General features: G+C 68.7%; 59 protein-coding genes and 1 pseudogene (2 of these 60 cut by a window edge). 43 read left to right on the top strand and 17 right to left on the bottom strand.

Annotation, left to right across the window (positions count from 1 at the left end):
• From MUG78_RS02460 to MUG78_RS02445, 4 genes are all read right to left on the bottom strand, one after another.
• Positions 1-533: the 5' portion of a hypothetical protein gene (locus MUG78_RS02460; protein ID WP_246991862.1), read on the bottom strand. Its footprint begins 28 nt before the window's first position; the window shows 533 of its 561 coding nt (coding positions 1-533); the start codon lies at positions 531-533; its stop codon lies off the left edge, out of view.
• 1099 nt (positions 534-1632) lie between these two features.
• On the bottom strand, positions 1633-2814 hold the full coding sequence (locus MUG78_RS02455) for a serine/threonine-protein kinase (protein ID WP_246991860.1): 1182 nt from the start codon (positions 2812-2814) through the stop codon (positions 1633-1635).
• Between the two features lie 81 nt (positions 2815-2895).
• Positions 2896-5034, bottom strand: a complete 2139-nt coding sequence (locus tag MUG78_RS02450) for a serine/threonine-protein kinase (protein WP_246996760.1) — start codon at positions 5032-5034, stop codon at positions 2896-2898.
• A complete protein-coding gene (locus MUG78_RS02445; RefSeq protein WP_246991858.1) occupies positions 4965-5294 on the bottom strand; it encodes a protein kinase family protein in 330 nt (109 codons plus the stop codon). The genes MUG78_RS02450 and MUG78_RS02445 overlap by 70 nt, the downstream gene beginning before the upstream one ends.
• Positions 5295-5706: 412 nt before the next feature.
• Between MUG78_RS02445 and rpsH the strand changes: the two genes are divergently transcribed.
• The 9 genes from rpsH (at position 5707) to map (ending at position 11275) form a co-directional block, all read left to right on the top strand.
• On the top strand, positions 5707-6105 hold the full coding sequence (rpsH, locus tag MUG78_RS02440; protein ID WP_246991856.1) for a 30S ribosomal protein S8: 399 nt from the start codon (positions 5707-5709) through the stop codon (positions 6103-6105).
• 14 nt (positions 6106-6119) lie between these two features.
• Positions 6120-6656 carry a 50S ribosomal protein L6 gene (rplF, locus tag MUG78_RS02435; RefSeq protein WP_246991854.1) on the top strand — a complete coding sequence of 179 codons (537 nt, stop codon included), beginning with the start codon at positions 6120-6122 and terminating at the stop codon, positions 6654-6656.
• Positions 6657-6659: 3 nt separating this feature from the next.
• Positions 6660-7055 (top strand): 50S ribosomal protein L18, encoded by a 396-nt coding sequence (gene rplR / locus MUG78_RS02430; RefSeq protein WP_246991852.1) that lies wholly within the window; start codon positions 6660-6662, stop codon positions 7053-7055.
• Positions 7056-7098: 43 nt separating this feature from the next.
• Positions 7099-7758 carry a 30S ribosomal protein S5 gene (gene rpsE, locus MUG78_RS02425; protein ID WP_246991850.1) on the top strand — a complete coding sequence of 220 codons (660 nt, stop codon included), beginning with the start codon at positions 7099-7101 and terminating at the stop codon, positions 7756-7758.
• Positions 7759-7761: 3 nt separating this feature from the next.
• Positions 7762-7947 (top strand): 50S ribosomal protein L30, encoded by a 186-nt coding sequence (gene rpmD, locus MUG78_RS02420; protein WP_246991849.1) that lies wholly within the window; start codon positions 7762-7764, stop codon positions 7945-7947.
• Positions 7944-8387, top strand: coding sequence for a 50S ribosomal protein L15 (gene rplO / locus MUG78_RS02415; protein ID WP_246991847.1), 444 nt, complete (start codon positions 7944-7946; stop codon positions 8385-8387). The genes rpmD and rplO overlap by 4 nt, the downstream gene beginning before the upstream one ends.
• Positions 8388-8601: 214 nt before the next feature.
• Positions 8602-9933: a preprotein translocase subunit SecY gene (gene secY / locus MUG78_RS02410; protein ID WP_246991845.1), complete on the top strand. Its 1332-nt coding sequence runs from the start codon at positions 8602-8604 to the stop codon at positions 9931-9933.
• On the top strand, positions 9930-10475 hold the full coding sequence (locus MUG78_RS02405) for an adenylate kinase (RefSeq protein ID WP_246991842.1): 546 nt from the start codon (positions 9930-9932) through the stop codon (positions 10473-10475). The genes secY and MUG78_RS02405 overlap by 4 nt, the downstream gene beginning before the upstream one ends.
• A gap of 62 nt (positions 10476-10537) precedes the next feature.
• A complete protein-coding gene (gene map, locus MUG78_RS02400; RefSeq protein ID WP_246996758.1) occupies positions 10538-11275 on the top strand; it encodes a type I methionyl aminopeptidase in 738 nt (245 codons plus the stop codon).
• Here the strand turns inward: map and MUG78_RS02395 are convergent.
• From MUG78_RS02395 to MUG78_RS02380, 4 genes are read right to left on the bottom strand one after another with little or no spacing between them, the layout of a single operon-like run.
• Positions 11259-12452, bottom strand: a complete 1194-nt coding sequence (locus tag MUG78_RS02395) for a glycosyltransferase 87 family protein (RefSeq protein WP_246991840.1) — start codon at positions 12450-12452, stop codon at positions 11259-11261. The two genes, map and MUG78_RS02395, sit on opposite strands and share 17 nt — an antisense overlap.
• Before the next feature lies 1 nt (position 12453).
• A complete protein-coding gene (gene dtd, locus MUG78_RS02390) occupies positions 12454-12903 on the bottom strand; it encodes a D-aminoacyl-tRNA deacylase (protein WP_246991838.1) in 450 nt (149 codons plus the stop codon).
• Positions 12904-12913: 10 nt separating this feature from the next.
• Complete coding sequence (fdhD, locus tag MUG78_RS02385) at positions 12914-13759, bottom strand: formate dehydrogenase accessory sulfurtransferase FdhD (protein ID WP_246991836.1); 846 nt, start codon at positions 13757-13759, stop codon at positions 12914-12916.
• A 6-nt stretch (positions 13760-13765) separates the two neighbouring features.
• A complete protein-coding gene (locus MUG78_RS02380) occupies positions 13766-14173 on the bottom strand; it encodes a phage holin family protein (RefSeq protein ID WP_246991834.1) in 408 nt (135 codons plus the stop codon).
• Positions 14174-14398: 225 nt separating this feature from the next.
• On the opposite strand from MUG78_RS02380, the gene infA reads away from it, so the two are divergent.
• The 8 genes from infA to truA all read left to right on the top strand — a co-directional run bounded on the left by infA (position 14399) and on the right by truA (position 19082).
• Positions 14399-14620, top strand: coding sequence for a translation initiation factor IF-1 (gene infA, locus MUG78_RS02375; protein WP_003418601.1), 222 nt, complete (start codon positions 14399-14401; stop codon positions 14618-14620).
• Positions 14621-14669: 49 nt separating this feature from the next.
• Positions 14670-14783 carry a 50S ribosomal protein L36 gene (gene rpmJ, locus MUG78_RS02370; protein WP_024332746.1) on the top strand — a complete coding sequence of 38 codons (114 nt, stop codon included), beginning with the start codon at positions 14670-14672 and terminating at the stop codon, positions 14781-14783.
• A gap of 176 nt (positions 14784-14959) precedes the next feature.
• On the top strand, positions 14960-15328 hold the full coding sequence (gene rpsM, locus MUG78_RS02365; RefSeq protein ID WP_246991831.1) for a 30S ribosomal protein S13: 369 nt from the start codon (positions 14960-14962) through the stop codon (positions 15326-15328).
• Complete coding sequence (rpsK, locus tag MUG78_RS02360; RefSeq protein ID WP_246991829.1) at positions 15328-15735, top strand: 30S ribosomal protein S11; 408 nt, start codon at positions 15328-15330, stop codon at positions 15733-15735. The genes rpsM and rpsK overlap by 1 nt, the downstream gene beginning before the upstream one ends.
• Before the next feature lie 21 nt (positions 15736-15756).
• A complete protein-coding gene (gene rpsD, locus MUG78_RS02355) occupies positions 15757-16362 on the top strand; it encodes a 30S ribosomal protein S4 (RefSeq protein ID WP_246991827.1) in 606 nt (201 codons plus the stop codon).
• Positions 16363-16440: 78 nt separating this feature from the next.
• The gene (locus MUG78_RS02350) at positions 16441-17493 is read left to right on the top strand and encodes a DNA-directed RNA polymerase subunit alpha (protein WP_246991825.1); all 1053 of its coding nucleotides are present in this window, start codon (positions 16441-16443) and stop codon (positions 17491-17493) included.
• Between the two features lie 59 nt (positions 17494-17552).
• Positions 17553-18134, top strand: coding sequence for a 50S ribosomal protein L17 (rplQ, locus tag MUG78_RS02345; protein ID WP_246991823.1), 582 nt, complete (start codon positions 17553-17555; stop codon positions 18132-18134).
• Positions 18135-18212: 78 nt separating this feature from the next.
• A complete protein-coding gene (gene truA / locus MUG78_RS02340; protein ID WP_246991821.1) occupies positions 18213-19082 on the top strand; it encodes a tRNA pseudouridine(38-40) synthase TruA in 870 nt (289 codons plus the stop codon).
• A 4-nt stretch (positions 19083-19086) separates the two neighbouring features.
• Here truA and MUG78_RS02335 read toward each other — a convergent pair whose 3' ends face one another.
• Positions 19087-19944, bottom strand: coding sequence for a LysR family transcriptional regulator (locus MUG78_RS02335; protein ID WP_246991819.1), 858 nt, complete (start codon positions 19942-19944; stop codon positions 19087-19089).
• A gap of 123 nt (positions 19945-20067) precedes the next feature.
• Between MUG78_RS02335 and MUG78_RS02330 the strand changes: the two genes are divergently transcribed.
• Positions 20068-21354, top strand: coding sequence for an NAD(P)/FAD-dependent oxidoreductase (locus tag MUG78_RS02330; RefSeq protein WP_246991817.1), 1287 nt, complete (start codon positions 20068-20070; stop codon positions 21352-21354).
• Here the strand turns inward: MUG78_RS02330 and MUG78_RS02325 are convergent.
• Positions 21270-22277 (bottom strand): alpha/beta fold hydrolase, encoded by a 1008-nt coding sequence (locus MUG78_RS02325; RefSeq protein WP_246991816.1) that lies wholly within the window; start codon positions 22275-22277, stop codon positions 21270-21272. The two genes, MUG78_RS02330 and MUG78_RS02325, sit on opposite strands and share 85 nt — an antisense overlap.
• A gap of 96 nt (positions 22278-22373) precedes the next feature.
• Positions 22374-23462, bottom strand: coding sequence for a MinD/ParA family ATP-binding protein (locus tag MUG78_RS02320; RefSeq protein WP_372493276.1), 1089 nt, complete (start codon positions 23460-23462; stop codon positions 22374-22376).
• 193 nt (positions 23463-23655) lie between these two features.
• Here MUG78_RS02320 and MUG78_RS02315 point away from each other — a divergent pair, with 193 nt between their 5' ends.
• The 11 genes and pseudogenes from MUG78_RS02315 (at position 23656) to ahcY (ending at position 32427) form a co-directional block, all read left to right on the top strand.
• Entirely contained in the window at positions 23656-23955 is a 300-nt protein-coding gene (locus MUG78_RS02315; RefSeq protein WP_246991814.1) for a hypothetical protein, read from the top strand.
• Entirely contained in the window at positions 23952-24404 is a 453-nt protein-coding gene (locus tag MUG78_RS02310; RefSeq protein WP_246991813.1) for a YbaB/EbfC family nucleoid-associated protein, read from the top strand. Before MUG78_RS02315 ends, MUG78_RS02310 begins: the two co-directional genes overlap by 4 nt.
• Entirely contained in the window at positions 24397-24699 is a 303-nt protein-coding gene (locus MUG78_RS02305) for a hypothetical protein (RefSeq protein WP_246991812.1), read from the top strand. Before MUG78_RS02310 ends, MUG78_RS02305 begins: the two co-directional genes overlap by 8 nt.
• Positions 24696-25715 (top strand): hypothetical protein, encoded by a 1020-nt coding sequence (locus MUG78_RS02300; protein WP_246991811.1) that lies wholly within the window; start codon positions 24696-24698, stop codon positions 25713-25715. The genes MUG78_RS02305 and MUG78_RS02300 overlap by 4 nt, the downstream gene beginning before the upstream one ends.
• A 42-nt stretch (positions 25716-25757) precedes the next feature.
• A complete protein-coding gene (locus MUG78_RS02295; protein ID WP_246991810.1) occupies positions 25758-26072 on the top strand; it encodes a WXG100 family type VII secretion target in 315 nt (104 codons plus the stop codon).
• Between the two features lie 89 nt (positions 26073-26161).
• A complete protein-coding gene (locus MUG78_RS02290) occupies positions 26162-26455 on the top strand; it encodes a WXG100 family type VII secretion target (protein ID WP_246991809.1) in 294 nt (97 codons plus the stop codon).
• A 170-nt stretch (positions 26456-26625) separates the two neighbouring features.
• Entirely contained in the window at positions 26626-27546 is a 921-nt protein-coding gene (locus MUG78_RS02285) for a cation diffusion facilitator family transporter (RefSeq protein ID WP_246991807.1), read from the top strand.
• Between the two features lie 80 nt (positions 27547-27626).
• On the top strand, positions 27627-29180 hold the full coding sequence (locus MUG78_RS02280; protein WP_246991805.1) for a sodium-dependent transporter: 1554 nt from the start codon (positions 27627-27629) through the stop codon (positions 29178-29180).
• Positions 29177-29362 (top strand): MetS family NSS transporter small subunit, encoded by a 186-nt coding sequence (locus MUG78_RS02275; protein WP_246991803.1) that lies wholly within the window; start codon positions 29177-29179, stop codon positions 29360-29362. Before MUG78_RS02280 ends, MUG78_RS02275 begins: the two co-directional genes overlap by 4 nt.
• A gap of 21 nt (positions 29363-29383) precedes the next feature.
• The gene (locus tag MUG78_RS02270) at positions 29384-30907 is read left to right on the top strand and encodes an amino acid permease (protein ID WP_246991801.1); all 1524 of its coding nucleotides are present in this window, start codon (positions 29384-29386) and stop codon (positions 30905-30907) included.
• Positions 30908-30952: 45 nt separating this feature from the next.
• Positions 30953-32427: pseudogene (gene ahcY, locus MUG78_RS02265) on the top strand (adenosylhomocysteinase).
• 71 nt (positions 32428-32498) lie between these two features.
• On the opposite strand, the gene MUG78_RS02260 reads toward ahcY, so the two are convergent.
• A complete protein-coding gene (locus tag MUG78_RS02260) occupies positions 32499-34328 on the bottom strand; it encodes an alkyl/aryl-sulfatase (protein WP_246991799.1) in 1830 nt (609 codons plus the stop codon).
• Between the two features lie 92 nt (positions 34329-34420).
• Complete coding sequence (locus MUG78_RS02255) at positions 34421-35053, bottom strand: dTMP kinase (RefSeq protein ID WP_246991797.1); 633 nt, start codon at positions 35051-35053, stop codon at positions 34421-34423.
• A 66-nt stretch (positions 35054-35119) separates the two neighbouring features.
• Here MUG78_RS02255 and mtrA point away from each other — a divergent pair, with 66 nt between their 5' ends.
• The 12 genes from mtrA (at position 35120) to MUG78_RS02195 (ending at position 50316) form a co-directional block, all read left to right on the top strand.
• Positions 35120-35806, top strand: a complete 687-nt coding sequence (mtrA, locus tag MUG78_RS02250; protein ID WP_246991795.1) for an MtrAB system response regulator MtrA — start codon at positions 35120-35122, stop codon at positions 35804-35806.
• Positions 35803-37458: an MtrAB system histidine kinase MtrB gene (gene mtrB, locus MUG78_RS02245; RefSeq protein WP_308221319.1), complete on the top strand. Its 1656-nt coding sequence runs from the start codon at positions 35803-35805 to the stop codon at positions 37456-37458. Before mtrA ends, mtrB begins: the two co-directional genes overlap by 4 nt.
• Positions 37455-39182, top strand: a complete 1728-nt coding sequence (locus MUG78_RS02240) for an LpqB family beta-propeller domain-containing protein (RefSeq protein WP_246991785.1) — start codon at positions 37455-37457, stop codon at positions 39180-39182. The genes mtrB and MUG78_RS02240 overlap by 4 nt, the downstream gene beginning before the upstream one ends.
• 68 nt (positions 39183-39250) lie before the next feature.
• Positions 39251-39961, top strand: coding sequence for a ComF family protein (locus MUG78_RS02235; protein WP_246991783.1), 711 nt, complete (start codon positions 39251-39253; stop codon positions 39959-39961).
• A gap of 216 nt (positions 39962-40177) precedes the next feature.
• On the top strand, positions 40178-40912 hold the full coding sequence (hpf, locus tag MUG78_RS02230) for a ribosome hibernation-promoting factor, HPF/YfiA family (RefSeq protein ID WP_246991781.1): 735 nt from the start codon (positions 40178-40180) through the stop codon (positions 40910-40912).
• A gap of 120 nt (positions 40913-41032) precedes the next feature.
• Positions 41033-43807, top strand: coding sequence for a preprotein translocase subunit SecA (gene secA, locus MUG78_RS02225; RefSeq protein WP_246991779.1), 2775 nt, complete (start codon positions 41033-41035; stop codon positions 43805-43807).
• Between the two features lie 226 nt (positions 43808-44033).
• A complete protein-coding gene (locus MUG78_RS02220) occupies positions 44034-44429 on the top strand; it encodes an Rv3235 family protein (RefSeq protein WP_246991777.1) in 396 nt (131 codons plus the stop codon).
• 81 nt (positions 44430-44510) lie between these two features.
• On the top strand, positions 44511-45965 hold the full coding sequence (locus tag MUG78_RS02215) for a wax ester/triacylglycerol synthase domain-containing protein (protein ID WP_246991775.1): 1455 nt from the start codon (positions 44511-44513) through the stop codon (positions 45963-45965).
• Complete coding sequence (locus MUG78_RS02210) at positions 45962-46456, top strand: DUF6912 family protein (RefSeq protein ID WP_246991773.1); 495 nt, start codon at positions 45962-45964, stop codon at positions 46454-46456. Before MUG78_RS02215 ends, MUG78_RS02210 begins: the two co-directional genes overlap by 4 nt.
• Before the next feature lie 89 nt (positions 46457-46545).
• Positions 46546-47664, top strand: a complete 1119-nt coding sequence (locus MUG78_RS02205) for a ferredoxin reductase (RefSeq protein WP_246991770.1) — start codon at positions 46546-46548, stop codon at positions 47662-47664.
• A 74-nt stretch (positions 47665-47738) separates the two neighbouring features.
• Positions 47739-49031 carry a fatty acid desaturase family protein gene (locus MUG78_RS02200; RefSeq protein ID WP_246991768.1) on the top strand — a complete coding sequence of 431 codons (1293 nt, stop codon included), beginning with the start codon at positions 47739-47741 and terminating at the stop codon, positions 49029-49031.
• Positions 49032-49077: 46 nt separating this feature from the next.
• Positions 49078-50316 (top strand): fatty acid desaturase family protein, encoded by a 1239-nt coding sequence (locus MUG78_RS02195; RefSeq protein ID WP_246991766.1) that lies wholly within the window; start codon positions 49078-49080, stop codon positions 50314-50316.
• Positions 50317-50340: 24 nt separating this feature from the next.
• On the opposite strand, the gene rsgA is transcribed toward MUG78_RS02195, so the two are convergent.
• Both rsgA and aroA read right to left on the bottom strand, forming a co-directional pair.
• The gene (gene rsgA / locus MUG78_RS02190) at positions 50341-51411 is read right to left on the bottom strand and encodes a ribosome small subunit-dependent GTPase A (protein ID WP_246991764.1); all 1071 of its coding nucleotides are present in this window, start codon (positions 51409-51411) and stop codon (positions 50341-50343) included.
• Positions 51408-52703 carry a 3-phosphoshikimate 1-carboxyvinyltransferase gene (aroA, locus tag MUG78_RS02185; RefSeq protein WP_246991762.1) on the bottom strand — a complete coding sequence of 432 codons (1296 nt, stop codon included), beginning with the start codon at positions 52701-52703 and terminating at the stop codon, positions 51408-51410. The genes rsgA and aroA overlap by 4 nt, the downstream gene beginning before the upstream one ends.
• 36 nt (positions 52704-52739) lie before the next feature.
• Here aroA and MUG78_RS02180 point away from each other — a divergent pair, with 36 nt between their 5' ends.
• Entirely contained in the window at positions 52740-53210 is a 471-nt protein-coding gene (locus MUG78_RS02180; protein ID WP_246991760.1) for an NUDIX hydrolase, read from the top strand.
• Positions 53211-53229: 19 nt separating this feature from the next.
• Here the strand turns inward: MUG78_RS02180 and MUG78_RS02175 are convergent, their stop codons facing one another.
• A complete protein-coding gene (locus tag MUG78_RS02175; protein WP_246991758.1) occupies positions 53230-54384 on the bottom strand; it encodes an aminotransferase class I/II-fold pyridoxal phosphate-dependent enzyme in 1155 nt (384 codons plus the stop codon).
• A 78-nt stretch (positions 54385-54462) separates the two neighbouring features.
• Positions 54463-55293 carry an aldo/keto reductase gene (locus MUG78_RS02170; RefSeq protein ID WP_246991756.1) on the bottom strand — a complete coding sequence of 277 codons (831 nt, stop codon included), beginning with the start codon at positions 55291-55293 and terminating at the stop codon, positions 54463-54465.
• 125 nt (positions 55294-55418) lie between these two features.
• Between MUG78_RS02170 and MUG78_RS02165 the strand changes: the two genes are divergently transcribed.
• Positions 55419-55510: the 5' portion of a hypothetical protein gene (locus MUG78_RS02165; RefSeq protein ID WP_246997162.1), read on the top strand. 85 nt of this gene lie beyond the right edge of the window; the window shows 92 of its 177 coding nt (coding positions 1-92); it begins with the start codon at positions 55419-55421; the stop codon falls past the right edge of the window.

The raw sequence follows: 55510 nt of genomic DNA, 5'->3' as shown, positions 1-55510 counted from the left end.
CTGATCAGCCATTGGCCGTTCTGGTTGACCATTTCGAACTTCCGGTTGATGGTGGTTGGCGTACCGGGACCCTGAGTTGTGCTTCGGAGCGTGGCTACCAGGTCGGCTTTCTCGTCGCCTGCGCTGATGACGCCGAGGGCGGTGACCGAGCAGCCGAAGGTGATGCCGGAATTGTCTTTCGCAAGCGACTCGAACCCATCGCGCTGGCTCGAATACAGCCGCTTCGCGGCTCCGGTCAGCACGGCTTCGGCGCGCTGGAAGTCGGCGTCGAACGTCGCCGCGCTGAGGGTGAAGGGCAGGCAGACGATCTCGGTGGCGCGCTTCACGAGGGCGGGGTCGGGCGCGATGGGGCCGTCGGCCTGCGAGGAGCCGTCCGAGCTCGGCATCGTGAAGAACAGCGCCAGCGCGACGATCCCGGCGATCACCGCCGCGGCCAGCGCGAGGAGCGTGGTGGTGCGATAGCCGTTGCCTCGGGGCGGGAGCGGTGGCGGGCCGGGCGGGTACGGCGCCGGATACGGCGGACTGGTGGTCACGTCAGGAGCCTAGAGCAGGCGCCGCTTGCCGTCGTAGACCTTGCCGCCGATGACGCGCAGGCCGATGGACGATTCGAGTGGCATCCGCCAGAGCGGGTCGGTGTCGTCAGCGCCGTAGGCGACCAGATCGGTGGTCCGGTCGCGATCGACGCCGAGCAGCATCCGTTCGCCGTCGGTACCGAGATAGTTCGGGAAATCCTGGTTGAAGCTGCCCCCGGAGCCGTCGTAGACGTCGAACCACACCAGGTCGTTGGCGCTCGCGGAGGGGCTCGACCCGGGAGGTGGGGGCCTGTGGGAGACAACGACGGTGGTGCTGACCGCAGCCATGATCACGCCCGGCTCGGTGTCCAGCTGAGCAGTGACAACGGGCTTTCCGGTGGCCGGATCGAACGAGGCGACCTGTTTGGTGTCGTCGTTGGTGAGCAGTGGAAGCGGCGTCACGGTGCCCATGCGCAGGAGGCGGGTCAAGGCAGGAGACGGACCGTATTCGGCAGGCAGCCAACCCGGTGCGGCGGAGGACGTCTTCTTGCCGGCGCTGTCATAAAAATCGACGTGGGCATCGGATGGCACCTCGTTATCGACGACGACGGAGAAACCGCTCGCGAACGGTGTCCATTCGATGTTCACGGATTGCTCGGGGTACCTGGTCTTCCCCGCGTCGTAGGTATAGATGATCCGGCCGGTGGCGACGTCGCGCAGCGTGAAGACGGTGCCGGAGATCGAGGGGATTGCGGGTGTGCCGTCCGGAAAATCGAGGACCGAGTTGAAGCCGCCGGGTGCGCTCCATGCGGTGCGGCCGGTGTCGTCGTAGGCGGTGACCCGAGTCTTCGTGACCGCCACGACGGTATCGCCGGTGACGGAATAGCTGACTTCAGTGCGGGACGCCGGGTCCGGAAGGTCGGTGACAGCGCCGGTCGCGACATCAAGCACCGCCGCGCTGTCGTTGTCCAACGTGCAGAACAGTTTGTTCGGATTCCGGAAACCGCGGCAGTCGCGGAAGGCCCGGTCCCGTTCGGGTATGACGATGGTCCTCAGCCTGGTGCCGGATTCGGCGTCGACGATGTACGTCTTGTCGTCGCCGGAGATCAGGACGATCCGCTCATTGCCGCCGACGGCCTGCTCGAAGCCGGCGTATTGGGGTGCGACGAACACCCACTTCGGGTCGGTCGGTGCGGTCGGGAAGGACGGCAGCTCGGGGGTCACCGGTGTGCGCTTGAGATCGGCCGCATCGGCGGCGACCTCGATGCCTGCTGCGGTGTTCTCGCTGGTGCGTTCGCTGCCGCCGTCGCTCTTCCACGGTTGGAAGGCCACGACGAGACCGACGACCAGAATCAGTGCTCCGATCAGTGCGACGGCGACCAGGAGCGGCGTGCGCGACCTCTTCGCGGGGGCCCGCGTCGGTGCGACGGGGGAGTCGGGCGCGATCGGGGCCGCAGTGGCGACGGCCGGTTGGTCGGGGCGGCGCGGCGCCGAGCGCTGCGGTGAGGGCGTCGGCGAAGGATCGGCTGGTGGGGAAGCGGTCGGTGGGGTTCTTGGCCATCGCCGCTGCGAGGACGGCGTCGACTGCGGGCGGCAGGTGCGGCGAGCGCCGGCTGGCAGCGGGGACCGGCTGCAGGATGTGGGCCATGCTGATCGACACCGCGTTGCCGGTGGCGAACGGCGGAGCTCCGGTGAGGAGCGCGTACGCCGTCGCGGCCAGCGAGTACTGGTCGGCGCGCGGATCGGGGGTGTAACCCTGGAGCAGTTCGGGAGCGGCGTAGGTGACGGTGCGGATGGTCAGCCCCGCGTCGTCGGCGGCGCCGGATAGGCGGTCGAGGCCGAAGTCAGTGAGTCGGGCGCGGTCGTGCTGGTCGATCAGGATATTCGTCGGCTGCACCTGGCGGTGTACGACGCCGCTCGCGGCCAACGTGTCGAGGGCGGACGCGATCTCCGCCACGTACCGTGCGACGACCTGCGGGTCGAGTGGGCCCTGCTCGAGGCGGTCGCCGAGGTTCTCGCCGCCGATCAGCTCGTAGGCGATCCAGTAGCGACTGTCGTCGATGCCGTGGTCGAGGACCTTCACGAGAGCGGGGTGCGAGAGTCCTGCGAGGACGTCGACTTCGTGTTCGAAGCGAGTGCGGAACGAGTCGTCGTCGGTGAGTGCGGCGGCGAAGACGCGGAGCGCGTTGCTACGGGCGAGGCCCGGATGATGTGCGACGTAGACCTCACCCATGTCGTCGGTGTCGAGCAGTTCCTCGATGGTGTAGTCGGCGAAGATCTGTCCCGGTTCAAGCGTGCTCACGTGTGTCCCCCTGATGGTTGCCGCGTCAGACTACCGGGCACGCCGTACCCGACAGTCCTATTCCGCCCCCGGGGGCGACAGCTAGAGCATGCGACGGTTCGCGACGTAGAGCTTGCCGCCGATGACGAACGGTTCGTCCTGGGAGCCGGTGGATTTCACTTCCCACAACGGCTGGCTGTTCACGGCCTCGAGGGGGCTGTAGTCGTTGGTCTCGTAGACGCTGAAGTCGTCTGACTCCTCGATCAGCAATCGCTTCCCGTCGGTACCGAGGAGGCGCGGAGGGTAGTGAGTGGTGAAGGTGCCGCCCGCGCCGTCGTACACGTCGAACCAGACCTGACTCATCTTCGTCTGGCCGGGGAGCGAGAGCTCTGCGGACACGTACTCGACAGCCACCTTGGTGCCGACCGCGCCGAGGACCTCGGTCGCGACGGCCGGCAATTGGACGGTCACGACGGGCCGCCCGGTCTCGGGGTCGACGGAGGCGACCTGGTTGGTGTGCTTGTTGGTCAGGACGGGTAGCGGGGACACGACAGCGTGACCCTCGGCGGCGTCGTACGCGACGGGTAGCCAACCGTTCTCGACTGTCGCGGTCTTCGTGCCGGCTGCGTCGTAGATCTCGACGAGGTTGTCGTTGAGCGATTCCCCCGGTGTGACGATCAGGAAGCCGTCGGCGTACGGCTGCCACGTCACGCGCGAGGTATGGCCGGGCCCGAGGGCTTTGATGGCGTCGTAGGTGTAGACCGCCTTCCCCGTGGTGGCGTCGTGCAGGGTCAATGTCGTTTCGGTCGCGACCGGGACCACCGGACTGCCCTGGGGGAGCCGCTCAACGAGTTCGTTGAAGTGGGGAGTGCCCCAGAGCCTTCGGCCGGTGTTGCTGATAGCCGTGATGCTGTTCTCGGTGAGGAACAGTGCGGTGTTGCCGGAGACAACCACTTTCGGGTCACCGCTGACCGGCACCGGGGTGATCGCGCCGGTCCCGAGGTCGATCGTCGCGTACGCGTTCCTCGTGTCCATGGGGCAGATCAGTTTGTTCGGGTCGGTGAAGTTCTTGCAGTCGTGGACGTACGGGTTCTCAATACCGGTGACCGGTACCGTGCGCACGACCTTCCCGGTGTCCGCGTCGAGGAGGTACAGCGTGTTGGTCCGGTCCCGATTGACGGAGATCATGACCAGCTTCTCGTTGCCGCCGGCCGGGGTGACCGAGGAACGTTCGGTGAGTTTGCCCGGAACGTCGAAGACCCATTTGGGGTCTTCGGGTTTGGTGGCCAGCGACGCCATGTCGGGGTGGCCGAGTTCCGGGGAGGTCGGCGGCGTTGGGGAGACCGTTACGCCGGGGCGGGTGGCGCCGGGGTTATCGGAGTTCCAGGGTTGCATTGCGGCGAGGAGGCCGAAGACGAGGATCGCGATGCCGACGACTGAGCCGATGATGATCGCCGGTTTGCGGGACTTCTTGGCCGTCGGCGCGGTCGGCGGAGCGGGTGGTCCGGCTGGTCCGCCAGGTCCGGGTGGTCCGGGGATGGCGCCTGGTCCGGCTTGGGTGGCGACGTAAGCGGCGGGCGCGGGAGCCGGGGTGTTCAAGTGTGTGGTGGCTTGGTCGACGGGTGTAGTGGTGGTCGGCTGGTCGGTTGCCGCGGCGACGACATCGGTGGGTGGGGTGGTGTTGAGTGCTGCGGTGAGGGCGGTGGCGAAGGTGCGGCTGTCGGGGTAGCGGTCGGCGGGGTTCTTGGCGAGTGCGGTGGCCAGGACGGTGTCGACGTCGGGGGAGAGCGCGGGGGCGATGGTGCTGGCGCGCGGTGGTGGTTGTTGGATGTGGGCCATGATGAGCGAGGCCGCGTTGGTGCTGGTGAATGGGGGTGTGCCGGTGAGCAGCGTGTAGGCGGTGGCGGCGAGGGAGTATTGGTCGGCGCGGGCGTCGACGGGCTGGCCGAGGAGTTGTTCTGGGGAGGCGTAGGTGACGGTGCCGATGGTCATGCCGGTGCCGGTGAGTTCGTTGGCTTCGGCGGTCAGGTGGGCGATGCCGAAGTCGGTGAGGAGGGCGCGGTCGTGTTGGTCGATGAGGATGTTGGCGGGTTTCACGTCGCGGTGGACGAGGCCGTGGGTGGCGGCTTCGTCGAGGGCCGAGGCGATCTCGGTGATGGTGCGACCGACCGTCATGGGGTCGAGGGGGCCGTGTCCGGTGTGGGCGGCGAGGTCGGTGCCGTGGATGCGTTCGTAGGCGATCCAGAGGCGGCCGTCGTGTTCGCCGCGGTCGAGGACTTTGACGATGTGGGGTGGGAGAGGCCGGCGACGACGTCGGCTTCGCGTTCGAAGCGGCGGCGGAAGGCGTCGTCGTCGGCGAGGGGTGCGGACAGGATTTTGAGGGCGTCGCTGCGGGGGAGTCGGGGGTGGCGGGCGATGTAGACCTCGCCCATTCCGCCTGCGCCGAGGAGTGACTCGATGGTGTAGCCGGCGAAGATCTGCCCTGGTTCAAGCGTGCTCACGTGTGTTCCCCCTGATGGTTGCCGCGTCAGAGTACCGGGCGCGTCGTACGCGGCAGTCCTATTCCCTCGTGGCCGCTCACCGCTCGTGCTCAGGATCCAGTGAAGTAGCAGTCGGCGACGTGGACAACGGCTCCATCGTGCGCTCGCGGCACGATTTGCCGGTCCGGCCTGCGATTACCTACACTTGAACGGTTGCCCGGGTGAACTGTGCCCCCGGGAGCCACAACTTCATACCTTTTCCGGTCCCGGCGAAAAGCCAATGGAATCGGACAAGGTCGCGGTGAGAGCGATCGATCCGCAGAACCTTGCACAACTATCCACTTCGTGGAAGGCCCACCGCAGGTCAACGACTCTCACGAGTCTGCGCCCGGCGTTGCATGGGAACCACTACGAGAAAGGTTGACGGTCAACCATGACCATGACTGACCCGATCGCAGACTTTCTGACGCGTCTGCGTAACGCCAACTCGGCGTACCACGACGAGGTGTCTCTGCCCTCGTCGAAGATCAAGGTGAACATCGCCGAGATCCTCAAGCGTGAGGGCTACATCACCGACTTCCGCGTCGAAGACGCCGAGGTCGGGAAGAAGCTCACCGTGACCCTGAAGTACGGCCCGAGTCGGGAGCGCAGCATCGCTGGCCTCCGTCGCGTGTCGAAGCCGGGTCTGCGCGTGTACGCAAAGTCCACCAACCTGCCGAAGGTGCTGGGCGGCCTCGGCGTGGCGATCATCTCCACGTCGTCGGGCCTGCTGACCGATCGCCAGGCAATCAACCAGGGCGTGGGCGGCGAAGTCCTCGCGTACGTCTGGTAAGGGGAGCGCAAGAAATGTCGCGTATCGGTAAGAACCCCATTGCTATCCCTGCTGGCGTGGAAGTGACCATCGCCGGCCAGGACGTGAAGGTCAAGGGCCCCAAGGGCGAACTGAGCCTCACCGTCACTGAGCCCATCGCTGTGGCTCAGGAAGACAACACCATCGTGGTGACCCGGCCCGACGACGATCGTCGTAACCGCGCTCTCCACGGCCTCAACCGCTCGCTCGTCAGCAATCTCGTCGAAGGTGTCACCAACGGTTACACCACCAAGATGGAGATCTACGGCGTCGGTTACCGCGTGCAGGCCAAGGGCCGCGATCTCGAGTTCGCCCTGGGCTACAGCCACCCCGTGCCGATCGAGGCTCCGGAAGGCATCACCTTCGCGGTGGAGTCTCCGACCAAGTTCTCGGTCTCGGGTATCGACAAGCAGCTAGTCGGCCAGATCTCGGCGAACATCCGTCGTCTGCGTCGTCCGGACCCGTACAAGGGCAAGGGCGTGCGCTACGAGGGTGAGCAGATCCGCCGCAAGGTCGGAAAGACGGGTAAGTAAGACATGAGTGAAGCAATCGACCGCACACCCCTCGGCAAGGACGCGTCGACCCGTCGTCGCACCGCGACCAAGCGTCGTCACTTCCGCCTGCGCAAGAAGGTCAACGGCACCGCCGAGCGTCCGCGCATGGCCGTGCACCGCAGCAGCCGCCACATCCACGTTCAGGTGATCGACGATCTGACCGGCCACACCCTGGCCGCCGCCAGCTCGATCGAGGCCGACGTGCGTGGCGCCGGCGGCGACAAGAGCGCCCAGGCCGCCAAGGTCGGCGAGCTCGTCGCCCAGCGCGCCAAGGCTGCCGGCATCGAGACCGTGGTCTTCGACCGCGGCGGCAAGGCCTACCACGGTCGCATCGCGGCCCTGGCCGACGCTGCCCGCGAGGGAGGCCTGGCGTTCTGATGATCAACGTGATGACCATGACCATGACCGGAGGGGATCTCTAATGCCCGGACCCGCGCGTGACGGCAGAAACGCACCTGCCGGCGCCAACAACAGCAACGACAATCGCGGCGAGCGCCGCGGCCGCGGCGACCGTCGCGACAGCCGCGGTGGCCGCAACGAGCGCGAAGAGCGCAACCATCTCGAGCGCGTGGTGACCATCAACCGCGTCTCGAAGGTGGTCAAGGGCGGACGCCGCTTCAGCTTCACCGCGCTCGTGGTGGTCGGCGACGGCCAGGGCATGGTCGGTGTCGGCTACGGCAAGGCCAAGGAAGTTCCCGCGGCGATCCAGAAGGGTGTCGAGGAGGCTCGCAAGAGCTTCTTCCGCGTCCCGATGATCGGCGGCACCGTGACCCACCCGGTTCAGGGTGAGGCTGCGGCCGGCGTCGTTATGCTGCGTCCGGCCAGCCCGGGTACCGGTGTCATCGCCGGTGGCGCCGTGCGCGCCGTCCTCGAGTGCGCGGGTGTCACCGACATCCTCGCCAAGAGCCTGGGCTCGGACAATGCGATCAACGTGGTGCACGCCACCGTCGAGGCGCTCAAGTCGCTTCAGCAGCCTGAAGAGGTCGCTGCTCGACGTGGCCTGCCCGTCGAAGACGTCGCACCGGCCGGCATGCTGCGCGCTCGCGCCGCTGCTGCCGCCGCGGCGACCGAAGGGAAGTAAACCATGGCACAGCTGAAGATCACCCAGATCAAGGGCACCATCGGTACCAAGAAGAACCAGCGTGACAGCCTGCGCACCCTTGGCCTCAAGGGCATCCGCAAGACCGTCACGCGCGAGGACACCCCGATCAACCGCGGCCTGGTCAAGGCCGTGCGGCACCTCGTGACTGTTGAAGAGGTCAACGAATGAGCGCTATCAAGCTGCATCACCTTCGCCCGGCTCCCGGGTCGAAGACCGAGAAGACCCGCGTGGGTCGCGGTGAAGGTTCCAAGGGTAAGACCGCGGGTCGCGGCACCAAGGGCACCAAGGCACGCAAGAACGTGCCCGCCGCATTCGAGGGCGGCCAGATGCCGATCCACATGCGTCTCCCGAAGCTCAAGGGCTTCAAGAACCGCAACCGGGTCGAGTACCAGGTCGTCAACGTCGGCGATCTCGCCAACCTGTTCCCGGAGGGTGGCACCGTCGGTGTCGCCGAGCTCGTCGCCGCCGGCGCCGTGCGCAAGAACCGGCTGGTCAAGGTCCTGGGCGACGGCGAACTGACCGTCAAGCTGGACATCACCGCTGACAAGTTCACCGGTGCTGCGAAGGAAAAGATCACCGCCGCCGGCGGTTCGGTCACCGAGCAGTAGGTCTGTACCAACGGTCAGGTGTGCCCGCGTCGTCGTCCCGTCACGGGATGAGACCGGGCGCACCTGACCGGCCGCTCATGGCGGCTGTTAAAGTTTTGGTTCTGCGGGCCCCGCCCGCGTGACGGACGCGAAAGCGACCCGTCGAGTACTTTTCAACGAGATGAAGCCGAGCACCGCTGACGGTCGAAAGATCGCGCGGTCGTAGGAGGAGTTAGTGCTTTCCAGCCTCGTGGCGACCTTCCGGACGCCAGACCTGAGGAAGAAGATCTTCTTTGTCCTCGGCATCCTCGTCCTCTACCGCTTCGGCGCGACGCTGCCGTCGCCCGGTGTGGACTTCCGCGAGATCAACAACTGTGTCGACGCCGCCACCACCGGCGACACCGGCCAGGTGTACTCGCTGATCAACATGTTCTCCGGCGGCGCGCTACTGCAGCTGTCGGTCTTCGCGATCGGCATCATGCCGTACATCACGGCGTCGATCATCGTGCAGCTGCTCACCGTGGTGATTCCGCGCTTCGAGCAGCTCCGCAAGGAAGGCCAGTCCGGCCAGAACAAGATGACGCAGTACACCCGCTACCTCACGGTGGCGCTGGCACTGCTGCAGTCCACCGGCATCGTGGCCCTCGCAGCCGCGGGCAACCTGCTGCCGTCGTCGGGCGGAAACTGTAATTCCGACGCCATCCTGGTCGACAAGTCCATCATGGCGCTCACCCTCATTGTCCTGGTCATGACCGCGGGCGCCTGCCTGGTCATGTGGTTCGGCGAATTGATCACCGAGCGCGGCGTCGGCAACGGCATGTCGCTGCTGATCTTCGCCGGCATCGCCGCGCGCCTCCCGGCCGAAGGCCGCACCATCCTGCAGAGCCGTGGCGGCCTGATCTTCGGCCTGGTCTGCCTGGCCGTGCTGATCATCCTCGTCGCCGTCGTGTTCATCGAGCAGGGTCAGCGTCGCGTCCCGGTCCAGTACGCCAAGCGCATGGTGGGCCGCAAGATGTACGGCGGATCGTCGACCTACATCCCGATCAAGGTCAACACTGCGGGCGTCATCCCGGTGATCTTCGCGTCGTCGCTGCTGTACATCCCGCAGCTCATCATCAGCGTGACCCAGGGCAGCGGCGAGATCTCCGGCTGGAAACTCTGGATTCAGGACAACCTGGTGGATCCGGGCAGCTGGTTCCACATCGCGACGTACTTCCTGCTGATCATCTTCTTCACGTACTTCTACGTGGCCGTGACCTTCAACCCGGAGGAACGCGCCGACGACATGAAGCGCTACGGCGGCTTCATCCCGGGGATCCGTCCGGGCAAACCGACCGCCGACTACCTGAGCTTCGTGCTCAGCCGGATCACGCTGCCCGGCTCGCTGTACCTGGGCATCATCGCGATCCTGCCGAACCTGTTCCTGGAGATCGGCAACAGCAGCAGTGTGGCCAATCTCCCGTTCGGCGGTACGGCACTTCTGATCATGGTGGCCGTCGGCCTCGATACGCTAAAGCAGATCAGTAGCCAGCTGATGCAACGCAAATACGAAGGGTTCCTCAAGTGAGACTCGTCATTCTCGGACCTCCCGGAGCAGGCAAGGGGACGCAGGCCGAACTGCTCTCCGAAGCGTTGGGCATTCCGCACATCTCCACCGGTGACCTGTTCCGCGCGAACATCTCGCAGGGCACGCCGATCGGTCTCGAGGCCAAGAAGTACCTCGACGCCGGCAACCTGGTGCCGCCGGAGATCACCGTCAACATGGTGCGCGAGCGTCTCGTGGAGCCGGACGCGGTCAAGGGCTTCATCCTCGACGGCTTCCCCCGCTCCGTGGAGCAGGCCGAAGCGCTGTCCGGCATTCTCGCCGACGCCAACGTGGAGCTCGACGGCGTGCTGTCGTTCGTGGTCGACGAAGACGCCGTCGTGGAGCGCATGCTCGCCCGCGGCCGCGCCGACGACACCGAAGACGTCATCCGCAACCGGATGAAGGTCTACGCCGACGAGACCGCGCCGCTGCTGACCCACTACGCCGGTTCGATCACCGAGATCGACGGCATGGGCGAAGTGGCCGACGTGCACACCCAGGTGCTGAGCAAGCTCGGTAAGTAATAGTGGTTCGCTTCCGTAAGCGGAAGGTCGTTCCCTTCCGCACACCCGGCGAACTGGATGCGATGGAGGCGGCCGGCGTCATCGTCGGCGCCGCCCTCGTGGCCTGCCGCCAGGAGGCCAAGCCCGGTGTGACCACCGCCGACCTCGACGAGATCGCCGAAACGGTGATCCGCGAGGCCGGGGCAGTGCCGTCGTTCAAGGGCTACCACGGCTTCCCCGGGTCGATCTGCAGCTCGGTCAACGAGGTCGTGGTGCACGGCATCCCGTCCTCGAAGGTGGTGCTCGCCACCGGCGACCTGGTGTCTGTGGACTGCGGCGCCATTCTCGACGGCTGGCACGGCGACTCCGCCTGGAGCTTCGGCATCGGGCCGCTGTCGAAGCTCGACGAAGAGCTCAACGAAGCCACCCGGATGTCGCTGGAAGCGGGTATCGCGGCGATGATCGCCGAGGCCACCGTGAACGACGTCTCCAAGGCCATCGAAGCCGGGACCCGCGCCGCCGAGAAGCGGTTCGGCCGCTCCTTCGGCATCGTCGAAGGCTACGGCGGGCACGGCATCGGTCGCGAGATGCACATGGATCCGTTCGTGGCCAACGAGGACAATCCCGGGCGCGGCAAGGAGCTGCTGGCGATCGGCTCCACGCTCGCCATCGAACCCATGCTGACGCTGGGCGGTCCCGACACGTCGATCCTCGAGGACGACTGGACCGTCGTGACCGACGACGGCACGCGCGCCTCCCACTGGGAACACACCGTCGCGGTGACCGAGGACGGCCCGCGCATTCTCACACCGCGGCCCTGACCGTCGGCCGGTAGAACGCGACGCCGGCTAGGAGGACGGCTGCGGCGATCAGCGAGTAGGTGTCGCCGATCAGGTGCTGCCACCACGCCCACTCGAGTTCCGGGCTGTGCTGCGGCGACCGCCAGTACGGGACCAGCCAATGCGGTCCGATGGCGAAGACCGCGGTCACGGCCGTGGTGCCGGCGATGAGCGCCGCCCGGTGCGGGCCCCGCACCGCGGCGTCGACCGCCAGGACCAGCGCGGGCACCACCCAGACCCAGTGGTGCGACCACGACACCGGTGAGCAGAGCAGCACCGCCAGCGCGTTGACCACCATCGCCTCCGGTGCACGTCCGGCGCGCAGCAGCCGCACCATCAGGATCGCGGCACAGCCCACCACGATCGTCGCGCCGAGCAGCCACAGCGCGGCGCCGGCGTCCGGGGCCAGTCGCGCGAGCACACCCTTCCAGGACTGATTCGACGAGAAGAACGTCGTCCCGATGCGGTCCGTCCCGGTCAACACGCCGCCGAACCAGTACTCCAGCGAATCGTGCCACGCGAGGAGGAAGCCGACGGCGGTGGCCGCGGCGGCCGAGCCGATGAGGGTGGCGACGGCGCGGACGTCGCGGTTGAGCAGAAAGAACAGTCCGAACGCCGCCGGGGTCAGCTTCACCGCGGCGGCGAGGCCGATCAGCATGCCGCGCGGCCACCAGGGTCTCTCGACCAGCAGGTCTGCGGTGACCAGGAACATCAGGATCAGATTCACCTGGCCGAAGCCGAGGGTCTCGGTGACCGGCTCCAGCTGGATGGCGACAGCGAGAGCGACGAGCATGAGTCCGACGGCGATCATCCGGTCCAGGTCGGGGCGGATACGGGTGAGGATGAGCCACACCGTGCCGGCCAACGACGCCATCGACAGGGTGGCCATCGCGACCGCGGCGGCCGTGGCGGGCAGGATCGCAAACGGGGTGAAGACGACGGCCGCGAGCGGGGGATAGGTGAACGGCAGCCAGATGTGGTGCACCGGGAACCAGGCGGCGTACAGGTCCACATCGTCGAGCCAGGCCTGCGCGCCGGCGCGATAGACGTCGAGGTCGATCTGGTCGTGGCCGAAGCCGAGCAGCAGGCCGAGAGCGAGGGACGCTGCGAAGGCGACCGCGCCGATCGCGAGCACGCCCGCGGGGCGGGGGACGGGCACCTCAGACCTCGAGGAGCAGGGTCACCGGGCCGTCGTTGACCAGCGCGACCTTCATGTCGGCGCCGAACCGTCCGGTCTCCACGTGCGCGCCGCGCGCCCGCAGCTCCGCCACCACCGTGTCGACGAGCGGCTCGGCGACCGGACCCGGTGCCGCGGCGTTCCAGGTGGGACGACGGCCCTTGTCGGTGTTGCCGTACAGGGTGAACTGGCTGATCACCAGGATGGGCGCGCCGACGTCGGCGGCGGACCGCTCCGGGCCGCCGTCGCCGTCGAAGATGCGCAGGCCCCAGATCTTGTCGGCCAGCTTCGTCGCCTGCGCCGGTCCGTCGTCGTGGGTCACGCCGACCAGCGCCACGAGGCCGAGCGCGCCGTCGGCCAACTCCAGGGTGCCGAGGCATTCGCCGTCGACGGTGACCGATCCGGCGCTGACTCGTTGAATGACCGCTCGCACCCCGGTGACCCTACCGGGTGGGCTCGGGGCCGTCCGCGACCTCGGCGGCCGACGGCCCGACGACGCGGTCCGAGCGCGCATACAGGACCAGGGAGTCGCCCCGGGTGAAGCCGGCCAGTGTGATGCCGTGGTCGACGGCGAGTTCCGCGGCCATCGACGACGGCGCCGACACGGCCGAGAGCACGGGGATCCCGGCCATCGCCGCCTTGAGGACCAACTCGAAGCTGGCGCGCCCGGAGACCTGCAGCACCGTGCCGGTCAGTGGCAGCCGCTGCTCGGTGAGCGCCCAGCCGACCACCTTGTCGACGGCGTTGTGCCGCCCTACGTCCTCGCGGACCACCAGCAGCTCGCCGCTGTACGCATCGAACAGGGCGGCCGCGTGCAGGCCGCCGGTCTTGTCGAAGGCGGTCTGCTTGGCGCGCAGTCGGTCGGGAAGGTCGAGGAGGAAGTCGGCGCTCACCCGCACCGGATCGGCGTCCGGGTGAAAGCGGGAGGAAGTGTGGACCGCCGCGAGGGACGTCTTGCCGCAGACGCCGCACGCGCTCGTGGTGGTCACGTGGCGGGACAGATCGTCCGACGGCGGCGCGACGTGCGCGGCGAGCGTCACGTCCAGTGCCTCGCCGCCCCGGAAGCCCGCGGAGACCACGTCCGCGTGGGAGGCGATGATGCCCTCGGCGACGAGGAAGCCGAGACTGAGTTCGATGTCGTCGCCCGGCGTGCGCATGGTGACCGACAGCGGCCGACCGTCGACCCGGATCTCCAGGGGTTCTTCCACGGCCAGCAGATCGGCGCGGTCCGCAGCGGCACCGTCGCGGTGTACGCGCAGCACGCGTCGACGTGCGGTGATGCGGCCCATACTCGGCTAGCTGTACAGGTTGTCGACGCTGTCGGGCAGCAGCACCGCCGCGAGCCAGCTGACCGCCGAGATCACCAGAGCGCCGAAGATCGCCGACCAGAAGAAGTCCTGCACGTCCACGCCCCAGTGGGTGAGGTTGTTGGTGATCCATGCGGTCAGTTCGAGCATGAACGCATTGATGATGATGTGAATCAAGCCCAGGGTGAGAATGTAGAGCGGGATGGACAGGATCTGCACGATCGGCTTCACGAAGGCGTTGACCACCCCGAAGATCACAGCGATCAGCAGGACGACGCCGAACTTGGCCCACCAGTTGGTGAGCGATCCGAAGTCAAAGTCCAGCCCGGGAACCAGCTGCACTGCCACCCACAGGGAGAAGGCGGTCAGCAGCGTGCGGAGAATGAATGAGCGCATGGAGTCAGTCTGTCAAAGCCTCGGTCGCCAGGAGGCGATTGCCCTGTGTCGCTTGCCCCACGCGCGCACCGATTGGCTCTGACGGCCCAGGTCGCGTAACATCGAACCTCGGTGCGTCGTGCGTTCTCGCATGCGTGCGACCAGTCGCGCGTTGCACCGACCGTAGCGGAAAACACAAGATTCAACCGGGAGACGCATGCTGCGTCGACCAGAATCGCGGAGGACATGGCTAAGAAAGACGGAGCCATTGAGGTCGAGGGTCGCGTTGTCGAGCCCCTGCCCAATGCGATGTTTCGCATTGAGCTGGAGAACGGCCACAAGGTGCTCGCCCACATCAGCGGGAAGATGCGTCAGCACTACATTCGCATCCTGCCGGAGGACCGGGTCGTCGTAGAGCTCTCGCCCTACGACCTGAGCCGTGGCCGCATCGTCTACCGCTACAAGTAGACCGCCGGGCTCGCGGACGAGTCCGGAACTTGAATAAGGAGAAGCTGACGTGAAGGTCAACCCCAGCGTCAAGCCGATCTGCGAGAAGTGCAAGGTGATCCGCCGTAACGGGCGAGTCATGGTGATCTGCGAAAACCTGCGCCACAAGCAGCGCCAGGGCTGATCCGCGTTCTTCTTCAGGTCCGCTTGAAGAACACAACTGAACACAGGTAAGTGAAGGAACTCCCAGCACCAGCGGGCGCAGACGCGCGCCCGCCTACCCCCGGACCAGAGGCCGGGGCCCGTCGCAGAGGCGGGACGGACTGGGAGCAGACCTCTGAAAATCGAAGGAAGAATCACATGGCACGTGTTGCCGGTGTCGATCTCCCCCGCGAGAAGCGGCTGGAGATCGCACTTACTTACATCTTCGGGGTGGGTCGTACCACCTCCAAGGAGATCCTTGCCGCGACCGGTCTGAACCCGGACATGCGCGCCAAGGACCTCACGGACGCTGACGTCAGCAAGCTCCGTGAGTACATCGAAGCCTCGGTCAAGGTCGAGGGTGACCTGCGCCGCGAGGTCCAGGCCGACATCCGTCGCAAGATCGAGATCGGCTGCTACCAGGGTCTGCGCCACCGTCGTGGCCTGCCCGTCCACGGTCAGCGCACCAAGACCAACGCTCGTACCCGTAAGGGTCCGAAGAAGACCATCGCCGGGAAGAAGAAGTAATGCCCCCCAAGTCACGTAGTGCCGGCCCGAAGAAGGGCACTCGTCGTCGCGAGAAGAAGAACGTCCCGCACGGCCAGGCGCACATCAAGTCGACGTTCAACAACACGATCGTGTCGATCACCGATCCCGAGGGCAACGTGCTGAGCTGGGCTTCGTCCGGCCACGTCGGCTTCAAGGGTTCGCGTAAGAGCACCCCGTTCGCCGCGCAGCTCGCTGCCGAGAACGCTGCCCGCAAGGCCATGGAGAACGGCGTCAAGAAGGTCGACGTCTTCGTCAAGGGACCGGGCTCGGGTCGCGAGACCGCCATTCGTTCGCTGCAGGCAGCCGGCCTCGAGGTCGGCACCATCTCCGACGTGACCCCGCAGCCGCACAACGGCTGCCGCCCGCCCAAGCGGCGCCGGGTCTAGCGGAGAGGGAGGAAAAGGAAAATGGCTCGTTATACCGGCCCCGCAACCAAGAAGTCCCGTCGTCTTCGCGTCGACCTGATCGGTGGAGACCAGGCGTACGAACGTCGTCCCTACCCGCCCGGCCAGCACGGTCGCGCGCGCATCAAGGAGACCGAGTACCTGCTCCAGCTGCAGGAGAAGCAGAAGGCTCGCTTCACCTACGGCGTCATGGAGAAGCAGTTCCGTCGCTACTACGAGGAAGCAAACCGTCGCTCCGGCAAGACCGGTGACGTGCTGCTGCAGATCCTCGAGTCGCGTCTGGACAACGTCGTCTACCGTGCGGGCCTGGCTCGCACGCGTCGTCAGGCGCGCCAGCTGGTCAGCCACGGTCACTTCACCGTGAACGGCCACTCGGTCGACGTCCCCAGCTTCCGCGTCAGCCAGTACGACATCATCGACGTCAAGCCGAAGTCGCTGGCCACCCCGCCGTTCCAGATCGCCAAGGAGACCCTCGGCGAGCGTCCGGTTCCGGCGTGGATCCAGGTCGTCCCCTCGACGCTGCGTCTCCTCGTGCACAACGTGCCCGAGCGCGCGCAGATCGATGTGCCGCTGACCGAGCAGCTCATCGTCGAGTACTACAGCAAGTAATCGCCGAGGCAGCCAACGCTGTCCCGGTTCACCCTCGAGGCCGTCAAATAGTGGGCGGTCGAAGGAGAATCACTCACCATGCTCATTTCCCAGCGACCCACTCTGTCTGAAGAGGTCCTCGCCGAGAACCGCTCGAAGTTCGTCATCGAACCCCTCGAGCCGGGCTTCGGTTACACCTTGGGCAACTCGCTGCGGCGCACGCTGCTGTCGTCCATTCCGGGCGCAGCAGTCACCAGCATCCGCATCGACGGCGTCCTGCACGAGTTCACCACCGTCCCCGGAGTCAAGGAAGATGTCACCGGCATCATCCTGAACCTCAAGGGCCTCGTGGTCAGCTCGGAAGAAGACGAGCCGGTCACCATGTACGTCCGTAAGCAGGGTCCGGGAGCCGTCACCGGCGCCGACATCGTGCCGCCCGCCGGCGTCACCGTGCACAACCCGGATCTGCACATCGCCACCCTGAACGACAAGGGCAAGCTCGAGATCGAGCTCGTCGTCGAGCGGGGCCGCGGCTATGTGCCGGCCGTGCAGAACAAGGCCACCGGCGCCGAGATCGGCCGTATCCCGGTCGACTCGATCTACTCGCCGGTCCTGAAGGTGACCTACAAGGTCGAGGCCACCCGTGTCGAGCAGCGCACCGACTTCGATCGTCTGGTGCTCGACGTGGAGACCAAGAACTCCATCACCGCGCGTGACGCCCTGGCGTCGGCCGGTAAGACGCTGGTCGAGCTGTTCGGCCTGGCGCGGGAGCTCAACGTCGAGGCCGAGGGCATCGAGATCGGGCCGTCGCCTGCCGAGGCCGATCACATCGCCGCGTTCAGCCTGCCGATCGAGGATCTGGAGCTGACTGTCCGCTCGTACAACTGCCTGAAGCGCGAGGGTGTTCACACCGTCGGCGAACTGGTGGCGCGTACCGAGTCGGATCTGCTCGACATCCGGAACTTCGGTCAGAAGTCGATCGACGAGGTCAAGGTGAAGCTGCACGGCCTGCAGCTGTCCCTCAAGGACAGCCCGGCCAGCTTCGACCCCTCGCAGGTCGCGGGCTACGACCCGGCCACCGGGATGTGGAGTGATGAGTCGTCGTACGGCGACGACGCTGGTGAGGACTTCGCCGAGACCGAGCAGCTGTAGCTGTCGAAGACCATTTGAGACTGCCGGTCTGCGATCGGCGCCCCTCCTAGGAGAAACCAATGCCCAAGCCCACTAAGGGTGCCCGCCTCGGCGGGTCGGCCAGCCACCAGAAGGCGATGCTCGCCAATCTGGCCACGGCGCTCTTCGAGCACGGCCGCATCACCACCACCGAAGCCAAGGCCAAGCGCCTGCGTCCGTACGCGGAGAAGCTCATCACCCACGCGAAGGCCGGCGAGCTCGCCAACCGTCGCCAGGTGATGAAGGACATCCGCGACAAGGACATCGTCCACAAGCTGTTCGAGGACATCGCTCCGCTGTACTCGAGCCGTGACGGTGGCTACACCCGCATCATCAAGACCCTGCCCCGCAAGGGCGACAACGCGCCGATGGCCGTGATCGCTCTCGTGACCGAGCAGACCGCTTCCACCGAGGCCAGCCGCGCCACCCGCGCTGCTGCGTCCAAGGCTGCTGCGGAGAAGGTTGCCAACCCGGTGGCCGAGGTCATCGACGAGGCCACCGACGCCGAGGTCGAGAACGCTGAAGCCGTGTCTGAGGCCGCCGACGAGAACCAGGCTGCGGCGACCGCAGACGAGACTCTCGCCGAGGGTGCCGACGTCGACGGTTCCGACGACGCCAAGTAGTCGGGCGCTCTGATTCAGACGCCTGCGAACGAGCCCGCCGATCCCCGCGAGGGGGTCGGCGGGTTCGTCGTTTCTCCGATGCTGCGGCTGCGGCTGCTGATCGGGTACGACGGCACCGACTTCTCCGGGTGGGCCACGCAGCCCGGCCGCCGCACCGTCTGCGAGACACTGGAGTCGACGCTCGCGACCGTGCTGCGGGTGCCGGTCCGGCTCACCGTGGCCGGGCGTACCGACGCCGGGGTGCACGCCACCGGACAGGTCGCGCACTGCGACGTGCCGGCCGCGGCCCTCGACACTCGCTCCATCGGCGGCGATCCCGCGCGCCTGGTGCGCCGCCTGGCCAAGCTGCTGCCCGCCGACGTGCGCATCAAATCCGTCGAGGCGGTCTCGCCCGACTTCGACGCCCGCTTCTCGGCGCTGGCGCGACGCTACGAATACCGCCTGACCGACGCCGCTTGGGGCCCGGAGCCGTTGTCGGCGCGCCGCACCGCGGACTGGCCGCGGCCCCTCGAACTCGCAGCCCTGAATGCGGCGTCGTCGTCGCTGTTGGGCCTGAACGACTTCGCCGCCTTCTGCCGCTTCCGGGAAGGCTCCACCACCATTCGCGAGCTGCAGGAGTTCGGTTGGCGGCGCGACGACGACGGCGTGCTCGTCGGGCGCGTGGTGGCCGACGCCTTCTGCTGGTCCATGGTGCGGTCACTGGTCGGTGCGGTCGCCGCGGTGGCCGAGGGGCGGCGCGACCTCGACTGGTGCGCCGGGCTGCTCGCCGAGCGGACCCGCAGCGCGCAGGTCCCCGTCGCGCAGGCGCGGGGTCTGGCCCTCGCCGAGGTCTACTATCCGGCGGAGCACGAGTGGGCGGCGCGCAACGAGCGCACCCGCGACGTCCGATCGGCCGCCGACCTGGGCGGCGACTTGGGCGGGGACGGCGACGGCTGCTGCGGCGACTGACGTCTCAGCGGTAGCTCGACAACTCGGTGAGGAGCTCGGCGACCAGCGGATTGGGCGTCGCGTCCGTCCGCAGGACCGCCGACACGGGCAGGGTGAAGTCGAGACTGCGCCGGCAGGCGATGCCCGGGGCCAGCGGATCCTCGTAGAGGATGGTCCAGCTGTCGGGCTGGTTGATCAGTTCGAAGGCCACCGGATGACCGGGCCGCGACTGCGGCCCGTAGTGCGGCGTGACGCCGGCGCGGGCGAACACCTTCTCCACCAGTTTGTGCAGCAGCACCTGCTTGTCAGCCGCCGGGAGAAGCAGCGGATACGAGGCCAACTCGGCGAGGTGGGGACTGCGAACGTGCGCGGCGAGCGGATGGCGCGCGGCGAAGGCGATCACCGGTTGATCCACCCAGAGCGGATCCCGGTACAGCCCGTCCCGATCGACGGTCCCGCGAACCAGTGCCAGATCCGCCTCCCCGCTCGCGACGGCGTCGATGCGCTGCTCGAACGGCTTGAGCAGGAAATCGATCTCCGCCTCGGGATGGCGCTCGCGGACCGCAGCGACCGCGGTCAGTGCGGCCCGGGCGAAGGACATGTTGGCGGCGACGGCGACGCGGTCGGGGCGCGGTGTGACGGCGGCGATCGCGTCGTCGCGCAGCGCGAGTAGCTGCTCGGCGCGGGGGAGCAGGAGTTCGCCCGCCTCGGTGAGCGTCACGGTGCGTCCGCTGCGGTGGAACAGCTCGACCCCGAGTTCCCGTTCGAGGGCGGCGATCTGATGGCTGACCGCGCTCTGGGACACGAAGCAGGCGCGCGCCGCAGGCGAGAATCCGCCGTGTTTGGCGACGGCGACGAGGTAGGTCAGCTGGCGAAACTCCATGACCTCATTGTATGAGCAAAACAGATGGAGGCAATGCGATATCCCGTGGTCGACCGCCTTGTGTATTCGCCTCATCGTTCGCGAGAGTGGTTCCATCGGTAATCGAACCTCGAGGAGAGAACTGTGCGGAGCACCGACGTCGTAGTGATCGGTTCGGGTTTCGGCGGGCTGTCGGCCGCCAAGCAACTGGCCAAGTCGAAGGTGCCGACGACGTTGATCTCGGCGACTCCGGAGCATCTGTTCCAGCCGCTGCTGTACCAGGTCGCCACCGGCGTCCTCGACCCCGCGGAGATCGCCCCGCCGATCGCCGACGTCCTCTCCGACTACGAGACGATCGACGTCGTCCAGGGTTATGTGACCGCCCTCGACGCCCAGGCGCAGGTGCTCACCTATGAGACGGCCGACGGTCCGCAGCACATCGGCTACAAGAAGCTGATCGTCGCAGCCGGTGCCGCGCAGGGCTACTTCGGCCACGACGAGTGGGCCGATCGCACGTTCTCGCTCAAATCGCTCGACGACGCGACGACGCTGCGCGCCCACCTGTATGACTGTGTGCACGCCCCGCTCAACGACCAGGCCGCACACACCTTCGTGGTGGTCGGCGGCGGCGCGACCGGCGTGGAGATCGCCGGGCAGATCCGCGAACTGCACGACCGGTTCTACACCGAGGTGCCCGCCACCGTGTACCTGGTGGAGGGCGCGGCCGACCTGCTGCCGGTCTACGGCGGCCGCCTCTCGGACTTCGCCCGCGCGACGCTGGAGGAGTCGGGCATCCAGGTGCTGACCAACGCCTTCGTCACCGACATCGCCGACGACGTGGTGACCGTCTCCGGCGCCGACGGCGAGCAGAAGATCACCTCGCGCACCGTCGTCTGGTCGGCGGGCGTGAAGGCCACGCCGCTGGCCGGTGTGATCGCCGAGGCCACCGGCTGCGACACCGATCGTGCCGGCCGACTGCTCATCAATCCCGACCTCACCGTCGGCGGACGGGCCGACGTCTTCGCCATCGGCGACATGACCAGCCTGCGCGGCTACCCGGGTCAGAGCCCGGTGGCCATGCAGCAGGGTCGGCACGCGGCCGACATGATCCGCGGCAAGACCGTCACCGGCACCGCCTTCCGGTACCTCGACAAGGGCTCGATGGCCGTCGTCAATCGGCACAACGCCGTGGTCGACGCCCCGTTCGGCGTCACACTGACCGGCTTCCTCGGCTGGCTCACCTGGCTCGGCGTGCACCTGTTCTACCTGGTGGGCTTCCGCAATCGGGTGGCGGCGGTCGTGTCCTGGTTCCGGTCGTTCGCCGGCAGCGATCGGCCCGGCTTCGATCAGCTGACGCTGCGCTCGGTTTCCAAGGCCTCGAAGATCTCGCCCAGCAAGTCGTCGTCGCCCACCATCTCGTCGAGTCGCTGACCGGCCGACATCAGCGCGTGCCAGTTGGCCGGATCGAATTCGATCGGCTCGGTGGTGGCGATGAAGTCCAGGACGAGGTCGACGAAGCGGCGCGGATCGTCGCGGAACGGGAAGTGCCCGGCGCCGTCGAAGATCTCCACCTGCGCGTGCGGGATGGCAGCGCCGGTCAGCGCGGCGTGATGGACCGGGATCACCGTGTCCTTGCTGCCCCAGACCACGAGCAGCGGCAGTCGTTCGGTGAGGTAGGCGCGATCGAGCATGGTCACCGTCTGGCCCCGCCAGTCGACGACGGCGCGCAGGGTGCGCGTGAACGCGGCGTGCGCATGCGGGTCGGTCAGCTCGTCGACGATGCGTAGCAGATCCTGGTGATCGGTGATCATCGCGCGCGGGGTGAGGCGTTCGGGCAGTGCGGGCAGGTCGTCGATCCGCGCCAGTGACCGCGCCGTGCCGCGCACCAGCGGGGCCACGCCGGGCAGCCGGAGGCCGCGCAGCAGCAGCGGTACACCGGGCACCGAGGCCAGGCGCAGCACCGGGTTCACGTCGGTGGTGACGCCGCCCGCAGCCACCAGCACCAGTCGCTGCACGAACCGCGGGAACTGGTAGCAGAACTGCATGGCCACGCCGCCGCCCAACGAATGCCCGACGACCGTGACCCGGGTGATGCCGAGCACCACCAGCAGGTCGCGCATGCCGTTGGCGAACGCGGCCACCGAGTAGTCGGCCTGCGGCTTCTCCGACAGTCCGTGGCCGAGCAGGTCCGGTGCGATCACCGTGTGGTCGCGGGCCAACTCGTCGATGATCTCGTCGAACGTCGACGAGTTGTCACCGATGCCGTGGATCAGCAGGATGGCCGGTCCCTCGCCGGCGATCCGGAAGGCGCGGCGGTAGCCGTGGATCGTCCGGTATTCGATACGCGCTGTCATACGGGTCTCCCAAAGCGGTGGCGCTCCGGCGCGCACGCCGGATGTACACCTCCCATTCAACCCCCGTTCGCAGGGCGATGCCCACTCGGAGGGGCCTCAGTCGGGCAGGAACGGGGGCTGTCGCCGCAGGGTGGTGCCGCCGAAATCGTCCGCGATGACCGCGGCCAACTCGACGAATCCGCGGCGCGTGCGCCGGCCCAGCAGGTCCAGGTCGATCGCCGCGCCCTCGGCCAGATGATCGTCGAACGCGATGGTCTGCACGGCTCGGCAGCGCGTCAGGAAGTGCTGCGTCAGCTGGTCCACGTCGATCGACGACGACCCGGGCCGCGCCGAGCTGAGCACCACCACCGCTCGGGAGATCAGGTGCCCGAAACCATGTCCGGCCAGCCAGTCCAGGGTAGCCCCGGCGCTGCGGGCGCCGTCGAGCGCCGGCGAGCTGACCAGGATCAACGCGTCCGCGAGATCGAGGATGCCGCGCATCGCGGAATGCGACAGTCCGGTCCCGCAGTCGGTCAGCACGATGTTGTAATACCGCTGCAGCACGGCCATCACGCCGCGGTACTCGTCCTCGCTGAACGCCTCAGCGGCCGCCGGATCGCGCTCGGAGGCCAGCACTTCGAGGCGGCTCGGCGCCTGCGAGGTGTGGGCGCGCACGTCCGAGTAGCGGTGGATCGCCGGATCGGCCAGCAGGTCGCGCACCGTGGAGTCGGTCTGCAATGGAATGCGTTGGGCCAGCGTGCCCAGGTCCGGGTTGGCGTCGACGGCGATCACCCGGTCCCCGCGCAGGGACGCGAAGGTGGAGCCCAGTCCGACGGCGGTGGTGGTCTTGCCGACGCCGCCCTTGAGAGACAGCACCGCGATCCGGTAGTCGCCGCGGACCGGGCGTCGTACCCGTTCGAGCAGTTCCTGGTACTCCAGCTCCGCTGCCGACTGGCCCGGGTTCACCGCGCCGCCGGTCAGGCTGTGCACGGCGCGCCGCCAGCCGCCGGCGGGTGGCCGTCGTGCCTTGCGCAGCAGCGCCAACTGGTCGAGGGCGGGACCGGCGCGTACCCGGCGACGGTGCCGGTGGCAGCGGGGAGACGGCGGAGGAGGCGCCGGCTGCAGCGGGGTGGCGGTGGCGGCTGGTTGTCGGTGAGCCACGGCGGCAGCGTCGCAGGCATCTCGGTCATGATTTCCCCCTCCGATGATCGGGTGATGTCCCCGAAGTGGCGAACGCTACGCCGGTGCCCGCCGCGCCACGCCCGGGAATGCGGCGATGGAACCGGACTCGCCGCCGGAACGTCCAAGTACGACGGTCCGCAGGTCAGCGCGACGACCGACGTCGCACCGATCGGCATGTCGAGGGAACCGAAACGGCCGCCGCTGCGTCTAAACCACCATGAACCAACTCCATGAGGCGGCGTCGCCCTGCGGCGGCCTGGCCGTGACCACCACCGACGAAGGACTGCCCGTCCGAGTCCGCATCGCGCCCGCTCAACTGTCGGCCGACCTGGACGTCGTCGCCGCGCGGGTGGTCGCGCTGTGCGCCCTCGCGCGGGGCGCCGGAGCACACCGGCGACGCCTGGAACTGGCCGAGACCGGTACTCCGTGGGAGGTGCTCGACGCCCTCGGTCTGCCCGACCGAGCCGGACTGCTCCGCCTGGAGGCCGACGCCGACCGTTGGTGCGGTGCCCGATGACCGCGGGCACGGACGTGCACGGGGACATGGCGGCGGGGGCGATGGATCGGATCACGGCGCGGGCCGCTGCGCAGCTCGCGGTCCTGGAGCAGGTGCGCGGCGATCTTGCCGCGTTGTCGTCGACCGCCTCGGTCGACGACGGCCGGGTCACGGTGCGCTTGGACGCGGGCGGCGGGCTGGCCGACCTGCAACTGGCGCCGGGTGCGGGGCAGGGCGACGCCGAACGGTTGGGTCGGCTGATCACCGAAGCCGCCGCCGCTGCCGACCTCGATCTGTGCGCGGCACGCGACGAGCTCCTGGCCGCGTTCACCGAGCAGTTCGACGACACCTCGGGGGAGTTCGCCGACACGCCGGGTACGGAGGGAACCGGTTCGGTCTCGGCAACGTCCAATTGTCAGCCCACCGCCGTGCGGGAGCGGACTTCAGCAGTCAGGAGCAACGATGAGTGAGATGACGGTTGCGGCCGGAGCCGTGGAATCGTTCGCCGCCGCCAGCGCCGCCTTGGGCGCGGCCACCGCGGCGGCCGGTGTCGCCGATGCGGGCGCCTCGGCGGTGCTGGCCGGGGCGTTCGGCGTGATCGGTCAGGAGTTTCTGGCCGCCTTCACCGTGGCGCAGGCCAACCACCTCGCCGCGGTCGGGTCGCTGGCCGCCGTCCAGTCGGCGACCGCAGCCGCGGCCACCGCCGGACTGGCCGCCGTGCAGGCCGCCGACGCGGCGGGCGGCGCCGGAATCGGCGCGTCATGAGTCCGACCGGAACGGGCACCGAGACCATCGGCGACCTGTTGGCGCCCACCGGGCTGCTCGACGTGCTCGACCTGACGCCCGCGCAGCTGCTCGATCCGCTGGCCCTGCTGACCCCGCTGCACGGTCTGCTCAGCGCATTCGGGACGGGCGTACTGCCCGCCGGACCCGGGGATCCGACCGCCATGCTGACCGGTCTCGCGCAGACGCTGCAGACCGGCGTCGGGGCGGCGAGCGCCGCGATCGAGGCGCTCAGCGGGCTGTGGGCGGGCGACGGCGCGGCGGGCGCTGCGGCGAAGACGGCGCTCGCCGCGGGCAACGCCGGCGCGCTGGCCGCGCAAGGGACGGCGATGGCAGCCGACCTGCAGGGCGGACTCGCCGTGGTGGGCACCGGTCTGGCGGCGCTGCAGGGAGTGATCGCCAAGACCGCGGGTCTGATCGCGGCCACCATGCCGGCCATCATGACCCCGCCCGGGCAGGCGGCGGCGCTGGGCTTCGCCGCCGAGGGCGTGACCGAGGGCCTGGCGGTGATCGCGGCGACCCGCGCGCAGCTCGCCGTGCCGACCGCCAAAGTGGCCGTCGACGGCGCGCCGGTCCCGGTGACGCCGCCGCCGATCACCGCCGACACCGTGACCGGACTGCTGCAGGCGGCGCTGCCCCTGATGTCGTCGGGTCTGCAACTCGTCGGGAACCTGGCGGCCCCGCCACCGACTGCACCGATGCCGACACCGACCGGCACCCCGCTCGTACCCGGCTCACCGTCGCTCACCGTGCCGGGTCCGCCGACCGCGGGAACACCGCCCGCTGTCGGCGCCGCGTCGGCCGGGGCCACGCCGTCGGCGACGCCGACGTCCGGTGCCGCGCCCACGGTCCGGCCGGTGGGCGTCGTCGACGTCCCGGCCACTCCGGAACCGGCGCTGGGGGAGCGGCCGGTCAGCGGAGAGCCGGCGGCGGGCGCCGAGGCGACCCCGTCGACACCCGGCTGGGACTGCCCGGTGACGGCGGACGACGACCTTTGACCGGATCCCGAGGTGATCCGGCACCGAGAAGAGGAGCAACACATGTACGGCAACGGATTGAATCTGGACGTGGTCGCCGGTCAGGCCGCCACCTCCACGATCAAGGGGATCGTGGGTGACATGCGGGGAGTGATCGGCCGGATCAAGGCGTCCGCGGCCAGCGGACTGGGGGACTGGAACGGCGCGGCCGCCAAGTCCTTCGACACCACCCACACCGACTGGCACACCACCGCGGTGCGCCTGGAGCAGGCGCTCAACGCGATCGAAAGCAAGCTGACCACCGGTTTCCTCGGCTACGACGACTCCGACGCGGACGCGGGCAAGCAGATCGTCGGCTCGGCCGGCCTGAATCTCTGATCGGTACGACGACCGGCAGCACACGAGCAACAGCACACGAGCACCAACACACCATCACCAACACACGGGAACTGACGGGGGAGAACATCATGGGAGCGACGATTCGCTACAACTTCGAGGGCCTGGGGACCCTCGCCGGGGACTTGAAAGCCCAGTTCGGGCGGCTCGAAGAGCTGTCCGGGCAGCTCAAACGGCAGGTGCAGGCGCTGGAGGCCAACTGGGACTCCGGGGGCGCGGCCGCTTACCGCGGAGCGCAGGCCGACTGGGACCGCCTGTTCGCCGACGCCCGCCTGCGGTTGGACGGCCTCGGGTCCGGCGTCAGCAAGGCGAGCACGCGGATGCAGGAGACCGATCAGCGGGTCGGCAAGTCGTTCGCCACCTGACCGGAACACGGGCGCCGAGAATTCGGTGATATCCGGCGGATCGGGCCGCACGGCCGGATCCGCCGGATGTCGTGCGCGGGCGCCGATTACGCTGACACTCCCCGGACTTCTCCGATACGTCCGGAACAACTGTTGTCGTCCGTTCGGTGAGCGGAGAAGTGGAGACCAGAGTGTCGGCAGAGGGCTCGAAGCGGGCGATCGTGGCCGCGTTGTTGGCCAACGGCGGAATCGCCATCGCCAAGTTCACCGGTTTCGCGATCACCGGCTCGTCGTCGATGTTGGCCGAAGGCGTCCACTCCGTCGCCGACACGTCCAACCAGGGTCTGCTGCTGTTCGGTCAGAAGCGCGCAAGCAAGGACGCCGACCAACTGCACCCGTTCGGTTACGGCCGCGCCCGTTACTTCTACTCGTTCGTGGTGGCGCTCGTGCTGTTCTCGCTCGGCTCGCTGTTCGCGCTGTACGAGGGCTACCAGAAGATCAAGCACGCCGGCGACCACGGCCTCGATTCGCCGATCGTGGCCATCGTGATCCTGCTGGTCGCGATCGCGCTCGAGTCGTACAGCTTCTACACCGCGCAGAAGGAGTCCAAGCCGCTCAAGGGCAATGCGTCGTGGTGGAGCTTCATCCGCAATTCGCGCAGCCCCGAGCTGCCCGTGGTGCTCCTCGAGGACACCGGCGCGCTGATCGGTCTGGTGCTCGCGCTCGGTGGCGTCGGTCTGACCATGGCCACCGGCGACGCGGTCTGGGACGGCATCGGCACCGTCGGCATCGGCGTGCTGCTCGGCTTGATCGCCGTGGTCCTGATGATCGAGATGAAGAGCCTGCTGATCGGCGAGGGCGCCACCGAGGCCGAAGAAGCCGCTCTGGCGCAGGCGCTGCCCGGCGACGGCGTGGTCCGAGTGATTCATATGAAGACCCAGTATCTCGGCCCGGAGGAGTTGCTCCTGGCGGCCAAGATCGCCATCGCGCCGGGTTCGGACGCCGCGCAGGTCGCCACGGCCATCGACAGCGCGGAGGCGCGCGCGCGAGCCGCGGTACCGCACGCGCGGCTGATCTACCTGGAGCCGGACATCGATCGCGCATCCCTGTGACACCGACCGGTGACGACCGGGGGTCACGCGGCGCACAGGTGCGCTAACGTCAGGAAAATCGCGAACGAGAGAGGTGCCCGATGACGGAAACCGCGACCAGCGGCGCGCAGCGGCAGACCTGGACTTCCAACCGGGGGTTCATCCTCGCGGCCATCGGCTCGGCCGTCGGCCTCGGCAACATCTGGCGCTTTCCCGGCGTCGCCTACGAGAGCGGCGGCGGCGCCTTCCTGATTCCGTACCTGATCGCCCTGGTCACTGCGGGTCTGCCGATCCTGTTCCTCGACTACTCGATCGGCCAGCGATTCCGCGGTGCCGCCCCGCTGGCGCTGCGCCGCCTCGCCAAGCGCGCCGAGGTGATCGGCTGGTTCCAGACCATGCTGCTGTTCATCATCTCGGTCTATTACGCCGCGGTGATCGCCTGGGCGCTGAGCTACTTCTACTTCTCGTTCGGCAACCAGTGGGGTGCGAACACCAAGACCTTCTTCGAAAACGACTACCTGCACGTGACCGAGAAAGCCGGTGTCTCCACCGACCTGGTCGCGGGCGTCGCCTGGCCGCTCGCCGCCGTGTGGGTGCTGATCATCGTGATCCTGGCGCTCGGTATCGCGAACGGCGTGGAGAAGATCAACGTCATCGGCATTCCGCTGCTGATCCTCGGCTTCGGCGCACTGGTGATCCGCGCCGTGACGCTGCCGGGTGCCACCGACGGACTGAACGCACTGTTCACACCGAACTGGGGCGCGCTCACCGACCTCAACGTGTGGATCGCCGCGTACAGCCAGATCTTCTTCTCCATGTCCATCGCGTTCGGCATCATGATCGCGTACTCGTCGTTCCAGCGCCGACGGGCCAACATGACCAGCTCCGGCCTGGTGGTGGGCTTCGCGAACTCCTCCTTCGAGATCCTCGCCGGTATCGGCGTCTTCTCGGCGCTGGGGTTCCTCGCCAACCAACAGGGCAAAGGTATGGACGAGCTCGGGATGAGCGGCCCCACTCTCTCGTTCGTGACCTTCCCCGCGGTGATCTCCGAGATGCCCGGCAGCGTCCTGTTCGGCGTCCTGTTCTTCGGGTCGCTGGTGATCGCCGGCTTCACCTCGCTGGTGTCGCTGGTGGTCGGCGTCTCGATCGCCGTGCAGGAGAAGTTCGGCCTGTCCCAGCGCACCGCGGCGGTGACGGTCGGCGTGGTCAGCGCGGTGGTCTCCTTCTCGCTGTTCGCCACCACCACCGGCCTGTGGACGCTGGACACCGTCGACCAGTACGCCAACAACGTCGGCGTGGTGCTGTCGGCGATCGTGATGACGGTCTCGGTGGTCTGGGTGGCCCGCAAGGGCGACCTCCTCCGCCGTCACCTGAACGCCATCTCCACCTTCAAACTCGGCCGTTGGTGGCTGGTGCTGATCGGCGTCGTCGGACCGATCTTCCTCACCGTGATGCTGGTGCAGAAGGTGATCGACCTGATCACCGACGGCTACAGCGGACTGCCGACCTGGTACCTCAACGTGTTCGGCTGGGGCACCGTCGGCCTGGCCGTGGTCGGGGCGATCCTGTTGACGGTGGCCAGCTGGGGCGGGCGGGACGACGAGGACTTCCACGCCTGGCCCTCGGAGGAATTCCTGGAAGGACAGAAGCGATGACCGGACCCGCTATCACCCTCCTCATCGTCGCGATTCTGCTGGTGTGGGGAGGCCTCATCGGCAGCATCAGCTATCTTCGAGCCCGCGCCGAAGTGGATCCGTCGACGCTGCCGCCGCTGCCCGACGACGTCGTCGACGAGGCGCGGCAGCAGCAGGAAGCGCATCCCACGCGCGACACCTGATCGCACCGAGGAAGGCAGGCCGTGGACAATCCGTTCAAACGGGTCAAGTCCGTCGAACAGTCGATCGCCGACACCGACGAACCGGACACCAAACTCCGACGGGATCTGACCGCCTGGGACCTCACCGTCTTCGGTGTCGCCGTGGTGGTCGGCGCCGGCATCTTCACCTTGACCGCGCGCACCGCGGGCAACGTCGCCGGTCCCTCGGTGTCGCTGGCCTTCGTCATCGCCGCCGTGGCCTGCGGCTTGGCCGCGCTCTGCTACGCCGAGTTCGCGTCGACCGTCCCGGTGGCCGGTAGCGCCTACACCTTCTCGTTCGCGGCCTTCGGCGAGTTCGCCGCCTGGATCATCGGCTGGGACCTGTTCCTGGAGCTGGCGCTGGCCGCCTCGGTGGTCTCCCTCGGCTGGTCGGCGTACCTCGGCAACATCATGGGGACCCCAGCCACCGTGCACCTGTTCGGCCCGGTCGAGTTCAACTGGGGTGCGGTGCTGCTGATCGCGGTGCTCACCACGCTGCTGGCGCTGGGCACCAAACTGTCCTCGCGCGTCTCGGTGATCATCACCGCCCTCAAGGTGGCGGTGGTGCTGCTGGTGATCATCGCCGGCGCCTTCTACATCGACACCAAGAACTACACCCCGTACGTCCCGGAGGCGGTGCCGCAGGCCGACGCCGGCGGCAGCGTGTGGACGCAGAGCCTTCTGTCGGTGGTGACCGGCGCCGAGGGCAGCAACTTCGGCTGGTACGGCCTGCTCGCGGCGGCGTCGCTGGTGTTCTTCGCCTTCCTCGGCTTCGACATCGTCGCCACCACCGCCGAGGAGACCAAGAACCCGCAGAAGGCGTTGCCCCGCGGCATCCTCGCCTCGCTCGGCATCGTGACCGTGCTCTACGTGGCGGTGACCCTGGTGGTCACCGGCATGGTGCCGTACACCGACCTGGCCGACAAGGTGGATCCGAACACGGGAGAGGTGATCGGCTCGACGCTGACCACCGCCTTCAACGCGCACCACGTGACGTGGGTGGAATGGATCATCAACCTGGGCGCGCTCGCCGGTCTGACCACCGTGGTGATGGTGATGCTGCTCGGCCAGGCCCGCGTCGGTTTCGCCATGGCGCGCGACGGCCTGCTGCCGCGCGGCCTCGCCAAGACCAGCCGCCGCGGCACCCCGGCCCGGTTCACCGTGCTGGTCGGCGTCAGCTCGGGCATCCTCGCGGCCTTCTTCCCGATGGGCACCCTCGAAGAGATGGTCAACATCGGCACCCTGTTCGCGTTCATCTTGGTCAGCATCGGCGTGATGGTGCTGCGCCGCACCCGTCCCGATCTACCGCGCGGCTTCCGCGTGCCGCTGATGCCGCTGATCCCGATCCTGTCGGTGCTGGCCTGCCTGTGGTTGATGATCAACCTGTCGGTGGAGACCTGGCTGCGTTTCCTGGTCTGGATGGTGCTGGGTCTGATCGTCTACTTCAGCTACGGGTACCACCGTTCGGTCTACGCGGAACGGGCGCGGGCCGAGCAGGCTGCGGCTGCCCAGCGACTGACCAGCTAACGTGGTAGGCCGCATGCCAGAACGCGTTCGACCGAGAGGGAACTTATGACCACCGCGCCCGACAGCGCACTGACGGCCGACGTCGTCAACGGAATCGACTTCAAGGTCGCCGACCTGTCACTGGCCGAGTACGGCCGCAAGGAGATCCGTCTCGCCGAGCACGAGATGCCGGGCCTGATGGAACTGCGCCGCGAATACGCCGACGTGAAGCCGCTGGCCGGTGCTCGCATTTCCGGTTCGCTGCACATGACCGTGCAGACCGCGGTGCTCATCGAGACCCTCGTCGACCTCGGCGCGCAGGTGCGCTGGGCGTCGTGCAACATCTTCTCCACCCAGGACCACGCGGCCGCGGCCGTCGTCGTCGGCCCGTACGGCACCGTCGAGGAGCCCACGGGCGTCCCGGTGTTCGCCTGGAAGGGCGAGACGCTGGAGGAGTACTGGTGGGCCGCCGATCAGATGCTCACCTGGCCCGACGAGCCCGCCAACATGATCCTCGACGACGGCGGCGACGCCACCATGCTGGTGCTGCGCGGCGCCGAGTTCGAGAAGGCCGGCGTGGTGCCGCCGACCGACGACGACCACCCCGCCGAGTACAAGGTGTTCCTGGCGCTGCTGCGCCAGACCCTCGCCGCGGACCCGCAGAAGTGGACCGTCATCGCCGATTCGGTGCAGGGCGTCACCGAGGAGACCACCACCGGCGTGCTGCGCCTGTACCAGTTCGCCGCCGCCGGCGAGCTGGACTTCCGGCCATCAACGTCAACGACTCGGTCACCAAGAGCAAGTTCGACAACAAGTACGGCACCCGCCACTCGCTGATCGACGGCATCAACCGCGGCACCGACGTGCTGATCGGCGGCAAGAAGGCCCTCGTCTGCGGCTACGGCGACGTCGGCAAGGGCTGCGCGGAGAGCCTGGCCGGGCAGGGCGCCCGCGTGCAGGTCACCGAGATCGACCCGATCAACGCGCTGCAGGCGCTGATGGACGGCTACGACGTGGTGACCGTGGAAGAGGCGATCGGCAACGCCGACATCGTCATCACCTCCACCGGCAACCTGGGCATCATCACCTTCGAGCACATGAAGCAGATGAAGAACCAGGCCGTGCTGGGCAACATCGGCCACTTCGACAACGAGATCGACATGGCCGGCCTGGAGAGCGCCGAGGGTCTGACCCGCATCAACATCAAGCCGCAGGTGGACCAGTGGGTCTTCCCCGACGGCAAGAGCATCATCGTGCTCTCCGAGGGGCGCCTGCTGAACCTGGGCAACGCCACCGGCCACCCGTCGTTCGTGATGAGCAACAGCTTCGCGAACCAGGTGATCGCACAGATCGAGCTGTGGACCAAGAGCGACGAGTACGACAACGAGGTCTACCGACTGCCCAAGCACCTCGATGAGAAGGTCGCGCGCATCCACGTCGAGGCGCTCGGCGGCTCGCTGACCAAGCTCACCAAGGAGCAGGCCGAGTACATCGGCGTCGACGTCGACGGCCCGTACAAGCCGGAGCACTACCGCTACTGAGTCACCTCACACAACGTCCCCCGGCCGATCGGCCGGGGGACGTTGTGCATCGACACGGTGGTAGAGCGGCGCTACGGGAGCACGATCTCGAAGGCCGGGTCCGACGGATCGACGACGGCGAACAGCTGCGCGAGGGCGTCCGCATCGCCGTCGACGGTGAGCCCGGCCGCGTGCGCCGCCGCCAGATCGCCGCTCGCCAGCGCGGGCAGCGCCGCGGCGGGCACGGTCACCGTGACCGCGACGTCGCCGGGCCGATCCGGTGCCTGGACGAGTACGCCGTGGCGCAGTCTCGTGCACAGCGTGCTGTCGTGCCCGGGGAAGTGCCAGCGGGCTGTGAAGTCGAGGTCCCAGGCGCGCGGGCCGTCGATGGTGATGGCCAGGCCGGTGAAGAACATCTCCGGGGTCAGATTGGTGAGCACGTCGGCGGACGCGGTGGCCGTGGGGGTGCCGAAGTTGCCGTGCCGCAGTTCGTACGCGCCGGACAGGTAGGCGCTGCGCCAGGTCCCGTTCTCGGCGCCGAAACCGAGCGCCTCCAGCGTGTCCGCGAGCAGTGCCTTGGCATCTGCGTGGTCGGGTTCGGCGAACACCACGTGGTCGAGCACCTCCGCCGCCCAGCGCAGATCGCCGTCGTCGAAACTCTTGCGGGCCTTGGCGACCACGGCGTCTGCGCCACCCATGAACTCGACGTAGCGAACGGCGGCGGCCTCCGGCGGGTGCTGCCACAGGCGGGCCGGGTTGCCGTCGTACCAGCCCATGTAGCGCTGGTAGATCGCCTTCACGTTGTGACTCACCGAGCCGTAGTAGCCGTGCGTGCTCCACACGCGGTCCAGCGCCGGCGGCATCTGCATCCGTTCGGCGATCTCGGCGCCCGTGTAGCCCTGGTTGAGCATGCGCAGGGTCTGATCGTGCAGGTAGGCGTACAGGTCGCGCTGGAACTCCAGGAAGGCGACGGCGCGGTCGTGGTCCCAGGTGGGCCAGTGGTGCGAGGCGAAGACGACGTCGGTCTGGTCGCCGAACAGGGTGATCGCTTCGGTGAGGTAGTGCGCCCAGATGTGCGCGTCGCGGACCACCGCGCCGCGCAGGGTGAGGATGTTGTGCAGGGTGTGCGTCGCGTTCTCGGCGATGCACAGGGCCCGCCGGTCCGGGAAGTGGAAGTGCATCTCGGCCGGCGCCTCGGTACCCGGGGCGAGTTGGAAGACGATCGGCACGCCGTCGACGGTGAGCTGCTGGCCGGTCTCGGTGATGGAGACGGTCGGTGCGATGAGGGTGACGGTGCCGGTGGAGGTGGTCTGCCCCAGACCGGCGCCCACGCCGCCCTCGGCATTGCGCGGCAGCGCCGCCCCGTACATGTAGCCGGCGCGGCGGGCCATCGCGGCGCCCGCGTACAGGTTCTCCTCGATTGCCGGTTCCAGGAAGCCGACCGGCGCGATGATCGCCACCTCGCCGGCGTCGACCGCCTCCTGCGTGGTGACGCCCTTGACGCCGCCGAAATGGTCGACGTGGCTGTGCGTGTAGATGACGGCCACCACCGGTCGGTCGCCACGGTGGGTGCGGTAGAGCGCGAGCGCCGCGGCGGCGGTCTCGGTGGAGATCAGCGGGTCGATGACGATGACGCCGCGCTCGCCTTCGACGAAGGTGACGTTCGACAGGTCGAAGCCGCGGACCTGGTAGATCCCGTCGGTCACCTCGAACAGGCCGTGCCGCGCCACCAGCTCGGACTGCCGCCACAGGCTCGGGTGGACGGTCGGCGGCGCCTCGCCGCGGATGAAGTCGTAGGAGTCGCAGTCCCACACCACGCGGCCGTCGGCGGCCGTGATGGTGCCGGGCGAGATGGTGCCGAGGAAGCCGCGCTGGGTGTCGGCGAAATCCTGGGTGTCGTCGAACGGGTACGTCTCTGGCATGCGGGCCTCTCCCGGACGTGGCTGCGGCCCGGACAGCCGCAGCCGACGCTCTTCACCCTAAGCGGGGTCGGCGGGGCCGCACCGGGTTTTCGTCACGGCACCAGATCGAGGATCGCGTGCACGGCGGCGTCGCCGTCGGCGACGGTCCACGGCGAGATCCAGTGGGCGTCGACGAGATCCAGGTACGACCGGTAGACGCGGGTCTGCAGGTCGGCGTCGCGCTCATAGGCGTCCTTGGCGCGCCCGGCGTCGTCGTCGGCCCGGCCCTGCGCGCGTTCCATCGCGATCTCCGGCGGCACGCCCAGCAGCAGCTGGTGATCGGGGACGGGGAGCCCGAAGCGGGTGAACTCCAGGTCCGCGACCCAGCGCACCACGGCGCCGTCGGGGCCCTGGTGCAGGCGCGCGGCGCTGTAGGCGGCGTTGGAGGCCACGTACCGGTCGCACAGCACCAGGTCGTGCTCGTCGCACGCCCGGCGCAGCCACTGGGCCCAGCGGCGGCGGTCGAGGGCGAACAGCAGCGCCATCGCGTAGGCGCTGGAGCTGAGGTCGCCGTGCTCGCCGTGCAGGGCTTCGGCGGCCAGGTCGGCTTCCACCGACGAGCCGTAACTGGGGAACGACGTGGAGGTGATCGTCATCGCGCGACCAGCCGCGGCCTCGTGGAACTTCCCGACGATGGTGTTCTTGCCTGCGCCGTCCAGACCTTCGATGGCCACGAGGATTCCCATGCCGGGAATCGTAGCCCGCCGGGCTCGGCGCGCCGGTCCCCGACCTGGCCCGCATCCCGTGCCACGATGGTGGCCATGAAGCCGCGGATTCTGGTTGTCGACGACGATGCCTCGCTGGCCGAGATGCTGACCATCGCCCTGCGTAACGAAGGCTTCGAGCCGTACGTGGTGGGCGACGGCTCGGAGGCGCTGCCTGCGGTGCGGGAACTGCGCCCGGACCTGGTGCTGCTGGACCTGATGCTGCCCGGCATGAACGGGATCGACGTCTGTCGCGCGGTGCGCGCCGAGTCGGGCGTGCCGATCGTGATGCTGACGGCCAAGAGCGACACCGTCGACGTGGTCCTGGGCCTGGAGTCGGGCGCCGACGACTACATGGTGAAGCCGTTCAAGCACAAGGAGCTGGTGGCGCGTATCCGCGCCCGCCTGCGCCGCACCGGGGACGAGCCGGCCGAGGTGCTGGCCATCGGACCGGTGGAGATCGACGTGCCCGCGCACAAGGTGACGCGCGACGGCGTCCCGATCTCGCTGACGCCGCTCGAGTTCGATCTGCTGGTGGCCCTCGCCCGCAAGCCGCGTCAGGTGTTCACCCGGGACGTGCTGCTGGAGCAGGTCTGGGGCTACCGTCACCCGGCCGACACCCGCCTGGTCAATGTGCACGTCCAGCGTCTGCGCGCGAAGGTCGAGACCGATCCGGAGAATCCCGAGATCGTGCTGACCGTGAGGGGGGTCGGCTACAAGGCCGGTCCGCCGTGATCAATCGACGGCGACTCGATCGCACTCTGCACGCCATCCAACGCGCGGCCGCACGCATCGGCCGCGCGTTCGGTTCGCTGTGGCGTCGTTCGCTGCAGCTGCGCGTGGTGGTCTCGACTCTCGCGCTGAGTTTCGTGGTGCTGCTCGCCGTGGGTTTCCTGCTGATCAGTCAGATCACCGGCCGCCTGCTCGACGACAAGCAGGCCGTGGCGCTGAACCAGCTGGAACGGTCCCGGCTGCTGGTGGAGCGCGTGCTGACCTCCAGCGATGCCAGCGCGTCGACGCAGACGCGGCTGGCGCGCGCACGATCGCTGCTGACCGACGCCGACACCGATGCCGCGCAGGTGCCGTCGACCGGTGGCGTCTACGACACGGTGCTGCTGGTGCCCGGCCCGGCCGGTCAGCCGCCGGCGGCCGGGGTGGGGCCGGTCTCCGACATCTCGCTCCAACTGCAGGAGATGGTGTCGCGCGGGCAGGTGGCCTACCAGTTCACGTCGGTGCGCAGCGGCGACGCCGCGGTGCCCGCACTGGTGGTCGGCACCCCCGTGGAGACCGCCATCTCCGATCTCGAGCTGTACATGGTCTTCCCGATGGGCGGGGAAGAGAAGACCGTCTCGCTGGTCCGCAACACCATGCTGGTCGGCGGCGTGGTGCTCCTCGGACTGCTCGCGGCCATCGCCTGGCTGGTCTCCCGGCAGGTGGTGGGGCCGCTGCGCTCGGCATCGCGCATCGCCGTGCGCTTCGCCGACGGCCGCCTCACCGAGCGGATGCCGGTGCGCGGCGAGGACGAGTTCGCCCGCCTGGCAGTCTCCTTCAACGACATGGCCGAGAGCCTCTCGAAGCAGATCACCCACCTCGAGGAGTTCGGCGGGCTGCAGCGCCAGTTCACCTCCGATGTCTCCCACGAACTGCGGACGCCGTTGACCACGGTGCGGATGGCCGCCGACATGCTGTACGAGAGCCGTGAGGACTTCGATCCGCTGCAGCGCCGCAGCGTCGAACTCATGGACAAGGAACTGGACCGCTTCGAGACCTTGCTGACCGAACTGCTGGAGATCTCGCGGCACGACGCCGGGCAGGCCGACCTGGCCGCCGAGCGCATGGACATGGCGATTCCGATCGAGGCGGCGCTGGCCACCGTCGTACCGCTGGCCGCCGACACCGGCACCGAACTGGTGATCGACCTGCCGAGCGAGCCGGTGCTCGCGGAGATCGATCCGCGCCGCATCGAACGCGTGCTGCGGAACCTGCTGGCCAACGCCATCGACCACGGCGAGCACCGCCCGGTCACGTTGACCATGCGGTCCGACGGCGACGCGGTCGCGGTGACCGTGCGCGACCAGGGCATCGGTCTCAAACCGGGGGAGGAGAAGTTGGTCTTCAATCGGTTCTGGCGCTCGGATCCGTCGCGGGTGCGCCGCTCCGGCGGCACCGGTCTGGGCCTGGCGATCAGCATCGAGGACGCCCGCCTGCACCAGGGCCGGTTGGAGGCCGCGGGCGAACCGGGAGTCGGTTCCACCTTCCGTCTCACGCTGCCGCTGGTGCGCGGGCACCAACTGCTGGGCAGCCCGCTGCCGCTCAACCCGCAGGTGCCCCCGCCCCCGAGCTCCGGTTCCGGAGCGTCGAGTTCGAACGGAGGGTCGACCCGATGACCGCTCGGCTGCCCCGACTGGCCGCCTCCTGCATGCTGGTGCTCGCGCTGGTCATGACCGTGACCGGCTGCGTCGCCATCCCGGACTCGTCCTCGCCGCAACCAGTGGAGGGCTTCACGCGTTCCCTGCCGACCAACCTGGTGCCCACACCGCGGCGCAGCGACGACCCGGAGACGCTGGTCCGCAACTTCTTCAAGGCGATGGCCGATCCGGCCTCCGGTCACCGCGCCGCCCGCCGCTTCCTGACCCCGGGTGCATCCGACCGCTGGGACGACCAGGGGCCCATGACGATCCTCGACGAGACCCGCGTGGTGGTCGACGAACGCAGCGAGAGCGCCGTGCGACTGCGGGTGCTGGGGGAGAAGACCGGCACGCTCAGCGACATCGGTCGGCTGACCCAGGCCTCCGGTGCCATGGTGATTCCCCTGACGCTGTCCAAAGAGAACGGCGTGTGGCGGGTGGCCGGCGATCCGCCGGCCGGGACGATCACCGACAGCGCCCAGTTCGACGCCACCTACCGGCTCGCGGAGCTGTACTTCCCGGATCGCACCGCGACCCGACTCGTCGGCGACCCCCGCTGGTTGTACGGCCTGACGGTGGACCCCACCGCGCTGCTCAATCGGCTGCTCGACGGTCCCGCACCCGACCTGACCGGCGCGGTGGCGACCGGTGCGGAGAAGGACTTGGAACTGCGCGGACCGGTGGACGTGGAGGGCGACCGCGTGGTGGTGAACCTGGGCGGTTCGGTGGATCCGGACGCCCGCCTGCGCACGGTGCTCGCCGCCCAGTTGATCTGGACTCTCGAAGCCGCAGGGGTTCGCGGCACGTATCTGATCTCCGCCGACGGCGTGCCGCTGATCGCCGAGCGCAGCGACGGCTGGCGCACCGCCGACGTGGAAGCCTTCGACCCCGACCCCGGGACCGGGGATCAGCCGTTGCACGTCCTGAGTGGCGGGCTGTTCCGCGTCACGCCGTCGGGTTCGGTGCCGGTCGCCGGTCCGCTCGGCGCCGCCACCGATCTGCGGGCGGCGGCGATCTCGGCCAAGCGCACGCGGGTGGCGGTGGTCGCCGACCGCGGCGGTCGGCAGGTGCTGCTGCAGGGCCCGTACGGCGGCGAGGTCACCGAGGTACTGGCCGCCGCCGAGATCACCTCGCCGAGCTTCGGTGCGCTCACCGACGCCGGCTACGCACTGGTCGACGGCCGACCGGTCCAGTGGAGCGTCAGCGACGGTCCGGCCCCGCGGGTGGTGCCGCTGGACTTCGGCGAGGTCACCGCCGTCGCACCCGGTCGCATCACCGCGTTCCGCGTCTCGCCCGACGGCGTGCGCGTCGCGCTGCTCGTCGACGGCCGCGTCTTGTTCGCCGCGCTGTCGGTCAGCGACCGCGGAGCGCCGTCGTTGACCGGAGTCAGTCCGGCGTCGACCGGGATCAGCACCCCGGTGGTGTCGATAGCGTGGGGCGACGCCACCACCGTGTACCTGTCCCGTACCGGCACCGAGACGCCGGTGCTGCGGAGCCGGGTCTCCGGGCTGCCCCCGCTGCCGCTGGTCTCGGGCAACCTGAAGCCGCCGGTGGGCGCCGTCGCGGCCACCCGGTCGACGGTGTACGTCGCCGACCTCCGGTCGGTGATGGAGTTGGGTACCGCCCCTGGCAGTGCCGATCAGTACTGGACGTCGGCGGGACAGACGCCGGCCGGGGCGATTCCGGTGGTGCAGGCGGGCTGACCCGCCGAGCGGCCCGCCTGGGGATTCGACGGTAGACACCGTGGAGGACGGCCCCGCACCATGAAGAGATGGGCGGGGAAGGGACGGGTGGGGCCCCGAGAGTCGGCGACGTCCTGGCGGCGGCCCTGGACCTGGCGGCGCCCGCCGAGTGCGGCGGCTGCGGTCGGCCGGGCACGCCCTGGTGTCGGCGGTGCGCGAGCGTCGTCGTCGACGACCCGATCGCCCTCACCCCGCGGGTGGAGCTCGACGTCGCCGCGTGGGCGGCCGGTCGCTACCGCGGTCCGCTCGCGCGCGCCGTCGTCGAGCTCAAGGAACACCGTCGTCGGGATCTGATCCCGGTGCTGGGACAGGTGCTGTCGCACGGACTGCTGCGGCTGGCCGAGTGGGAGCAGCTGCCGGCCGCGCGGCGCCTGGCGCTGATCCCCGCTCCGACCCGCGCGGTGGCGGCCCGTCGTCGCGGCGGCGATCCGGTCACCGCCATCGCCCGGTCGGCGGCCGACCGTCTCGGCCCGCACGTCGCGGTGGTGCCGATGCTGGCCACCGCGCCGTGGACCCGGGATTCGGCGGGGCTGTCCGCGGGTCGACGGATGGCGAATCTGCACGGCGCGGTGGCCGTGTCCCGGACTCGGCCGGCCGGCCTGCGCCCCCCGCATCGCGACGTCGCCGTCGTGCTGATCGACGACGTCCTCACCACCGGAGCGACCGCTGCGGCGGCCGTCGCCGCACTGCGCGGGGCGGGCATCACGGTGGCCTCTGCGGTGGTGGTGGCGAGCGCCTGATGCGTCGTGCGACACGCTCGGTTCCCTCTCGGCGTGGAAACGTGGAGAAGCCGAGGCAGAACGGATAACGTCGACAGTGACAGCGAGGCGTTTTCTGCTGCTGGATCTCTGGCAGTTTCGCTGCACCCAGATGGCGCGCAAAACCCTTGCGCGACTAGCGAATTGCACCTGCCCGGGATGGCGAATCCCGGGCAGCGCGATCGGAGGAGGATGTCGATGTCGGTTGTTCATCGCAAAGGACAGCGCGAGCCCAAGGGCCCTGCCCCCACCGCAGCCGAAGTGGACCAGGCGTTCGAGCGGCCGGCCTTCGTGTCGGCCGTCGCCGAACCCGCCGAGCCGGATGCCGAGGTGGTGATCAGCGGGCGCAACGTGGTGGTCCCCGGACATTTTCGGGTGTACGTCGGCGACAAGCTCGCCCGGCTGGAGAAGTTCGATCCTTCGTTGACCCGCTTCGAGGTGGTGCTCTACCACGAGCCGAACCGTCGCCAGCAGAAGCAGGCGCAGGTGGTGGAGGTCACGGCCCGCGGTGACGGGCCCGTGGTCCGTGCCCAGGCCAGCGGTGAGAACTTCTACGCGGCCACCGAGCAGGTGATCGACAAGCTGCAGAAGCGGCTGCGTCGTGCCCGCAACCGCAACCGGATCCGCAAGACCGGCCCCGGCCGACCGATGAGCCTGTCCGAGGCGGTGGCGCCCGGCGCGCTGGTTGATGACCCGAACCCGGAGACCCTCGAGGAAGCCGAGGACCGCTGGGACGACGGCACGGACTACGAGCCCGGTCAGGTGGTCCGTACCAAGGATCACGACGCCGCGCCGATGACCGTCGACGACGCCCTGTACGAGATGGAGCTCGTGGGTCACGACTTCTTCCTGTTCCACGACAAGGAGTCGGACAAGCCGTCGGTGGTCTACCGCCGCCACGCCTTCGACTACGGCTTGATCCGCCTGAATTGACACTGTGAACCGGGCTGGCCTGAACGCCACGCCGGTCCGGACCGCTACCATGGAATCCGGTCTGCACGACGAGTGCAGACCGGATTCTTGACGTTCACGACCGATGGGGACTGTGACACCGTGCTGAACAAGCTGCTGCGCCTGGGTGAGGGCCGCCTGGTCAAAAGGCTCGACGCCATCGCCGACCAGGTCGAGGGCCTCTCCGGCGAGATGGAAGCCTTGAGCGACGATGAACTGCGCGCGAAGACCGAGGCCTTCCAGGAGCGCTTGGAGAAGGGCGAGACCCTCGACCACCTGCTGGTGGAGGCGTTCGCCGTCGCCCGCGAGGCGTCCTGGCGCGTACTGGACCAGAAGCACTTCCACGTCCAGATCATGGGCGGCGCCGCCCTGCACTTCGGCAACATCGCCGAGATGAAGACCGGTGAGGGCAAGACCCTGACCTGTGTGCTGCCCGCGTACCTGAACGCGCTCGGCGGCAAGGGCGTGCACGTGGTCACCGTGAACGACTACCTCGCCAAGCGCGACGCCGAGCAGATGGGCCGCGTCCACCGCTTCCTCGGCCTGCAGACCGCGGTGATCCTGACCGGCATGACGCCCGATCAGCGTCGCGTGGCCTACGGCGCCGACATCACCTACGGCACCAACAACGAGTTCGGCTTCGACTACCTGCGCGACAACATGGCGCACAGCCTCGACGAACTGGTGCAGCGCGGCCACAACTACGCCATCGTCGACGAAGTGGACTCGATCCTCGTCGACGAGGCGCGGACCCCGCTGATCATCTCCGGCCCGGCCGATTCGTCGAGCAAGTGGTACAGCGAGTTCGCGCGCATCGCCCCGCTGCTGGAGAAGGACGTCCACTACGAGGTGGACATCAAGAAGAAGACGATCGGCGTGCACGAGAGCGGTGTCACCTTCGTCGAAGACCGCCTCGGCATCGACAACCTCTACGAGCCCGCCAATTCGCAGCTCGTCGGCTACCTGAACAACGCGATCAAGGTGAAGGAGCTGTTCCATCGGGACAAGGACTACATCGTGCGCAACGGCGAGGTGCTGATCGTCGACGAGTTCACCGGCCGCGTGCTCGACGGCCGCCGGTTCAACGAGGGCCTGCACCAGGCCATCGAGGCCAAAGAGAACGTCGAGATCAAGGCCGAGAACCAGACGCTCGCGCAGATCACCCTGCAGAACTACTTCCGCCTGTACGACAAGCTGTCGGGCATGACCGGTACGGCCGAGACCGAGGCCGCCGAGTTCCAGCAGATCTACAAGCTCGGCGTGGTGCCCATCCCCACCAACAAGCCGATGATCCGCGCGGACCAGTCGGACCTGATCTACAAGACCGAAGAGGCCAAGTTCGCGGCCGTCGTCGACGACATCGCCGAGCGGCACGAGAAGGGCCAGCCGGCGCTGATCGGCACCACCAGCGTGGAGCGTTCGGAGTACCTGTCGCGTCTGCTCAGCGAGCGCGAGATCAAGCACACCGTGCTGAACGCCAAGTACCACGCGCAGGAAGCGCAGATCATCGCCGAAGCCGGCCGCACCGGTGCGGTCACGGTGGCCACCAACATGGCCGGTCGCGGTACCGACGTGGTGCTCGGCGGCAACCCGGAGATCATCGCCGACAGCCGCCTGCGCAAGGCCGGGCTCGATCCGGTGAACACCCCCGACGGTACCGAGGCCGCGTGGGACGAGGCCATCGAGGTGGCGCGCGCCGCCGCCGCCGACGAAGCCGTTGCGGTGGTCGAGGCCGGCGGTCTGTACGTGCTCGGCACCGAGCGGCACGAGTCGCGTCGTATCGACAACCAGCTGCGCGGTCGTTCCGGCCGTCAGGGTGACCCGGGCGAGTCCCGGTTCTACCTGTCGCTGGGCGACGAGCTGATGCGTCGCTTCAACGCTGCGGCGCTGGACACCATCATGACCCGCTTCAACCTGCCCGACGACGTGCCGATCGAGGCCAAGATGGTCACCCGTGCCATCCGCAGCGCGCAGACGCAGGTCGAAGAGCAGAACTTCGAGATCCGCAAGAACGTCCTCAAGTACGACGAAGTGATGAACGAGCAGCGCAAGGTGATCTACGCCGAGCGCCGCGACATCCTCGAGGGCGACGATCACCGCGAGCAGGTCCGCCAGATGGTCGTCGACGTGGTCGGCGCCTACGTGGACGGTGCGACCGTCGAGGGCTACGCCGAGGACTGGGACATCGACGAGCTGTGGTCGGCGCTGGGCAACCTGTACCCGATCTCCCTGGACGCTGCGGAGGTCTTCAAGGTCAACGAGTACGGCGAGCGCGACGACCTCGATCGCGAGGCGCTGCGCGAGATCGTGGTCGAGGACGCCCTGGCCGCCTACGACCGACGCGAGGCCGAACTGGCCGCGATCGGCGGCGACGATGCCATGCGCCAGCTCGAACGCTCGATCCTGCTGATGGTGCTCGACCGCAAGTGGCGCGATCACCTGTACGAGATGGACTACCTCCGCGAGGGCATCCACCTGCGGTCGATGGCCCAGCGCGACCCGGTGGTGGAGTATCAGCGCGAAGGCTACGACATGTTCATGGGCATGCTCGAAGGCATGAAGGAGGAGACGGTCACCCTCCTGTTCAACGCGCAGGTGCAGGCCCAGGCGCCCGGCCCGGCGCTCGGCAGCTCGGTCAGCGACATGCTGGCCGGCGCCGATCTGGGCGGCGCCGCGGCGGCCGCGGACGACGAGTCGCAGATCACCTACAGCGGTCCGGCCGAGGACGGGTCCACCGAGGTCCGTTCGGCGGTGGAGGAGCTGTTCTCCGGCACCCCGTCGGAGGTGCTCGACCCCGACGCCGGTTCGGCCGAGGCGGTCACCGGCTCGCGCAAGGAGCGCCGCGCCGCGGAGCGACGCAACCGTCGCCGCAAGTAGCACTGTCGCAAGTAGGCACCCCGCTGCGGGAGAAGCAACTGATTTCCCACTGATCCGGCGCGTCGTGGAACCGAAATGGTTCCACGCGCGTCGGATGTGTATGAGGGGGACACTGCTCGAGACTCAACCACCGCCGACCCTGCTGCACGGGGCGGCTTCGCCACCGTCGAACGGGGCGGCTCAGCCACCGTCGAACGGGGCGGCTCAGCCACCGCAGGAGGGTGCGGTGCCGCCGCCGGAGGCGCCATCGCCGGATCTGCAAGCGGTCACGGCGGCGCGCGCCGCCGCGGTGGCCGTGCTGGCGCGCACGTTGGAGGTGCTCGACGGCCGGCGCCCGCGGGGACAGTTGGCCGGCGCGGTGGCCGAACCGGTGCTCGCGCAGATCACCGTCCTCCTGCAGCATGGCATCGCCGGGGAGAGTGTCGACTGCGCCCGACTGCACCGTCTGCACGTGCAGCTGCGCTCGAGCGTGGCGGCCGAGTTCTTCGGCACCTCGGTGCGCGGCGAACGGGTGCGGGCGCTGGCCGGTCGCCTGGAGTGCCGCGAGGTGCGGGTGTCGTCGCCGGGAACCGCCCGTCGCACCTGCGCACGCTGGGTGGTCACCGAGTTCGCGATCGTCTGAACGGCGCCCCGCCGGGCCGCCTCGGTGGAGAACGTCGCCCCGGTACGCGTGCGGACCGGGGCGTTCTATCATCGACTCATCATGGTGAATCGACTGTCGCCGGACGAAGCGATGTTCTATTTCCTGGACGGGGACGGTTCGACGACCCATCTGGGCGCCCTGCTGATCCTGGACCCGGCGCGCACCGCCGACGGTCGGCCGCCGCTGACCTATGCGCGCCTGGTCGCCCTCGCCGAGAACCGCCTGCAGTCGGTCCCGCACTACCGGCAGAAGGTCACCGAGGTACCCCTCGGGCTGGCCCGGCCGCTGTGGGTGGACGATCCCGATTTCGACATCACCTTTCACGTGCGACTGTCGGCGCTGCCGCAGCCGGGCAGTGACGAGCAATTGCAGGAGCTGATCGCGCGCGTCCTGTCCCGCCCGCTCGATCGCACCCGCCCGCTGTGGGAGATGTACCTGATCGAAGGCCTCGCCGACGGTCGGCTGGCGATCCTGACCAAGACCCATCGCGCCCTGCTCGGGGACGGGACCGCGCCGGAGATGAGCGAAGTCGTCGCCGATCCGACGGCCGACGCGGAGCCGCTACCGGACGAGCTGTGGATGCCGGGCCGGCCGCCGGGCGGGCACAGCGTCGCGCTGGGTGCGTTGGCCGAAGCGTTCGCCCGTCCCGGCGAACTCCTGGAGTCCTTCTTCCAGAGCAGCGGGCCGGTCGCCGACCTCCTCACGCTCGCGGACCGCTCGGCCCGCCTCGTGGGCAGCACCGTGCAGCAGCTGGTCAACACCGCGCCGGACAGCGCGCTGAACACCGATACGAGCGCCGCCCGGCTGTTCACCTGCACCAGCGTTCCGCGCGCGGACTGCGTGCGGATCGCCGAGCACTTCGAATGCAGCTTCAACGACGTCGTCCTCGGCATCATCACCGGGGTGATGCGGCGGTGGACGCTGTCGGTGCAGGAGTCGATCGGGCACGGCGAGACCATCCGCGCGGTGCTTCCGCTGGGGGCACGCGAACCGATCAGCGACGACCGTCGCGACGGCGGCTGGATGGGCGAGGGCGGCGCGGAGTTCGTCACCGACCTGCCGGTGGGGGAGGACGCCCCGGCGGTGCGCCTGCTGCAGGTGGCCGGGCTCGCCGACCGCTACTCGCAGTCCCAGCGCCGGATGACCGCGGGACTGCGCCCGATGTTGCCAGAACTGGGCGTGGTGCCGTTCGCGGACCTGTCGACCCGGGTGTTCAACAGGCTGTTCGAGCGCTCCTACAACGTTCCGATCCGGATGAGCGACCACCGGATCGAGCCGCTGTACGTCGGCGGTGTCCCGGTGGCGGAACTGTTCAGCATTCCCGCGCTCTTCGGGCAGCGGGCCCTGGCGATCAGCGTGAACGAGTACGACGAGCACGTCGAGTTCGGCTTCGTCGCCGACCGGAACGTGGTCGGTGATCTGCCGGCGATGGTCGAGTACGTGACCGAATCGCTGGACGAACTGGCGGTCGGCGGTTTCGGACCGCGTCCCTTCGATCCCGAGGTGAACTCATGAGGGTGTATCTGCCCGCCACACTGGCCGATGTGCAGCGACTGCTCGACGACGGGCAGTGGATGCCGTTGGGCGGCACCGGCTTCGCGTTGACCCCCACTCTGCGGGAGGCGTACTCGGCCGGCGACGACGAGGAACTCGCCGAGGTCGCGCAGCGGGAAGCGGCCCGCGCCAGCATCCGCCTGCTCGCCGCCACCGAGTCCGAGCTGCCGGTGCGCCGCGTGGTGGTGGTGGCCGAGCGGACCGACGCCGTCCCGCGTCCGGACCTGGATACCGCGGTGGTCCGGATCAGCGGCCCGGTGACCGAGAAGCAGGTGGTGGCGGTGCACGTCGACGGCGCCGACGCGGAGCCGTCGGTGCGCGCGGCGGTGGAGTGTATCGACGCCGCCGACTTGGGCGACGAGGACGCGGAACTGACGCTCGGCGACGCCGAGGACCACGTCCTCGCCTGGTTCGCCACCCAGGAACTGCCCTTCCTGCTGGAACTCCTCTGACGCGTGCGCCAACTCTCGGCTTGCGCTGGGACATTACGGTTCCGTAAGTTACGGTTCCGTAGGTAGGCTGGTCTGGAAAGGGAGTCGCAATGGGTTCATGGCGGGAACGGTTCGAGGCGCCGGCGTTGGCGGCGTCGTCCAACAGCAGGCGATCGCAGTGGCTGCGGGCCACGTTCGCACGGGTCACCACCCCGCTGCTGCCCGACGACTATCTCCACCTGGCCAATCCGCTCTGGTCGGCGCGCGAACTGCGCGGCAAGATCGTGTCGGTGACCGCCGAGACCACCGACTCGGCGACCATCGTGATCCGTCCGGGGTGGGGCTTCTCGTTCGACTACCACGCCGGCCAGTACGTCGGCATCGGTATCCCGGTCGACGGCCGGTGGACCTGGCGCTCGTACTCGCTCACCAGTGATCCGGACACGTCCCGCGGCGACAAGACCATCGCGATCACCGTCAAGGCGCTGCCCGAGGGCTTCCTGTCCTCCCATCTGGTGAACGGCCTGGCGCCCGGCACCGTGGTGCGGTTGGCCGCGCCCGCCGGCGAGTTCGTCCTGCCCGAGCCGCTGCCGGAGAAACTGCTGCTGGTCACCGCGGGCAGCGGTGTGACGCCGATCGTGTCCATGCTGCGCACCATGCGTCGTCGCGGGCATCGCGGCGACGTGGTGCTGGTGCATTCGGCGCCCGCCGAGGCCGACGTCCTGTTCGGCGACGAGCTCGCGGCGATGGCGGAGGAGGGGCTGATCACTCTGAAGTCCTGGTACACGCGCACCGACGGCCGGCTCGACAGTCAGGCGCTGACCAAGCTGTGCCCGGACTGGGCGCAGCGGCAGACGTGGGCGTGCGGGCCGGGCGGTTTCCTGGACATGCTGACCGACGCCTACGAGGGGGCCGGCGTGGCCGACGCGCTGCATATCGAGCGGTTCGCGCTCGAGCGCGGCGCGCACGACGCCCAGGGCGGCACGGTGACCTTCGGTACCCGCGACAAGCAGATCGAGGTCGACGGGGCGACCACGCTGCTGGAGGCGGGCGAGCAGGCCGGCATGCAGATGCCGTACGGCTGCCGCATGGGCATCTGCCAGACCTGCGTCGTGATGCTCGAGCGGGGGGCGGTGCGGGATCTGCGGACCGGCGTCGAACACGTCGAGGGCGAGCGGATTCAGACCTGCGTCAGCGCCGCCGCCGGCGACTGCACGCTGGACGTTTAGCGCCGAGGGTAGACAACCTACGTTTCCGTAACCTACGCTGTCGTAAGTTACGGAAACGTAAGTGAGGAGAACCGATGGCGATCAAAGACATTCCCGAGTACGCGCATCTGAGTGAGGCCGACGTGGCGGCCATCGCCGCGGAGCTCGACCAGATCCGCGCCGACATCGAAGCCGATCGCGGTGCCCGCGATGCCCGCTACCTGCGCAACACGGTGCGCCTGCAGCGCGGTCTGGAACTCGGCGGCCGGGCGCTGATTTTCGGCTCTCGCAAGCGGGGCCTGTGGTGGGCCGGCGCGGGCGCGCTCGGCGTCGCGAAGATCATCGAGAACATGGAGCTCGGGCACAACGTGATGCACGGGCAGTGGGACTGGATGAACGATCCCGAGGTGCACTCGACCTCGTGGGAGTGGGACAACGCCGGCCCCAGCGCGCACTGGAAGCACCAGCACAACTTCGTGCACCACAAGTACACCAACGTTCTGGGCATGGACGACGACGTGGGCTACGGCCTGCTCCGGGTGACCCGCGACCAGCGCTGGCGACCGTTCTACCTCGGCAACATCCTGTGGAACACGCTGCTGGCACTCGGCTTCGAGTACGGCGTCGCGGCGCAGCACCTTGAGCTGGCCAAGAAGCGCACCACCGCGGAAGAGAAGCGGGAGCTCAAGCAGAACCTGGGCGTGGTCGGCCGCAAGATCGGCAAGCAAGCGGCCAAGGATTACGTCGTGTACCCGGCGCTCGTCGGTGCGGCCACCCGCAGCAAGAGCGGCTTCCGCGCGGCGCTGACCGCCAACCTGCTGGCCAACGCGATCCGCAACGTGTGGACCAATGCGGTGATCTTCTGCGGGCACTTCCCGGACGGCGCCGAGAAGTTCACCAAGCGCGACATGGACGTGGAGAACCAGGGCCAGTGGTACCTGCGCCAGATGCTGGGCAGCGCCAACTTCCGCTCAGGGCCCGTCCTCGGATTCATGAGTGGAAATCTGTCGTATCAGATCGAGCACCACATCTTCCCGGACCTGCCGAGCAACCGGCTGCCGGAGATCTCCGTGCGGGTGCAAGCGCTGTGCGCCGAATACGACCTGCCGTACACCACCGGCTCGTTCCCGGTGCAGTATGCGAAGTCGTGGCGGACCATCGCCAAGCTGTCGTTGCCGAACAAGTACCTCAAGGCCACCAGTGACGACGCCCCGGAGACCGCCTCGGAGCTGCGCTTCAAGAGCGATCCGGAGCAGCGGCTGACGTCGCAGATCGATCCCCGTACCGGGCGTCGGCGCGGCCTGAAGTCGGCCATGGTGCGCCTGCGGGAACGGCGCCGCGGCGTCGCGCAGGTGCCCGTCGAACTGCCTCCCGCATCGGCTGCTTAGGCGGTGCGCGGGCGCGCAATCTGACACACAGGCATAATGGATTGTAATGGCCATCTCAGACATCAATGAATACGCGCATCTGACCGATGCCGACGTCGAGGCATTCGGCGTCGAGCTCGATGCGCTGCGTCGTCGTATCGAATCCGAACTCGGCGAGCGCGACGTGAAGTATCTGCGTCGCACCATCATCGGGCAGCGTGTCCTCGAGGTGGCCGGCCGGTTGGCGCTGCTCGGCAGCAACCGCAAGTCGCTGTGGCTGGCCGGTACCGCCGCGCTGTCGGTGGCCAAGATCATCGAGAACATGGAACTCGGGCACAACGTGATGCACGGGCAGTGGGACTGGATGAACGACCCCGAGATCCACTCCACCTCGTGGGAGTGGGACATGGTGTGCGCGTCCCCGCACTGGAAGCACTCGCACAACTACATCCACCACAAGTACACCAACGTGCTCGACATGGATCACGACGTGGGCTACAAGGTGTTGCGCGTGACGCGGGACCAGCAGTGGCGACCCAAGAACCTGCTCCAGCCGCTGCAGAATCTGATCCTGGCGGCCACCTTCGAGTGGGGCATCGCCCTGCACGACCTCGATCTCGAAGGCATCATCAAGGGCACGCGACCGCGGGACGAGGGCATTCCCGAGCTCAAGCTGTTCCTGGCCAAGGCAGCCCGCCAGCTCGGCAAGGACTACGTGCTCTTCCCGGCGGCGTCCGGTCTTGCGCAGCGTTCGCCGAAGGGGGCGGCCACCGCGCTCGGTGCGAACCTCACCGCCAACCTGGTGCGCAACGTGTGGGCGTACGCGGTGATCTTCTGCGGTCACTTCCCGGACGGTGCGGAAAAGTTCACCGCCGACACACTCGAGGACGAGACGCAGGGCCAGTGGTACCTGCGCCAGATGCTCGGCACGGCCAACTTCGACGCCGGCCCGGCGCTGGCGTTCATGAGCGGCAACCTCTGCTACCAGATCGAGCACCACCTGTACCCGGACCTGCCGAGCAACCGGCTCGCCGAGGTGTCGGTGGCGGTGCGCGAACTGTGCGAGAAGTACGACCTGCCGTACAACACCGACTCGTTCACCATGCAGTACTTGCGGACGCTGCGGACCATCAACAAGCTCGCCCTGCCCGACAGCTTCCTGTCGGACACCGTCGACGACGCTCCGGAGACCACCTCGGAACGACGCTTCGATGCGCTTGGCGAGCGGGCCCCGGGCCTGCGCACCGCACTCGCCCGGATGAAGGACCGCGGCCTCTCCCGCGCGCTCCGCACCCGCCGCCTGTAAAGGCCGAGCCGGTCCACGCCGGGGTCAGGGGGCGTCGGCCTCCGCCGACACCGGTGTCTCGTCGTCGGGGCCCGTATCCCGGACCGCGGTGAGCAGTTCGCGGACGGCCATCGCCCGTCGGTGCGAACTGCCGGTGAGCTGATCCAGGGCGCACTCGGGGTCGGCGGGCGGACCCAGATGGGTGCAGCCGCGCGGGCAGTCGTCGATCGCTTCGCGCAGGTCACCGAAGGCGTCGACGATCTCCTCCGGGGTCACATGCGCCAACCCGAACGACCGGATGCCCGGGGTGTCGACGACCCACGAGGTGGTCTCCGCGGCGGAGGTGCCGGACTCGGCACCCGAGTGCTCGGGGAGCGCCAAGGCCACCGACTGGGTGGAGGTGTGTCGGCCCTTGCCGACGCCGGAGACCCGGCCCACGGCGCGGTCGGCGTCCGGGATGAGCCGGTTCACCAGCGTCGACTTGCCGACGCCGGAATGCCCGATCAGCGCCGTGAGGTGCCCGTCGAGCGCGGTGCGGACCTCGTCGATCCGGTCGTCGCGGCCGGCCACCAGGACCGGGAGGTCGAGGTCGGCGAAGTGCGCGGCGAAACCGGACGGATCGGCGAGGTCGGATTTGGTGAGACACAGGATCGGGGACAGGCCGCCGGCGTAGGCCGCGGCCAGGGCGCGCTCGACGAAACCGGTGCGCGGCGGCGGATCGGCCAGGGCCGTCACGATCAGCAGTTGGTCGGCGTTGGCGACGACGATGCGCTCGTACGGATCGGTGTCGTCGGCCGTGCGGCGCAGCACGGTGCTGCGCTCGTCCACCCGCACGATGCGGGCGAGGGTGTCCGGCTTCCCGCTGAGATCGCCGACCACTCCGACGCGATCGCCCACGACGACGGGGGTGCGGCCGAGTTCGCGGGCCCGCATGGCGGTGACGCGACGATCCGGATCGCCGTCGATCACACAGCCCCAGCGCCCCCGGTCCACGGACACCACCATCGCGGTCTCGGCGTCCTCGTGCGCGGGGCGTTTCTTGGTGCGCGGACGCGTGCCCTTCCCCGGACGGATCCGGACGTCGGATTCGTCGTACGACCGCGCGGTCCGGCTCACTGCGCGGCAGCCTCGCCGGAGACCAGGGCCGCCCACTGCTGCGGGAAGTCCGGCATGGTCTTCGCGGTGGTCTCCACGTTCTCCACCGCCAGGCCGGGCACCACCAGGCCGAGGGCGGCGCCCGCGGTGGCCATGCGGTGGTCGGCGTAGCTGCGCCAGACGGCCGGAGTGAGGGCGTCCGGGGCGCGACCGGTGATCACCAGTCCGTCTTCGGTTTCCCGGCACTCGCCGCCGATCCGGGTGATCTCCGCGGTCAGTGCGGCGAGGCGGTCGGTCTCGTGGCCGCGCAGGTGCTCGATGCCCCACAGGGTCGACGTGCCGTCGGCTACCGCCGCCAGGGCGGCGACGGTCGGCGTGAGTTCGCCGACGTCGTGCAGGTCGATGTCGATCGCCTTGAGTCGATGCGGGCCGGTCACGGTCAGCACGCCGTCGGCGGACCGCTGTGCCTCGCAGCCCATGTCCATCAGGATCGAGACGATCTCGGCACCCGGCTGCGTGGTGTTCGCCGGCCAGCGGGGGACGCTGACCGTGCCGCCGGTGACCGCGGCGGCCGCGAGGAAGGCGGCGGCGTTGGACAGATCCGGTTCGATCTCCCAGTCGACGGCGCGGATCGCGGTGGGGGCCACCGTCCAGCGCGTCACGTCGCCGGTCTCGACCGTCACCGGCACGCCCGCGGCGGCGAGCATGTCGATGGTCATCGTGATGTGCGGCATGGACGGCACCGGCGGGCCGTCGTGGGTGATCACCGTGGTCTCGGCGAAGCGGGCCGCCGACAGCAGCAGGCCCGAGACGAACTGGGACGACGCCGACGCGTCGATGGTGACCGGGCCGCCGGCCACCGCGCCGGTGCCGTGCACGGTGAACGGGAGGCCGTCGCCGTCGATCTGCACGCCGAGCGCGCGCAGCGCATCCAGCACGGTGTCCAGCGGGCGGGAACGGGCCTGTTCGTCGCCGTCGAAATGCACCGGGCCATCGGCCAGGGCGGCCACGGCGGGCAGGAAACGCATCACGGTGCCGGCCAGACCGCAGTCCACCTCGGCGGCGTGCAGGGGCGCCGGGGTCACTGTCACGTCGGTGGGATCGTCTGAGGCACAGGCGATGCCGACTCCGAGCGCAGCAAGGCCCTCGAGCATCAGGTCGGTGTCGCGGCTGCGCAGCGTCCCGCGGATACGGGACGGACCCTCGGCCAACGCCGCCAGAATCAGCGCCCGGTTGGTGATGGACTTGGAGCCGGGCAACTCGACGGTGGCGTGGACGGGTTCCGATGCGGTCGGCGCAGCCCAATCAGTCATGGCCCCCAGTTTGTCATGCTTCGCTAATTTGTTCCCATGGCCGAGCACAGTGCGGGAATTCTGCTCTATCGCGGACGCGGGGACGACCTCCGGGTCCTCCTCGTCCATCCGGGCGGACCGTACTGGAAGAACAAGGACGACGGGGCGTGGACGATCCCCAAGGGCCTGGTGGAAGCCGGTGAGGATCCGCTCGCGGCGGCGCGCCGCGAGTTCGCCGAGGAGACCGGCAGTCCGGCGCCCGACGGCGACGCACTCGACCTCGGCCAGGTCCGCCTGCGCAGCGGCAAACGCGTGACCGGTTTCGCGCTGGAGGGCGACTTCGATCCGAAAGCCTTGCGCAGCAACACCTTCGAGCTGGCCTGGCCGCCGCGGTCGGGTCGCACCGCGATCTTCCCGGAGGTCGATCGGGCCGAATGGTTCGACGTCGTCGCGGCCGTACGGAAGCTGAACGTGGCGCAGGCGCCGTTCGTCGACCGACTGCGGGTTCTGCGCGAAGGCGCCGGGTGATCGTCCGGTCCGCTGGGCGTCAGGCCAGGAACTCGCCGAGGCGTTCGAGGGCGATCGTCAGTTCCTCGTCGGACACCGCGTAGGAGAGGCGGACGTAGCGCTCGGCGTCGAGGTCGCCGAAGTCTTTGCCCGGGGTGAGGGCGACGTGCGCCTCGCTCAGTGCCCGGTCGCAGAACTCCGAGGCGCTCATGCCGGTCGCCGCGACGTCGAGGTAGACGTAGAACGCGCCGTCCGGGGCCACCGGCACCGACAGCGACGGGATCTGCGCGAGCCCGTCGAGCACCAGCTGCCTGCGGTGTTGCAGCAGGGCGCGGCGTTCTTCGGCCACCGCGATGCTCGCCGGCGTGAAGCAGGTGAGGGCGGCGACCTGCGCGGGCGTCGGCGGGCAGATGTAGAAATTCTGCGCCATCTTCTCGGCCACCGGGATCATCGGCTCCGGGACCACCATCCAGCCGAGCCGCCAGCCGGTCATCCCGAAGTACTTGGAGAAGCTGTTGACGACGATCGCGCCCGGATCGTCGTGCGCGATGCTGCGGCGCTCGCCGTCCTTGAGGCCCAGGTAGATCTCGTCGATGATCCGCCAGCCGCCGCGGTCGGCGACCGCCGCGCTCAGCGCGCGCAGGTCCTCGTACGGCAGGGACGTGCCCGTCGGATTGGCCGGCGAGGCGGTGATCACGCCGCGGGTGCGGTCGGTCCACGCGGCGTCGATCGCGGGCGCGTCGAGTTGGAAACGGCTCGACGGCCCGGCGGGCAGCAGCCGGACCTGCGCGCCGAAGCTCTCCGCGAACCGGCGGTTACACGGGTACGACGGATCGGCGACCAGCACCTCGTCGCCCGGGTCGATGAGGGCCGCGCACGCCAACAGCAGGGCGGCCGAGGCGCCGGTGGTGATCACCACGCGCGCCGGGTCGATGGGTGCGGCGAACCGGTCGCGGCTGAACTCGGCGATCGCGGTGCGCAGTTCGGTAATGCCCAGCGCGCCGGTGTACGGCATGGGGCGGCCGTCGCTGATGCGCGCCATCTCGGCCAGGAAGGCCGGGGGTGCACCGAAGTCGGGTTCGCCGATGTTCAGCTTCACCACGTGGACGCCGGTGGCCTCCAACTCAGCGGCCCGGCGGCCGAACTCCATCGCGTAGAAGGGAGTGATGGCCTGGGCGCGCTGGGAGAACTGCATGACCTCAGATCTTAGGTTCGCGCTCCGCGGACCGGCGCGCGGGCCGCGCCAGTCGGGGATCTGCCAGTCGGAAATCTGTCAGTCGGGGATCCAGTTGAACTCGTCCGGGTTCGGGCCGCCGCGCAGGCCTGCGTCGAGGGCGGTGATCCGCGCGGTCTGATCGTCGGTGAGGGCGAAGTCGAAGATGTCGAAGTTCTCCGCCATCCGCTCGGGACGGGTGGACTTCGGGAAGATCACGTCGCCGCGCTCCAGGTGCCAGCGCAGCACCACCTGGGCCACGGTGCGGCCGGTTTCGGCGGCGATCGCGGCGAGCACCGCGTCGCCGAGCACCTTGCCCTGGGCGATCGGCGACCAGGCCTGCGTCACGATGCCGTGCTCGCGGCCGAAGGCGCGCAGGGCGTCCTGCTGGAAGTACGGGTGCACCTCGATCTGGTTCACGGCGGGCACGGTCGCGGTCTCGTCGAGCACGCGCTGCAGGTGCGGGATCTGGAAGTTGGAGACGCCGATCGTGCGGGTCAGGCCCTCGGCGGCGAAGCACTCCATCAGACGCCAGGTGTCGACGAAGTCGCCGACGGCAGGCATCGGCCAGTGGATCAGGTACAGGTCCATCGGACCGCCGAGCGCCTCCACCGAACGGGCGGTCGCGGCCTTGGCGACGTCGGGCTCGTGGGAGTTGTTGTTGAGCTTGCTGGTCACGAAGATCTCGTCGCGTGGGATGCCGGACTCGGCGATGGCCTCGCCGACGCCGCGCTCGTTGCCGTACATCTGCGCCGTGTCGAAGTGGCGGTAACCCACCTCGAGGGCGGCGAGCACCGCCGCCTTGGTCTCGGCGGGCGGGATCTGGAACACCCCCAGGCCGAGCTGGTCGATGACGACGCCGTTGTTCAGGACGAGTTTCGGAACGCTCATGGGGAGTGCAACCCCGGGCGCCAGGCAGGCTATTCCCGGGCGGCCGCTCGGGGTGAACCCCGATCTTCCACCCGAATCACGCCTGCCGACGTGACACCGGCCGCGGCGACGGGCACGGTGGAGGCATGACTACTTCGACATCCACCGGCACGTCCTTCTGGAAGGTCCTCGCGATCGTCATCGGCGTGCTGATCCTGATCTCCATCGGCTGGTCGCT

Source organism: Gordonia alkaliphila, assembly GCF_023017165.1.
Taxonomy (GTDB): Bacteria; Actinomycetota; Actinomycetes; order Mycobacteriales; family Mycobacteriaceae; genus Gordonia; species Gordonia alkaliphila.
Note: the sequence above shows the minus strand (reverse complement) of the source record. Positions and strands in the feature narration are given on the sequence as shown.

What these genes read in the sequence shown, in the direction of transcription:
- rpsH (WP_246991856.1), top strand. Translation starts at nt 5,707, where the DNA reads ATGACCATGACTGACCCGATCGCAGACTTTCTGACGCGTCTGCGTAAC.
- rplF (WP_246991854.1), top strand. Translation starts at nt 6,120, where the DNA reads ATGTCGCGTATCGGTAAGAACCCCATTGCTATCCCTGCTGGCGTGGAA.
- rplR (WP_246991852.1), top strand. Translation starts at nt 6,660, where the DNA reads ATGAGTGAAGCAATCGACCGCACACCCCTCGGCAAGGACGCGTCGACC.
- rpsE (WP_246991850.1), top strand. Translation starts at nt 7,099, where the DNA reads ATGCCCGGACCCGCGCGTGACGGCAGAAACGCACCTGCCGGCGCCAAC.
- rpmD (WP_246991849.1), top strand. Translation starts at nt 7,762, where the DNA reads ATGGCACAGCTGAAGATCACCCAGATCAAGGGCACCATCGGTACCAAG.
- rplO (WP_246991847.1), top strand. Translation starts at nt 7,944, where the DNA reads ATGAGCGCTATCAAGCTGCATCACCTTCGCCCGGCTCCCGGGTCGAAG.
- map (WP_246996758.1), top strand. Translation starts at nt 10,538, where the DNA reads ATGGAGGCGGCCGGCGTCATCGTCGGCGCCGCCCTCGTGGCCTGCCGC.
- fdhD (WP_246991836.1), bottom strand. Translation starts at nt 13,759, where the DNA reads ATGGGCCGCATCACCGCACGTCGACGCGTGCTGCGCGTACACCGCGAC.
- MUG78_RS02380 (WP_246991834.1), bottom strand. Translation starts at nt 14,173, where the DNA reads ATGCGCTCATTCATTCTCCGCACGCTGCTGACCGCCTTCTCCCTGTGG.
- infA (WP_003418601.1), top strand. Translation starts at nt 14,399, where the DNA reads ATGGCTAAGAAAGACGGAGCCATTGAGGTCGAGGGTCGCGTTGTCGAG.
- rpsM (WP_246991831.1), top strand. Translation starts at nt 14,960, where the DNA reads ATGGCACGTGTTGCCGGTGTCGATCTCCCCCGCGAGAAGCGGCTGGAG.
- rpsK (WP_246991829.1), top strand. Translation starts at nt 15,328, where the DNA reads ATGCCCCCCAAGTCACGTAGTGCCGGCCCGAAGAAGGGCACTCGTCGT.
- rpsD (WP_246991827.1), top strand. Translation starts at nt 15,757, where the DNA reads ATGGCTCGTTATACCGGCCCCGCAACCAAGAAGTCCCGTCGTCTTCGC.
- MUG78_RS02350 (WP_246991825.1), top strand. Translation starts at nt 16,441, where the DNA reads ATGCTCATTTCCCAGCGACCCACTCTGTCTGAAGAGGTCCTCGCCGAG.
- rplQ (WP_246991823.1), top strand. Translation starts at nt 17,553, where the DNA reads ATGCCCAAGCCCACTAAGGGTGCCCGCCTCGGCGGGTCGGCCAGCCAC.
- truA (WP_246991821.1), top strand. Translation starts at nt 18,213, where the DNA reads ATGCTGCGGCTGCGGCTGCTGATCGGGTACGACGGCACCGACTTCTCC.
- MUG78_RS02335 (WP_246991819.1), bottom strand. Translation starts at nt 19,944, where the DNA reads ATGGAGTTTCGCCAGCTGACCTACCTCGTCGCCGTCGCCAAACACGGC.
- MUG78_RS02325 (WP_246991816.1), bottom strand. Translation starts at nt 22,277, where the DNA reads ATGACAGCGCGTATCGAATACCGGACGATCCACGGCTACCGCCGCGCC.
- MUG78_RS02315 (WP_246991814.1), top strand. Translation starts at nt 23,656, where the DNA reads ATGAACCAACTCCATGAGGCGGCGTCGCCCTGCGGCGGCCTGGCCGTG.
- MUG78_RS02310 (WP_246991813.1), top strand. Translation starts at nt 23,952, where the DNA reads ATGACCGCGGGCACGGACGTGCACGGGGACATGGCGGCGGGGGCGATG.
- MUG78_RS02305 (WP_246991812.1), top strand. Translation starts at nt 24,397, where the DNA reads ATGAGTGAGATGACGGTTGCGGCCGGAGCCGTGGAATCGTTCGCCGCC.
- MUG78_RS02300 (WP_246991811.1), top strand. Translation starts at nt 24,696, where the DNA reads ATGAGTCCGACCGGAACGGGCACCGAGACCATCGGCGACCTGTTGGCG.
- MUG78_RS02295 (WP_246991810.1), top strand. Translation starts at nt 25,758, where the DNA reads ATGTACGGCAACGGATTGAATCTGGACGTGGTCGCCGGTCAGGCCGCC.
- MUG78_RS02290 (WP_246991809.1), top strand. Translation starts at nt 26,162, where the DNA reads ATGGGAGCGACGATTCGCTACAACTTCGAGGGCCTGGGGACCCTCGCC.
- MUG78_RS02280 (WP_246991805.1), top strand. Translation starts at nt 27,627, where the DNA reads ATGACGGAAACCGCGACCAGCGGCGCGCAGCGGCAGACCTGGACTTCC.
- MUG78_RS02275 (WP_246991803.1), top strand. Translation starts at nt 29,177, where the DNA reads ATGACCGGACCCGCTATCACCCTCCTCATCGTCGCGATTCTGCTGGTG.
- MUG78_RS02260 (WP_246991799.1), bottom strand. Translation starts at nt 34,328, where the DNA reads ATGCCAGAGACGTACCCGTTCGACGACACCCAGGATTTCGCCGACACC.
- MUG78_RS02255 (WP_246991797.1), bottom strand. Translation starts at nt 35,053, where the DNA reads ATGGGAATCCTCGTGGCCATCGAAGGTCTGGACGGCGCAGGCAAGAAC.
- mtrA (WP_246991795.1), top strand. Translation starts at nt 35,120, where the DNA reads ATGGTGGCCATGAAGCCGCGGATTCTGGTTGTCGACGACGATGCCTCG.
- MUG78_RS02240 (WP_246991785.1), top strand. Translation starts at nt 37,455, where the DNA reads ATGACCGCTCGGCTGCCCCGACTGGCCGCCTCCTGCATGCTGGTGCTC.
- MUG78_RS02235 (WP_246991783.1), top strand. Translation starts at nt 39,251, where the DNA reads ATGGGCGGGGAAGGGACGGGTGGGGCCCCGAGAGTCGGCGACGTCCTG.
- hpf (WP_246991781.1), top strand. Translation starts at nt 40,178, where the DNA reads ATGTCGGTTGTTCATCGCAAAGGACAGCGCGAGCCCAAGGGCCCTGCC.
- MUG78_RS02215 (WP_246991775.1), top strand. Translation starts at nt 44,511, where the DNA reads ATGGTGAATCGACTGTCGCCGGACGAAGCGATGTTCTATTTCCTGGAC.
- MUG78_RS02210 (WP_246991773.1), top strand. Translation starts at nt 45,962, where the DNA reads ATGAGGGTGTATCTGCCCGCCACACTGGCCGATGTGCAGCGACTGCTC.
- MUG78_RS02205 (WP_246991770.1), top strand. Translation starts at nt 46,546, where the DNA reads ATGGGTTCATGGCGGGAACGGTTCGAGGCGCCGGCGTTGGCGGCGTCG.
- MUG78_RS02200 (WP_246991768.1), top strand. Translation starts at nt 47,739, where the DNA reads ATGGCGATCAAAGACATTCCCGAGTACGCGCATCTGAGTGAGGCCGAC.
- MUG78_RS02195 (WP_246991766.1), top strand. Translation starts at nt 49,078, where the DNA reads ATGGCCATCTCAGACATCAATGAATACGCGCATCTGACCGATGCCGAC.
- aroA (WP_246991762.1), bottom strand. Translation starts at nt 52,703, where the DNA reads ATGACTGATTGGGCTGCGCCGACCGCATCGGAACCCGTCCACGCCACC.
- MUG78_RS02180 (WP_246991760.1), top strand. Translation starts at nt 52,740, where the DNA reads ATGGCCGAGCACAGTGCGGGAATTCTGCTCTATCGCGGACGCGGGGAC.
- MUG78_RS02175 (WP_246991758.1), bottom strand. Translation starts at nt 54,384, where the DNA reads ATGCAGTTCTCCCAGCGCGCCCAGGCCATCACTCCCTTCTACGCGATG.
- MUG78_RS02170 (WP_246991756.1), bottom strand. Translation starts at nt 55,293, where the DNA reads ATGAGCGTTCCGAAACTCGTCCTGAACAACGGCGTCGTCATCGACCAG.